This window comes from Lyngbya sp. CCY1209, from assembly GCF_055795065.1.
Window position 1 is genome coordinate 1 of sequence record NZ_JAYFER010000414.1, and the last position, 57,671, is coordinate 57,671.

Consider the following 57,671-nt stretch of genomic DNA (forward strand, 5'->3'; position numbering starts at 1 on the left):
TCTACTCTGAGGAGTTAGTTCGGGATATTGCTAATATTTACCGCGCTGATTTTGAGATATTTGGGTACAAGCCAGAACTAGATTTAGAGTTGACTGCTCAGGCTCCGTCTCAACCTTCACTTGCTCAAATAGAAAAAGATCTGCTCAAGTGGAGAGATGACTTGAATCAAATTAGAGGTTAATAAAGTTTGCAGACAAACGGAGATGGTTAGAATTTGTAGAGCCGCTCCCAAAATTAAAGCAATAGGGCGTATATAATACGCCCCTAAAGTTCTATATACTAACAGCTTCTCTCTGTTAATTGTTAATCAACTGTGATTATGAATCTGCCTCTTCTTTATCCTTAGAGGGTTTGATAACCCGGAAGTTAACCACTGTACGTGCTGGGACTTCAGTGGTTTCACCAGTTTCTGGGTGGGTTCTGGTTCTTGCTGGTTGCTCTTTGGGGGTAAATTTGCCTAAACCCCGGATCACGACAGACTCACCCTTCTCAATTTCCTGGGAGATGGCATCAAAAGCCAAGTCGAGAATCGTTCTCACCCTTTTCTTGGGCAGTTTGGCTTGTTCGGCGACGTGCTGCACGAGTTCACTTTTCTTCATACCCAGAAGCTCCTATGATAGGTGGGGGTAGCAAAATTATTGTTCTAAGTCTACTGTAGCAGGTGTTTGTCTATGCGTCAAGTCTATAGACACAATCTAACGTCAAGATCTTTGATTTGCTACCACTTGGTTTGGAGTTCCCGTCGCAAACGCAAGGTACTCAAGGGGATGGTAGCCATCAGACTCCGGGAGTTAATCCAAGAGGTCTGCGCCAATTTAGAGGTCGAAATTCTGACTCTCGAGATCCAGCCCAACTACGTCCACGCTTTTTTGGACTGCCCGCCGACCCTAGCCCCGCATCAGATTATCCATCGAATCAAAGCCTATACAGCCCGTCACCTCCGTAAAGAGTTTGAACATTTGCTGGTGCTACCATCAATATGGACTCGTTCCTACCTAGTTTCGACATCGGAGACCATCTCTCAGGAGATTATTGAGAATTATGTGAAACACCAAGGGAAAAAAGGATGAAACAAGACCCAACAGACCAGTCGATAACTATCAATGTCTCTGCTGTTGAAGTTGATAGACTATTTTGGTTAAGGCAGGTATACTGTGGTATGCTACCCTAAGACAAATATCAATAGATGGGTTAGATACTGCATTACAGTAAATCAAATATAGTAAATTAGCTGGGAAAAACTTAGAGATTGAAATTATGACCGAATTCTCTGAAAAATTACCAAATAATACATTTTTATTGATTCATATCCCTAAAACGGCTGGCACTTCTTTTAGGTCTCAAATAGAAAAAAAACTCAAGTGTATTTTTGAGTATGGGGCTGACCCAAAAACTTCCCCATTGGTACATGAGACGATAGATAAAGGTGACTTAACATCTTTTGTGAAATCATTTAAATCGGAGGGCTTTGAAGCTGTATATGGTCATTTTGAGATTGCTAAGTATCAGCCAATTGTAGACGACACGACAAAATTTGCTACTTTCTTGCGACACCCAATTCAGCGCTCTATATCTAACTACGAGCATTTTCGTAGACATTATGGGTATGATAAATCTATGGAGGAATTTTTCAGCAATCCCCATTTTTCTAATCAACAATCTAAAGCCCTTGAGGGGATAGAACTTGACCAGCTATTTTTTATAGGAATTACTGAGCGCTATAGTGATTCTATTAAACTATTTAATAAACTGACAAACCTTGAGATTAAGGATGTCAAAATAAATGATAATCCTCAAAAAAAAGTTGATGAGCAGTATTCATTAGATTATCAATCTTTGAAACTGATAGAAAGCAAGAACCAAAAAGACTTAGACCTATACTGTAAAGCCCAGTCAATTTTCGAGAAAAGATTTGCAGAAATCATGTAATTGTTGTGGCTGCGTGAATTTACAAAGGTGTGCCTAAAAAAGCTGGGTTCCTTCTTCCATAGCTATTGTTAGATCTAAGTCTAATCATCTGAGTTGCCATGTCGTAGACATAATGTTGCTAAGGGAACCTGGTTGCCGTCTTGCATCAGAGCTAGAATCAAAATTTCGACTTCACTGGGTGTTTCACTGACATCAATGGTTTTCACGAACCCGCTATCAAGAGCATGGGGTACATCTGGAAATACCTTAGCCACATCACCACGTTCCTGGTTCATTTTTGATTCCCCAATGATACGATCGCCGCACATAACCTGAATACCAACAGCGGGAGAATACTTGCCAAGCGCCCACCCCTGAACCAGCATATTTTCTTCATCAAAAGGCTGGTGTAGCTTTGGTGAGTCGATCGCACATCCTAAAAACGCCTCCTGATCTTCAGAAAGGAATATCGCCATCACCTGGTTCTCGTCATTATTGAGGCGAATGCTGTAATCCTGTCGGATGCGACTCAGGTTAGGATTATAATAAGGATCGTTTTTCAATAAATCTCCCCACCGCTGTTTCATTAACTTCGATTCTCGCTTAAACCGTTCTTCTTTTTCTGGGGTATCCTCATACCCGCGACTCTTAGACTCATAGTGATATAAAACCACATGAGGAAGATAGATATTTCGATATCCCTGGCGAACCAACTTCAAGCAGAAATCCACATCATTAAACGCCACAGCAAATTCTTCATCTAATCCGCCGACTTCCTCAAAAACCTCTCGCCGGCACATCAAACAAGCTCCCGTAACCGCCGAGTAGTTGTTGACAGTAATCAGGTGGTTGTAGTAACCCAAATGGTGGGCCTGATAACCCTTGTGGCTGTGGCCTGCAACCCCGCCAATTCCCAATACAACCCCGGCGTGTTGGACCGTATCATCGGGGTAGAGTAGCAAAGGCCCCACGGCGCCGATTGAAGCACGTTGAGCCTGTTCTAGCATCGCTTCTATCCAGTCGGGAGTTAATACCTCGGTGTCATTATTTAGAAACAGCAGATAATCTCCCCGGGCTTTACTCACGCCGTAGTTATTAATCTGGGGATAGTTGAAAGGTACGTCGAACTCGTAACAGCTAAACCGTTCGGGTTCTTTTTGTTTCCAAGCCTTGAGAATATCCAGGGTTTCTGGTTCGTCACTGCCATTGTCAATGACCACCACTTCATAGTTGGGATAAGTGCTTTTCTCAAAAATTGACCGCAGGCAATGATTGAGTGTCGTTCCGAGATTTCGAGTTGGGATAATAATGCTAACCCGTTTGTATTCTTGGATGTGATAACGAATGGTGTACTGACCGGGCAAATTTTGATGGTCGGAAACAATTCGGGCTTTTTCCCCACGACGAATAAAGGATTCATTCAGGGCTTTTTCGGCTGCTATATAAGCATAGAGCTTACTATTGGGGTCGTAGGCGGTGGAACCGCCATGCTGTCGCCAACTGTAGAGAACTTTGGGAATATGGAAAATTTTGTCGGTTTTTTCTGTAACCCGCAAGACCAAATCATAGTCTTGGCTGCCTTCATAGCCGACTCGGAAGTTACCGACTGCATTGACAAGCTCCCGACGATATACCCCTAAATGACAGGTGTACATCCGTGCCAAGAATGAGTCAGGACACCAATCGGGTTTAAAGTATGGGAAGACTCGTTGACCGTATTGATCTAACTTATCTTCATCGGAATAAATCATATCCGCATCGGGATGTTGATTGAGTACCAGTGCCACCTCATAAAGGGCTTCTGGTGTGATCACATCATCATGATCTAACAGTGCGATATACTCTCCTGTCGCCAATTCTAAAGCAGAATTAGAGGCGGCACAAATATGACCGTTTTCTGTCCGAAAAGCGACTTTAATTCGGTTGTCTTTTCTGGCATATTCTTCGAGAATCGGTTGAACCCAAGGTTCGGTTGAATTGTCGTCTGCGATACAGAGTTCCCAGTTCGGATAAACTTGGTTAGTTACAGATTCGATCGCCTGTCTTAAAAACCGTTCAGGGGTATTATACACGGGCATAATCACACTGATAATCGGTTTGTATCCCAGATAATTAACCGCCTGAGACATTTGGCGCAAGTCAGCGGGTCTGGGCAAATTTTCCCTCAACCACTGTTCATAACTTTCTTGATCGATGGGAAACTTTTGCTCAGATGGACGAGATTTTTTTTGAGTAGGAAGGGGAAGAGGGACGATTTCCTCCGAGGGTTTTTCAACTATAGGTCGTTCTAGGCCCTCATTTTTTTTTTGAATCACCTGCTCCAACCGAGCGGCAATTTCCCCATCATCCGGTTCGAGTTGCTGCGCCATCTGGTAAAAGACGATCGCCCCGTCCATCTCGGTGTGCCGCGCCAGCGTATCCGCCAACTTAACATAAAGCCCCGCGTCATCCGGCCTGATTTCGATCGCCTTATGATAGGTTGCCACATTGTCCGGCTCCTGCTCCATCACCTGCCGGTAATATCCCAGGGCCTCTTCTAAATCTTGTTTGGCCCGCTCCCGCAGGGCATCCGCCAGCTTTTCCTGAATGGCGGGCAAATCGGACTGGGCCGCGATCGCACCCCGGTAGCCATCCACCGCCGCTTCCCAATTCCCCAATTTCGCGGCCACCTCGCCCAAATTGTAGTGGGACCAGGGGAACTCCGGATTCAACCGCGCCGCCTGCCGGTAGGCCTCCGCCGCCTCTTTCCAGCGCTCCAACTGTGCCAGGGCATCCCCCAAACTGTTGTAGGACCAAGAATAATCCGACTTGAGGCCGATCGCTTTCTGATAAGCCTCCACCGCCTCTTCCCAGCGCTCCAACTTCAGCAGCACGTCCGCCAAACCGTTGTGGGACCAGAACAGATCCGGGTCCAACTGGTTCGCCTTTTCATAGGCCGCGATCGCATCCTCCCAGGCCCCCTTATCCCGGCGCAGATCCCCCAATTTCTGCCAGATCTCCGCATTTTCCCCGTCGAGTTCCGAGGCTTTTTCGTAATGCGCGATCGCCTCATCCTTCCGGTCAGTATTAGAGAACCCGTCTGCCAAACTCTTGTAAGCCGCGCCGTCCGCCGCATTCGCGTCCAACTCCAGGGCCCGACTCAGCACCGGAACCAGGTCAGCCCAGCGCTTCTGCCGCGCCAGCACCGTCCCCAAACCGTAGTGCGCCGGCGCCAAATTGGGGTCGAGCCCCACCGCCTGACGGTAGGCCGTTTCCGCCTCTTTCAACTTCCACTGTCGGTTGCGAATTTCCCCGATTTGGTGGTGAGCCCAGGCCCAATTCGGATTCGCCTGCAACAACTGGCGGTAAATCGCCACCGCCCCGTCCATATTTTCCTGTCCGACGAAAGCCTCGGCCAAGGATTGATAAAATACCCCCGGCTTCGGGTCGAGGGCGATCGCCTGACGGTAAGCCCCCTCAGCCTCGTTCCAAGCCCCCTGAGAGGCCTTCGCCTTGCCGATGCCGAAATAAGCCGCCGCCAGTCGGGGGTCGCCTTCGAGCGCCCGCTGGTAGCTCGCCAGAGCCTCTTCCGGCTTACCCTCACCCAAGCGGGTATTGCCCAGGCGGACGTGATCTTCCGGGGACGCCTTGTCCGGCTCCAAGGCCCAGGCCCGCTCCAGACAGCGGGAAGCCTCCGGGTTCCGTCCCATCCGCTCCAATACCTTCGCCAAATTGCGATAGAAGCCCGCCACATTTTGATTTTGGGCGATCGCCTGTTGGTAGCAACCCAAGGCCTTTTCCAAGCGTTCTTCCTGGGCGTAGAGACTGCCCAAATTGGCGTAAACCTCCGGGAACTGGGGCTGAATTTCCAGCGCCTTATTGTAAGAGCGCACCGCCGCCTCCATTTCCCCCAACACTTGCAGGGCATTTCCCTGAATTTTGTAAGCTTCCGCCAATTGGGGATTGAGTCGCAGCGCCTTCTGACAGGCCGAAACCGCCGGTTCCCACTGCTTGATCGCGCAGTAGGCTTTCGCCTCTTGCAGCAGGGTTTCCGGGTTAGCCGGACGCTTCACCGGGATGCCGTTGGTTGCATTTTGAGGGGGTGTCGCCTGAGGTCCGGCCGTCGCCGCCGCCAGGGTATCTTGGGAGGGGGCGACATTTCCGGAAGTCGCCGTCGCCGCCGCCAGGGTGTCGGCGGGAGTCTGGGCGGTTCCCCCCCAGGCTTTCAATTCGATCGCCTTGCGGAAATAGGGGGCAGCTTCGGGCATTTTCCCCTGTCGTTTCAGGGCTTCTCCCAAATTGTGATAGGCTGCGGCGAGGGTGGCATCGAGGCGGATGGCGTTTTGATAGCAAATGGCGGCTTCGGCTGTTTGGTCCTGTTGCAGAAACGTATTGCCCAGATTGAGGTGATCCTGTGCCGTCACCGCCTGGGGTTCGAGGGTGTAGGCTTTATATTGGGCCCGCAGGGCTTCGGCCGTGCGGTTGAGTTGAGTCCAGACCTTTGCTAAATTCCGGTAAGCTCCGGCAAATTCCGGCTTGATGGCGATCGCCTTTTGGAATGCCGCGATCGCCTGTTCCCACTGTTGCGATCGGGCGTAGAGACTGCCCAAATTGGCGTAAGCCTCCGCCCAGTTGGGTTGCAGTTCCAGAGCCTTCGCGTAACGTTGTTTGGCTCCTTCGAGATCTCCCTGGCGCAGGGATACATCCCCCAGGATCTTAAATCCCGCCGCCGCATTCGGTTGAATCTTCAATAGCTGTTCGCAAGCCTTGCGGGCATCGTCGATCTGCCCCTGCCGCAGGTAAACTTCCGCTTGTTGCTGGAGGAATTGGACGCTTTTTTGCAGGATCTCTTTGGCTTGCATGGTTTGGCTCTGATCGGACACACTCATTTCGATTCCCAAGGGTTAATTGTAATGGGTTTTGGCGCTTTGTTGACAAAAGATTTTTTTCACGAGATTCCCAACTGCCCTATCATGTGGTCGAGGGAAGCCCGACTCACCCAGATATCCTCAGTGAGGGAATTTTGGTACATCAGCGATCGCAGGGGATAGCAGGAAAAGCCGTCTCCGGTGATGGCATAGTGTTCCAACCCCAACGCCTGAGAAATCACCCAGTAGTAATGGCGGTCGTAGTGCGGGGAAATGAACTCGACCGCCTTCGTCCCGGGCCGGCAGAAGGCTAAATTGGTCAACCCGCTACCGTGGGGGCCGACGATAATTTTCGCCCGGGAGAACAGTGCCACCTGTTGGGAAAAGGACAGTTGTTCGAGTAGAATTCGCACGAACCCCAAGGGTTCCAAAACCGCCATCACTTCCTCCTCATTCAAAACCCGCCGATGTCGGGCGGTGGCGCGGCTGACGTAGATGCGATCGGGATAGTTCCCCGCATCTCCCTGAGCCCGGGGCAAAAACGTCCGCCGCAGGAACTCCAACCCCCACGGTTGCAGCCATCCCGTCGGGGAGGCGAAGGAGGGAACGAGTAATTGCCGCGCCCGGAGATAGGGGATGCGATCGCTTTCGATAATTTTAGATTCCGGAATGCCCAGGCGATTCAGGGTTTCCCGCTGAAATGGCAGTTGGCGGCTGTTGACGACGAACCCATCGACGCGATCGAAGTCCACCCCCGCCTGTCGCAACAGTTCGATGCGGGGCAGCACGTCCACCATCCAGTGAAAGTAGATGTGTCCGGAAATTCCCGAGAGTACCGCCACCGTCCCATCAATTTCCCGGGGGGGAGATCGAGGGGGGGCTCGCAAAATCCAGGGTTGCTCCGGTTCGGGTTTCGGACACCCCGGCAGGGGGGCGGGATATTCCCGGGACAAGTCCGTTAACAGTCGATTATCCGGCGTCAGGGTGGCGATCGCGCGGCAGACTTTCCAATAATTTTCCTGGGGGACGATCCAGGCCCGCCCGCCGGGAATAGCCGCGACGAAGGTTTCAAACGGGACTCTCACCTCCCCCGGGGAAGCCGTCCGCCGCTGCAAGCCGTATCCCAAATGGGTGACTCGAAACCCGCCGAAAATCCGCCGCAAACAGGGGGGACAATCCAACCCACCGCAGCGCGGCGGAATGTCTCGGGGGGTGGGGAAATTCTCTGAACCTTCCCCCGTCTCCTTCCCCAGTCGAATCGGGATATAGTGGCGATCGCTCAAATTGTTGGCTTCCAACCAATCCCGAGTGTTTTGGCGGGTAGGGGGAGAATCGACAATTCCCCATTCCCCATTCCCCATTCCCCATTCCCCATTCCCCATCTCCTCCGCTTGCAGCACTTTGCTGTAATAGTCGATCGCCAATTCCGAGTTGCCCTGCCGTTCGAGTAGATTCCCCAGCAGCCAGTACACCCGGGGCGAGAATGCGATCGGCGACAGCGCACCTATCGTCCGGGCCATGTGGCACACCGCCAGGGCCGCCCGTTCTCGCCCCTGTTTGACGAGGCAAGTTGCCAACTCCAAATACGTCTCCATCCGCAGGGGTCGGACTCGGAGAGCCCGTTGATAGTACCGGGTCGCCGCGTCGAACTCGCCGTACTGGTGGAGGGCGTTGCCCAAGTGATGGTAGGTCGCCTCCAAATACTCGTAAACAGCATCGGGGACATCCCGGCTTGTGTCTTCAGACCCGCCGCCGTTCTCAGAGTTCCCGATCGCTAAATCCAATTGTTGCAGGGTTTCCAAAAAGTGAGCGCAGGCGATTTGTGCCAGCAGCAGTTCGTCGGACCCGGCGTCGGCGGGGGTAAGGGAACCGAAGCGTTGGCAAAAAGCCCGCACGAATTTGGGTTTGATCGCGATCACCTTTCGGAAGCAAGCCATCGCCTCGTCCAGCCAACCGACGGCGAGGCAGGAGCTGCCGCAATCGCTGTAAAACATGATATTGTCCGGTTCGATCGCGATCGCCTCTCGGAAACGGGCGATCGCTTTTCGGTGGCGATTTTGCCGCTGCCATAACTTCCCCAAATTGCTGTGGACGACCGCCAAATCGGGTTCGAGGGCGACGGCGCGGCGGTAGGCGGCGATCGCTTCGGCCGTTTTTCCCAGAGTGGTTAGAGCCCAGCCGAGATTGTTATAAACCAACCCATCTTCGGGGTCGAGGGCGATCGCTTGTTCAAATACCGCGATCGCCTCTTCCACCCGATCTTGCTGGAGTCGCAAATATCCTAGGGTATTGAGAATTTCTTTGGCGTCCGGACAGCGAATTCGGCCCCGTTCCAGGACTTGAATGGCTTTTTCGATCTGTCCCCGCTCGTTCAACCGCAGAGCCCAGTCGAGATAGGCCCCGGACAACTTGGGATTGAGGGCCAGCGCCCGCCGGTAACGGTCGATCGCCGCGTCGATTTGTCCCTGCCAGTGCCGCACCATCCCCAAATAATAGTGCAGTTCCCCCCAGTTCGGAGCGCGGGCGATCGCCTGTTCGTAGAAGGAAACCGCCTCGTCCCACCACCCCAGATCCCGGTACAGTTGGGCGAGGTAGACGTACCCTTCCGCCCGGTCGGGGGCCAGTTCCAGGGCCCTCGTGTAGGATGCCATCGCCGCGATCGGTTGTCCGAGGGCCTCTTGAACCGTCCCCAGCAGTTGATAGGTGAGGACGGAATTGGGATCTCGGTTGAGAATTTGCCGACAAATGGCAAAGGCGCGATCAAAATTTCCTCGGGTCAACTCATTGTGAGCCGACGACTGCATTTGTTCAATGCTCATTCGGGTTTCGAGGTTTGGGTGAAGTTGGGATGTCTGATTCCCGTTGAGAGTTCGAGAGGGGGACACTCTATCTGCTTGGCAAGGCTTCCCACCGGATCGATTTTGACACATTCCCTTCCCCCTTCACCAACGGATTGGTTTCCCGAGCCGCGATCGCAAGTGTCGCCGGCCGGGAGTTCCCGGATTTGTGCTAAAGTGTGTCAGAATTTTGGGGCTTGAGGAATCGGACCAATGAAGCCAATTTACGTTGTTTTGATCGCGATCGCCACCGCCCTCGTCGGCGGCGGCATCGGATTTGTCGGGGGGGCGGCGATCGGAGGATTCGGTGGCATCGCCGGCGGCACGTTGCTGGGGGTCTGCATCACCACGGAAACGGCGAAGCAGGAAGGGCTTTTGACCGAAGAACAGGCCACCCAACTCGTCGATCGCATCCGCCAAAATGCCGAAACGGACTTGCAACTGCAATCCGGCGACTTGCAGGATTTAAATTGCGAAGAAGTCACCCGAGAGCTGCAATCTCAATAAGTATTTAGAACGCGATCGCCCCACCCTCAACCCACCCATCAACCTGTTCAATTACGAACAGGGGGCTGACGACGCTGTTGAGTTACCTGTCCACCCGCAGTTTGGAGGAGGTGGCCGCAGCCGTGGGGGACACAGCCGACATTCTCATCGACGGCGGCATCCGCCGGGGGACGGACATCCTCAAAATCCCGGCCTTGGGGGCGAAGGCGGTTTGGGTCGGGCGTCCTGTGTGGGGACTCGCCGCCAATGAAGAGGCCGGAGTCGGCCCGGTTTGGGATGGGCTGCGGGATGAATTGGATGTCGCAATGGCCTTGAGTTGCTGTCGGGCGATCGCCCATATTGACGGGAGTTGGGCCATCCGAATCCGGCACCATTGTTTCTCTGGTACTCCCTCATCAAGTCGCCGGAAAATTCATCCCCACCGGCTCGGGGACACGGGAAAGAAACGGAAAGTTTGATATCTTTTTTTGAGATCATCTTCGGCTGGTCCAAAAAATTGCCACGATCTCTTGACATTGCCCAAAAACCGGGTTACTTTATCTTTTGGAGGGTCATCGTGATCAATTAGGTCTAGCATCATCAGCCTTTTTCAAGCTCGCTCTTTGCTCCCCACTAGGCTGGCTCAACAAGAATTAAATTGGAAAAATAATTGTCGCAATTTTTTGCGACAAACCTATGGTAGTGCATCCCTTTGAATAGACCTAGTTAATCTGGCGTTTCTCAAGCCAGGATACATTCAGCTATCTGGCCAATTTGTAACATCAATGATTCTGCCGTCATTTCGGCAGGAGAGAAATCGCCGTTGACTCCATAAATTGATCGAGAAACCTAAAGAAAATATGAGTCAAGGTCAAAAAATTGTACGAGTCGATTGCCAGACCGCCTCTCAAACCTTCTATGATGTGGTCATCGTGGGAGCCGGAGTAGCTGGTGCGATCGCGGCGAAACAATTGAGCGAACAGGGAAAAACCGTCTTAATTATCGAGGCGGGAACCGGCGAGGGGTTGACCCTTGAGGGCTTTCAAAGTTACCTGGAAACCTTCTACGGGTCGGTGGCAAAGCATCCCAACTCGCCCTATCCCTACAACGCCAATGCCCCCAGCCCAACGGATGGTGCTTTCGGGTACTTCGAGGAAAAAGGATCCGTGCCCCTGAGCGGTTCCTATACCCGAATTTTGGGGGGAACCACCATGCACTGGGAAGGGAAAACCCTGCGGATGCTACCGGACGATTTCAAATTGCAGACCAACTACAAACACGGTCTGGATTGGCCGATCGCGGATCGGGATCTTTGGCCTTACTATCGCCAAGCCGAGTCCGAAATTGGAGTTTCTGGGGACGCCGCCGGACAAAGAAAACTGGGCATCACCTTTGAACACGATGACTATGTTTTCCCCATGAAAGAATTGCCCCCCTCTTATTTGGATCAGATCGTGGGCAAGAAAATAGAGGGGACGACTGTCGAGATCGACGGAGAGACGCGGGAATTAACACTCAGCACCTTTCCCCAAGGCCGCAACGGTATTCCCAACCCCGACTACAAACCTTACCTTTTCGCTCCCGAAGGACTCGCCAGCGTTCACCCGGTGGAGTACGGGGAACGGTGCCAAGGGAACGCCAACTGCGTCCCCATCTGTCCGGTTCAGGCCAAGTACGACGCCCGAAAAACCCTGAACAGCATCGCCTTTCCCGACCGCGTTCACCTGCTGCCCCAGGCCGTCGCCTCCAAGGTGGAAATCGACCCCGAAACCGGTCGCGTCACCGCCATTGGATACAAACACTACAAAGAGAAAAGCTCTCCCCAGCATACGGTGGGAACCGTCAGAGGGCGTTTATTCGTGCTGGCGGCCAATGCCGTGGAAAATGCCAAGCTGATGCTGGCTTCCGGCTTGCCGAGCACGAGCGGACTGATGGGCTGCCATCTGATGGACCATCCCTTTCTGCTGGCTTGGGCGTTGATGCCGGAAGTCACCGGTACGATGCGCGGGCCCCTCGTCACCTCGGGGATTGCCAGCTTCCGCACCGGACAATTCCGCAAGGAACACTGCGCTTTCGCGATTGATATCCACAACGACGGTTGGGGATGGTCAGGAACGGGGGCGACCGATATCGTCAGGGAGGCGGTCGACAAAAACCGCAAATATGGCTCCGAACTCCGCCAAGAACTGGTCAGCCGGATCTCGCGCCAACTGTTGCTGGCTTTCATGTGCGAATTGCCCGCCGACCCGAGCAACCGAGTCACCATCGATCCCAACTACAAAGATCAACTGGGCAATTATCGCCCCGTGATTCACTTTGATATCCCGGATTACTGCAAAAAAACAATGGCATACTGCCGCCAGCTTTCTCGGACGATCTTTGAGCGTTTGGGAGCCGAAGATCATACCCACTACGACCGGTCCGACCCCGCCTATTTTGAGTACGAAGGCGAGGGCTACTGGTTCCGGGGCGGCAACCACTTTTCCGGCACTCACGTGATGGGAACGACGAAATACAACTCGGTTGTCAATACTCAGCAGCGGTCTTGGGATCACGAAAATCTTTACCTGCTCGGCTCGGGAAGTATGCCCTCCATCGGCAGTTCCAACACCAGCTTGACCATCGCCGCCCTCGCTTTTCTCGCTTGCGAGCAGATGATCAAGGATTTGAACGCTTAGGCTCTAAAAACGACAAACCCAGAAACTCTCGCCCACAGAGGTATTACCTATGACCGATCGTTTAAGGTTGATTAAAACGGTTGAGGATTTGCATTACTATCTGATTCAGGGGATGATGATAGAACACGCAACCTTTCCCCCCTACATCACCGCCCTGTATTCCCTCAAACCCGGATCGAACCTGGAAGCTTTCCACATTATTCGCGCCGTTGTGGTCGAAGAAATGCTCCATCTCACCCTGGTCGCCAACGTGTTTAATGCAGTCGGGGGAAATATCAAAGGCGTGCTGACCGCAGATAGTTTTATCCCGGACTATCCCACCTATCTGCCCACCGGAGCGACCGACTTTAAAGTTCACTTGAGGAAGTTTTCCCCCGACACCGTAGAGATGTTTATGAACATTGAACGGTCCAAGGAGGTGCCGGACGATGCGCCCCTGGTACTTCCCCGCAACGAAAACCAATGGCTGCGGATTCAGGGTCTCGATCCCACCCAAACTTACTACAGCATCGGGCTGTTCTACGCGGAGCTGATCCGGGGTATGCAGGAACTCGATCGCGAGTACAAGAGCCAAGGTAAAAATCTTTTCTGCGGCGATCCGAAGAAGCAAGTTACCCCCGAATATTACTACGACGGGGGGGGAGAAATTCTCCCCGTCACCGATATTCGATCCGCCGTCCGCGCCTTGAGGATCATTCAAGAGCAAGGCGAGGGATCGAGACACGAAAGTATTTATGATGCGGAACGGGAACTGAGCCATTACTACCGTTTCCAACAGTTGCAGTTGGGTCAATACTACGTGATCGATAAAGAGAATCCCCTCAACTCCGATCACCCCAATCAGCCGACGGGTCAAACTTTTGACGTGGATTGGGACGCCGTTTATCCGGTGTTGGAAGATGCCAAACTCGGCGATTATCCGGCCGGCTCCGAGGTCTACACTCACGCCGAGGACTTCCAAAAAGCTTACCGTCAGTTCCTCGCACAGATTGAATTTGCCTTTAATGGTCATCCCGACAAGTTGCTGCCGGCGATCGCGGGAATGTTCAAACTCAAGGAGTTGGCGACCCAGCTTATTCGCAACCCCATTCCCGGCCAGGAAGGGGTGAATGCGGCTCCGATTTATTAATCATCATTTTTTGGAGGTCAATCACGAGTGGATATTAATTCGCCCGAATTGATGGAGTATTTCTTGGATTTCTCCGTAGAAGTTACCGGATTTTCTCGGTTTCATTTGCTCGGAACCGGTCAATCGACCCTGTACTTGGACACGGTTCGGGGCGTTGTCGGCAGCGAAATGTTGGCGGAACTGCTGCAAACCTTTCACGATCACGGCGCGGATGCGGTTCTGACATCTGGAAAACTCGGCCCGATCGCCCGCAACATCATGAAACTCTGGTACATGGCGACCTGGGAGGAACTTCCCCCGGAATGGCGGGAAAAATTTGGAACCCCGGTTAATGACGGTACCTTCATTGCCAGTCCCCACGCTTATCCGGAAGGGCTGGTGTGGTCGGCGGTCGGCGTCAACCCCCCCGGCGCCAAAGCGCCGGGATATGAAAGTTGGAGTTATCCGCCTTCGGTTCGCCTCCGTTAATTGAAGGTTAATTGCCCAAAAAATACCCTCATCAAGGTCAAACATGAACATTAAATCTTGGTTTCGCGGACTGTTTGCCGTTGTCTTCCCCGTTCTCCTGAGTGTCACCCTCTGGGGTGCGCCCGCTGACGCTTTCGTTGGATCGGATTACGATCAATTACTTCTCACCAACGAATGTAATGAATGCGATCTGTCGGGAGTTGATTTATCCGATAAGGATTTGTACGGTGCCGCACTGATTGATGCCAATCTATCGAATGCAAATCTATCAGGAGCTTTGTTGATTGAAGCCAAACTCGCAGGCGCGGATCTGAGCGGAGCGAATTTATCGAACGCGGAATTATCTGCTGTCACTTTATCAAAAGCCAAGCTAATCGGCGCTGATTTTTCCGATGCCATTCTATACAACGCCCTGATGGATGGGGCAGATTTGTCCGGTGCAACTCTCACCCAAACCGATGTAGAATCTGCGATTTTATCCGGTGCGAAGTTATTGAATGCGATCGCGAAAGGTGCCAATTTCAACCGTGCGATTTTATCAGGCGCTGATTTGTCCGGCGGAGATTTTTCCGGTGCCTCGATGAGGGACATCCGGTTATCCCAAGCCACTCTGACCAATAGCAAGTTCTCGGATGCCGATTTGTTTCGGGCCCGGATGCCCAATGATACGATTTACAACGGAGATGTCTCCCAGTTTGGAGCCGTCGATTAAGTCGGGCGATCGCTGCGACGCTTGGTTTTGGTGAACCCGCCAATTCTTAACAGCCTGCGGCTACAGGTCGGGATTTCAAATAAAATTGAACGTGATTTTCAGTTGTGAATCTTGACTCGTAGCCGCCCGGCTGATCCGGTCAAACATTTCCACCGTCCGCGCGGTCTCTTCATCGCCGCATTTGATCATCCATCACTCGTATTTCAAAATACAATTGGCATCCAAAATAATCCAACTCGGACTTTGAAAAACCGTACAGCGCCTCACCTCCTTCGCCAATGAAATATCGGGATTTTGTCGCAAGAGTTGGTGGGCATTTTCGCCTTCCGGAAAAATGAACATCCAATCGTTATTTTCGATGAATTCCGGGGTGAAGGAATAAGGGTCGATCAAAAAGAAATCGATATCGTATTTTTCAATAAAATCTCGCAGTTCTCGGGGATTTTGGCTGTAGTGGGCGCGGATCAAATCGAGGGTTCGCCGTTGAATTTGGTCGGCATAGCCGATTTGATAGGGGATGGCATATTCCCGCGCCATCAAAACCGATCGCTGCGCGAAGGTGGGGAGTTGGTTGGCTTCGCCGGATAGGGATGCGATGACGATATCTTTGGGTTGGTTTTGGAAAAATTCGTAAATTTCGGTCATCCGCCCCTGGCGATATTTGATCAGGGGAAAGTAGGGGACGAATGCCGGATAAAATAATAGTGAAATAACGATCGAGAAAATAGCACTGCCGGACACCCATTTTTTCCATTGCAAGCGATCGCGTCTCAGTATCCCCGACAGTTTCTCAAGAATGGCGGTTAAGGCGATGGCGGTGGCGACGGCGATAATGATGCGAAAACTCAGCCCCGTGTACCGACTCGGAAGGTGCAGTTTGAACAGAAAGGCGTGGGCGACAAAAAACATGAAAACCGAGGAGATCAGCAGTTGCAATAGCACCCAAATTCCGCTTTTGAGTTTGGCGATCGCCGGAAATTGTGCGGGGAACAGCAGCAAAATGGGCAGCAACAAACCGGCACATTGGGTGGCGGGAGTAAACAGGGATTTGGGAAACATCCCGCTGCGTCGCCCGGTGAACCAAATGTCGATAAAATTATCGTGAAAAAACAGACTTCGCCCGTTCAGAAAAAACTCCGGGGAGTTCATCGCTTCTGCTTTGCCAATCGTCGGGCCGAATTCTGAGGTGGCGATCGCGTAGGGAAGCAACACCATCACGGCGACAATTAATCCGATTCCGAATAAATGGTAATTTCGGTTATTTTTATAACGGGTCAATTTCCCCTGTTCAAAATTGACCAGTCTCAAAGTTAGGATGACCAGGGCGACGAACACATATTGGGGATAAAATAACCCGATCGCGGCGACGGTTATTCCCACCCCCAGGATCGAACGCCGGACGAGATAATACAAAAACGCCCAAAAAATCGGATAAATAAACGCCCGCGGTGTCCCGGAGGCGAGGTCGTCTTTCATCCAGATCGCCTGATTTGCCACCAGGGAACCGATCAAACCGGCGGCGGGAATCGGCAAAATTTCGACGCACAATCCGAAGCTGTAATAAGTGCAAAATAACCCCAAAATGGGGGGGATGATTTTGGCGAAGGTGAAGGGATCGATGCCCGCGATCGCCCCCAATTGATAAACGAATGTATATCCCCGAGGGGCGACGGATTGGAAGTAATCGGCGATCAGATCGTCGGGAAACAGGTCGCGATCGACGAACCGCAGCATCCAAAAAATGTGCTGTCTCGCGTCGTCGTGGACTAAATTCGGGGCGGCAAACGCCTGTCTGAGGGACAAAATGCCGTAAAGGGTTGCAAATGTCAGGCTCAGAACCCGCCAAAAGCTTGTCTGAGATGGAAAAATTCGATTCGGGTGGGTGATGAAATTCGATTCGGACATCGGCGATCGCAACATTTCCCAACAAAAAGACCCCCACCACCGAGGTGAGGGTTCCATTATCGGATCGATTGAACACCCAATGTCAATGGTTCTTGATGGCGATCGCCCGTTATCAAAAGGTATTTTTAACCGGAAAAAACCCTTGCTCTTGTCTCCCTTCAGCGGTTTTCCTCATCACCCTCGACAATTTTTAACCGAGAATGAAACAGCCCCCCCCTTACAAAGGGGGGCTGGGGGGGATGGGGGCGGGGGGGGCGGTTTCAATTCCCTACAACCCACAGGCCCACACCGGGCGTGCAGCCCTATACATTGCGATCGGGATCAGACGGATTCCGAAATTTGCGAGTTTCCAGATGAAGACCGACCCTCAAAATCTTCAATGGGATATCTCGGGCGATCGGCTTCTCAATTTAGTAGCTGCGAGAGAAGTTACCCCGACGACCACCACCGTTTCTGTTTTCCCGGGGTTTCGCCTTGTTAACTTTCAGGTTGCGACCCAGCCATTCCGCACCATCGAGGGCATCGATGGCTGACGCTTCTTCGGCTTCCGTAGACAATTCGACGAACCCGAAGCCGCGCATCTTACCTGTCTCCCGATCTGTGGGCAACTTGACCCGCTTGACCGATCCGTACTCGGTAAACACCTCAGTTAGATCTTCTTCTGTAACCTCATAAGCGAGATTACCGACGTAAATCGACATAAACTATCTCCTAAACCAGAAGAGTTGCGTAGAGAGTGAGGTTCTCGGAGAGAAACTTGCCAGCACACAACGCGAAAAACTCGTTAAGACTTGAAACAAATGCTACAACCGATACTTAATCCTCCACGATTCAGTATAGCACCATAACGGAACCGTTGGGAATAGTAACTGCCGATTTTTCTCGTATATTTTAAGGTCAGCTTTAGAATTCGTCTCCCACCCGGACGGCCGAGAAACGAAAACACCCTTCCGCTGCGCTATCCGGCCTTTTCGGAACCGTATGGCCCGCGATCGCGCCGGCCCTGGGGGAGAAAAGCGAAACCTGCATGAGTGTTCCAGGAAGCGGTCGGTTCTCATGCAGGGGGGACTAGATGCACCAAGATTACATTTGAGAGGGCATGATCACCTTGTCGATGACGTGGATCACGCCGTTGCTGCCCATGATGTCGGCTTCGACAACCGTGGCTTCGTTGACCATCACCATACCGTCAGCCACGGAAAGCGTCACCGGTTCCCCGGCGACGGTTTCAACGGAACCGTCGGTAATTTCGGCGGCCGTCACCTTGGCGGGGACGACGTGGTAGGTAAGAAGTTGGATCAACTGATCCTTATTTTCGGGCTTGAGCAGTTCTTCGACGGTGCCTTCGGGCAGGGCCGCAAATGCTTCGTCGGTGGGGGCAAAGACGGTGTAGGGACCTTCGCCGGACAGGACTTCGGCCAATTCTGCCGCGTCGAGGGCCGCCACCAGGGTGCTGAATTGATCTTGGCTGCTGGCGATCGCCACAATGTTGTCTGCCGCATCAGACTCCATCGTTGTCGCGACCTCTTCGCCCGTCGCATCGGCTTCCGCGTCGGCCGTTTCCGTTTCGACGGGAGCCATCGTTTCATCCGCGACGGGTTCGGCAGTGACAGATTCCGTGGTTTCTACGATTTCTTCCCCGGATTCTCCCGTGGTGTCGGTGGCGGAGGGCTGGCCGCAGGCCGCCAGAACCGTCGCGCCGCCGAGGGCGACCAACAGGAGGAAAAACCGTTTGCCGAGCAGAGTCATTGTATTCATGTGCACAGAACTCCCAGAAGACACTCGAATAGAGTTTGATTTAATTTAACGCATCTTAACACAAGTTAACAGAGCGTCAAGTCAGCCGGCAAGTCGGGGCCGGGGGGGGATCGGGGCGACCGGAGGCTCGCTCTGATCGCCTGCCAGATGAGCTGTTGCCTGTTGCCGACTCCCGACTCCCTAATACCGACTCCCGACTCCCTACGCCCCATTCCCCATCCTGGCGGGATTCAATCTCACCCCTGGCGATCTTTGAGCCAGAACGTGACCATCTGTCCCCGCCCTTTCACGTGGATGACGCCGCGCTCCTCGAAAAGGTACTTGTCGTTCAAGGCCGCTTTCGTGGCCGCCGTGACCTGGATGCGTCCGGCCTCCCCCTGGGACTCCATACGGGAGGCGACGTTCACCGCATCCCCCCACAGGTCGTAAATAAATTTTCGCGTCCCGATCACCCCCGCCACCACCGGCCCGGTGTTGATCCCGATCCGCAAACGGAAGGGTTCGCCATCTTCCCGGCGGAAGTTGGCAATTTCCCGCCGCATATCCAGGGCCATTTCCGCGATCGCCTCGGCGTGGTCGTCCCTCGGAGTCGGCACGCCCCCGACCACCATGTAAGAATCCCCGATGGTCTTAATTTTCTCCAAATGGTGCTTCTGGGCGAGTTCGTCGAAACAGGAAAAAATATCGTTGAGCAGGTCCACCAACTCCGTGGGGGCGATGCGGGAGGAGAACCCGGTAAAATCCACCAGGTCGGCGAACATCACCGTCGCCCGTTCAAACCGCTCGGCGATGGAGTGGGGGTTCTGCTTCAGGCGTTCGGCGATCGAGCGCGGCAAAATATTCAACAGCAACCGTTCGGACTTCTGCTGTTCCACCCGCAGGGCATCGAGGACCCGGCGTCGTTCCGTGGTGTTCCGGGCCACCCAAATCACACTGTTGTCCGGCATCGGCGAAACGGTGGCGGCGAACCAGACCAAGTCCCCCGTCTCGGATTGCACGGCGTTCACGGCCCCCGTCTCCCCCGGCCGGGGGGGAGCCAGTTGCAGACTGTATTCCAAATTGAGGGTCTGCCCGGTTTGGATCACCTTCTGGATGTGGTCGTAAAACAGTTGGGCCTGGGGGGGAGGAAACACCTCGAACACAGTTTTTCCCAGGCGGTCGGCCGTCGGCGTGTAGATCACCTCGGCGTTGGTAGTGACAATTTTTTTATAGCGCCCCTCCCCGTCGAAGACCGCGATCACGTCGGTCATAGCCGCAAACAGCGCCCGCAATTCCGCCTCGGACTCCCGCAGGGCGGCTTCGATGCGCCGCCGTTGGGCCACTTCCCGGACCAGGTGGTGGTTGGCCTCCTGGAGGGCGGCGGTGCGCTCGGCGACCCGAAGTTCCAACTCATCCTTGGCCCGCTGCAGGGCGGCTTCGGCCTCTTTGCGGTCGGTGATATCTTCGACGGTTCCCTCGTAGTACAGCAATTCGCCCTTGTCGTCGCGGATGGCGGAGGCATTTTCGGAAATCCAGCGAACCCGGCCGTCGGCCCGCCGGATTTGGGATTCAAAATCCACCACCGACCCCCGCTCCGAGAGCAGTTGGACGAATTCTTCCCGCCGCCGCGGATCGACGTACAGTTGAGCTTTGATGTCGATCAAATTGGTCATCAGCAGGGCGGGGGACTCGTAGCCGTAAATCCTTGCCAGGGCGGGGTTGGCGCTGATATAGCGCCCGTCCGGGGTAGTTTGGAAGATGCCTTCGACGGCATTTTCAAAGATGCTGCGATAGTTGGCTTCGGCCCGTTTGAGGGCTTCCTCAGCGCGGCGGCGATCGCTGATGTCGATGCCCACGAAAAAGGCCGCGTCGCCCCCGTCGTATTTTCGGGCGGCGATCAGGTATTCCCGGGGTTCGCCTTTGACGTAGGTGGTGACTTCCCGATAGGCTTCCGAATTGGAGCTCTGGAAAAAAGCCTGAACGAAGCCGTTGAATTCCGGGCTGGCCTGCAGGAAACCGATGTGCTGGCCGACGAAGGCTTCCGCCGGCAGGTCGAAGGTTTGGGCGAGGAATCGGTTGACGCCGAGGTAGCGCAGATCGGAGTCGATCCAGGACACGGTGCCCGGGACGACGTTGAGCACGGCTTCCAACTGATTTTGGGTCATTTGCAGGGCGGCTTCGGCCCGCTTGCGGTCGGTGATGTCGATGCCGATGACGAAGGCGGCGCGGTTATCGTCATATTTTTGAGCGGCGATCAGGTAGTAGTGCCGTTGGGCGTCGAGGAGGACCGAGATCTCCCGGTAGGCTTCCACTTGGGGGGTTTCAAACAGATTTTGCACGAATTTCTGGAATTCCGAACCCCGGCCGAGGAAGCCGATGTGTTGGTTGGCGAAGGTTTGCCGGGGCAGGCCGTACAGGTCGGCCAGTTGTTGGTTGACTTCCAGGTAGCGCAGGTCCGACGTCACCCAGGATACCGTGCCGGGGACGGCTTCCAGGACGGCTTGCAGGCGGAGATTGGCCTGTCGCAGGCCTTCTTCGGCCCGTCGCCGCTCGGTGATGTCGATGCCGACGACGAAGGCGGCGCGATCGCGGTCGTATTTTTGCGCCACGATCAAATAGTGCCGGTCTTCACCGTCAATTTGGGTGCGGACTTCCCGGTGGGCCTCGCGATCACCGGAGGCGAACAGGTCGGTCACGAAGTCATTGAATTCGGAGCTGGTGCCAAGGAAGCCAATGTGGCGGTCGGCGAAGGCGTCCCGGGGCAGCTTGAACAGGTCGGCCAAGGCTTGGTTCACTTCGATGTACCGTAAATCCCGGCTGATCCAGGACACCGTGCCAGGGACGGCCTCCAATACCGCCTGCAGGCGGGCGTTGGCGGTGCGGAGGGCTTCGGCGGCGCGGGTGTGTTCGACGATCTCCTGGACCAGGTGGTCGTTGGATTCCCGCAGAGCGGCAGTCCGTTCTTCGACGATCTGTTCGAGCTGCTCGTTGACCTGTTTGAGTCGGGCTTCGGCCCGTTTGCGGCTTTCGATCTCCTGCTGGAGTTGCAGGCGGGCCCGTTCGAGTTCGTGGGACTTCTGTTGGAGTTGTTCGGCCCGCTCGGTACTCTGGCTGACTTCCGCGAGCAGGGAGATCACCATTTCGGAGGTGTTGAAGGTTTCGGCCTCGAATCCCAGCCAGGGCAGGGGGTGGATGCGGTGGGGGCTGGTGTGGAGGATCTCGAATTGGCCGTCCGCCCGGGCCCGGCCGATGCGGCAGACTTTCCCGACGTGGTGGTTGGGTTCCATGTGCACGATCCCCCCGGGGGCGAGGAAGTTTTGGCCGTAGGCGGCGACGCGCACCCGCTCCGGCTCGAAGGACTCAGCCAGCTCGACGGCCTGCTTCCACAGGTAAACTTGGGTGTAGGCGGCTTCGATGGGGTCGCTCGTGACGCGATCGCGCCCGTATCGGTTTTTGAAATGTTCGACAAATCGGCGATTTTCGGGGGTGTCCAAACTCTGGAAATAACTCCAGCAGCTCAGGTGCCCGGCCGCCGCGTCTCCGATGCTTTGCAGTTCGGTTTCGGAGACGGAGGTAGCCACGATCGGGATCTGCTCGGCGGTGAGCCGGGCCTCCCGAAACTGCCGGTAAAAGGCGACGTTGCCGTCCCCGCTGAGGGTGTTGAAAACGACGTCGGGCTTGGCCTGACGGATGCGGGAAATCACCGAGCGGAAGTCCTGGACACCGAAGGGGACGTAGGCTTCCCCCACCACCCGCCCCCGCTTTTGGTGGAGCTGAATTTTGACCAGTTGGCTGACGGCGTGGGGAAACGTGTAGTCGGAACCGAGCAGGTAGACGCGACTGCCGATATTTTCCAACAGCCAGGATACAGCGGGTTCGACCTGTTGGTTGGCACAGGCGCCGGTGTGGAAAATGTGGGGCGAGTTTTCGAGTCCTTCGTACTGGACTGGATACCACAGTTGGGCGTTCAACTCTTCCAAGACGGGTTTGACGGCCAGACGACTGGCGGAGGTCCAACACCCAAATAGGGTGGTAATTTGTTTCTCTTGAATCAGTGTCCGGGCTTTGCGGGCAAAACAGGCGGCATCCGATTCCCCATCTTCGATCGCCGGCTCGATCAACTGGCCCAGAATTCCGCCGCTCTGGTTGATTTCATGAATTGCCATCAGTTCGGCATCTCTGAGAGGGGCTTCGCTGATCGCCATCGTCCCACTCAAAGAATGCAGTATCCCGACTCGTACACCTGGCATAGCTGCTTAACGCTTATAGAACTTGAGCACAAACACCGATTCCAACTGCACCCTCATGTTTTGGCCGATGTTGAATGCCCCTCGGGTCTATTCTACGGAACACACCTTCGATCTTAACCAACTTTGCTAAGATACACCCTTGCCAAAAACCTGTCCATTCGGGGGAACAACTCACCCGTCATCAACTCACGCATTCCCAAATCAAAAGTCTTTTTGACTTGAAACTTTTGACCCTTTCGGGTTCCGGGAAAATTCGGCGCTTTCGAGTCCGGACGGGTCGGGTTCAAGATGACCGTCGCCCGCTCGCTTTCCTCTCGGGGAGACCCTCGGCGATCGCGGTGCCTTTCGGGTCGAATCGGAAAAACGGCTGGAATTTTCGGTATTTCCCTTCCGATACCTGATCTCTTCTAGTTTGGCACACTTTCGAGATCGTATGATTGTATCACATCATACAGGAGAGATTAAAAGAGTTTAAAGTTTCGGGGGCGATCGCGGCAGCGGTGCGTCCGGGAGGCGGCCACTGTCTGGCGCGAGTTGACGCTCTCGATGCCCCCGCCCGTCCCTTCCCCTGTCGGCAATCAAGGCGAGATATCCCCTTCAATTTAAACGTAAAAAAATGACTCAAATCGACAGCCGAATTTGCGACCCGGATGCCAATTTACTGACTTCAATTTTGGCTTGGAATGCCTCTTTCAAATGGGGGATGTGGGTGACGGCTAAAATGCAGGCGAAGTCCGGCGCGATCGCGTTGATGGCAGCGATCAGGCGATCGCACCCCTCCGCATCTTGGGTTCCGAACCCCTCGTCGATGATCAACATTTGCAACGCCATCCCCGCCCGCTGCGCCAGCAATTTCGCCAGGGCTAACCGGATCGCGAAATTAATCCGAAATGCCTCGCCCCCGGAATAGGTTTCGTAGGGTCTAGTTCCCCTCGCGTCGGCGATCAAAATATCCAAAGTATCGATCAATTTGGAATTCTTTTTCTTGGAACTTCCGCTCCGCCCCGCCCGCTGGGTCACGAATTGGACGTGCAGTTGATTGGCGGAAAGTCGGGACAAAATCTGGTTGGTTTCCGCCTCCAATTGCGGCAGCACGTTTTCGATCATCAATGCTTGGATGCCATTCCTTCCGAACGCCTGGGACAACTCCTGATAAATCTTTTGTTGGTGGCGGGCTTGTTTTAACTGTTGTTTCTGCTCGTTTTTCTGAGCGTCGAGGCGCTCCCAATAAGTCTGCTGTTGTTTCAACTGTCCCAGTCGGCCTAAATCCCCGTCGAGCTCCTGTCGCTGCCGTCGGATCTTCTGCTCCAAAGCCTCGATTTCATCGGTCAAGTCCGGGGCATCCCGAAGCTGTTGTTGCAGGGCGCCGATCTGGGATTCTACCCCTTCCAAATCCCGCGATCGCGCCGCTTTCAACTGCTCCAATTCCGACAGCCGTTGTTGCAGTTGCGGATGCTGAGATTTAGCCCGGTCGAGTTGTTCGGCCCGCCGCAGCCACCCCGCGGCCTGGCGCAACTCCGCCCGGACGCGATCGTGTTCCTCCAAGCTGTACCCAATCCGCTCCAACTCCCCCTCCAAAGCCCGGATTTTCTGCTTCAATTCCGAGTCTGTTTCTTGGTGGTGCAGCCGTTCCCCGACCGCCCGAATTTGGGCTTCGAGCTCCGGTTTCTGCGCCTGAATGCGCCCCAATTTTTCCTGGGCATCCCGGATTTTACTCTGTTTGATCTCCGCCCAGCGCAGGTTCTTTTCCTCCGTGCGGGCGAGGGCGTGACTCTGTTCGTTGTAGTCGAGTTCTTGCAGTTGGCGATCGAGTTGTCGCAGTTCCGAATACAGTTCGGCGGCGTGTTCCCCCGCCTGTAGCGATCGCTCGATTTGCGCGGCTTGGGCCCCCAACTGTTGCAGTCGCAGTTCGTCCCCCCCCAACCCGTCCAAACGAGCCTGAATTTGCCCCCGCCGTTCCCGCAATTCTTCGTAGGGGGAGAGATCCTGACTCAACTGGCGGTATTCCTCCCGCAACTTTTCGATGTCCCGTTGCGCCCGCACCGACTCTTCCCGGACCACCCAAATGCGATCGCGGATTTCCTGCTGTTGGGTGCGGTGTTTTCCCACCACCAAATTCCAGTGATGTTCATCCAGGGGGCGATCGCACAGGGGACACAACGGCGCCGGGGAACCCCCCCGATTTTCCCCCCCCGGCGGCTCTCCGAGCATCGCCATTTTGCGGTCGATTTCCGCCAGTTTTTCTTCGTACTCCCGCTCCTGGTTCGTCAGTTGCGTGATGTGGTTGTGCCGTTCCTGCCCTTTCGTTTGAACGCGGGTGAGGTAGTTGCGCTTTTTCTCCAGTTCCGCAATTTCTTCCTCGATCGCTCTGAACTGGTTTTCCAAATCGGGGCGGTACTGCTGGAGGTTTTGCCGCAGTTGGCTGATGGACCCGTAGAGATCATCCAAACGGGCCGCTAGGCGAGCCTGGGCGCGATCGACCTCCCCCTGGAGGCGCTGATACCGCTGCACCAGGGGGGTGACTTCCACCTGCAGGCGGTCCAACTCGTTGAGCCGCAGGCGGGCGGCATGAAGTTTGGCCAGTCCCGCCTCCACTTCGGGTTGTTGGGTGAGGACGCTCTGATACTCCCGCTCCTGTTGGGTGAGGGAGTCCAGGCGGGTTTGCAGGGTTTCGCGATCGCGTTGCAGTTGGTAGATCTGCTGTTGCTGCCGGTCTTGCAGTCCCCGCAATTGCTGTTGGGCGGTTTGGTGGGTGAGTAAGCGGGCACAAAGGTTTTCTTCCGCCGCTTGCAGGGTTTGATAGCGGGCGGTTCCGGCCCGGATTTCCGCTTCCTGGCCGAGGGTGGCGTCGAGTTCGTGCAGTTGGGTGCGGGCGGCGTCGATTTCCCGTTGCAGGCGATCGCACTCCTGGGCGAGGGTGCCGCGCTGTTGCTGCTGTCCCCCGATCAGTTGTTCCCAGGTTTGCCGGTGCTGTTGCCGTTCCCGCAGGTTTTGCAGTTGTTCGCGATCGCGGTTTTGCCGCTCCTGCCGTCCGGCGAGTTCGGTTTCGAGTCGGGGGATTTCTGAGGCGATCGCATCCCGGTTTTGCAGTTCCCCTTCCGTACTTTCCAGGTTTTGTTCGATCTGGTCAATTTGTCCTTTATATTGGCGCGAAAGATCCCGCGCCCGTTCCGCCAGGGTGTCGTATTCGTCCAACTTCAGGAGGCTGGCGAGAATTTCTTTGCGATCGCCGGGGCGTTTGAGCATGAATTCGTCCGCCCGCCCCTGCCGCAAATAGGCGGAATTGATAAAGGTGTCGTAGTCGAGCCGCAGGTGCTCCAAAATCTTCTGCTGGGTCGCCCGCACCCCCTTTTCCGTGAGGGGACGGAAGTTGATTTTTTCCCCGGGTTTGGCATTTTTGGCGGGCAAGGGGGCGATCTGAAATTCCAGGCTGGCGGACCCGGAACGGCGACGGCTCCGGATCACCCGGTACAGGCTGCCGTGGCTGATAAAGGTGAAGTCCACCCGGGTTTCTTTTTCCCCGATCTGGATCAGATCGTCTTCCGTTCCGGCGCGGCTGCTGCCCCAAATTGACCAGGCGATCGCTTCGAGGAGAGACGATTTTCCCGCCCCGTTGGGTCCGCAAATGCAGGCGGTGTGCAGGCCGCTAAAATCCAGGCGGGCGTCGCGGTAACTGAGAAAATTTTTGAGGATGAGTTTCTGGGGGATCATATCGTAGCCCTGGGCTCGAATTCCGGCTTTTGGTCAGTCTTGACGATTTCATCATCGAGTGAAAAGGGTTGCCGGTTGCCGGATATCAAGATTGTGGAGTTCGTCCGATCGATAGTATAGAACAGTTTCCCCGGCCGTGGGGATCGAATTGCAAGTTTCCGCGATCGCGCCACCTTTCGGCGAATTCTCCGGAACGGCCGTCACGGACACCGTTCGGGCGGGTGTCGGTCGTTTTTCATCCCGGGCGATCGTCGGTCGGAGCGAATCGAATCCCGCCCATCGACCCGAAAACACAAACCCAATCCGATCTAACATAAAAGTCGATCCCTTGAATTGGACGGTGAAAATCTGGATATCCCCCGACGATCGCCCGCGGCAATCCGAACTCAAATTTGGGCTTTTTTTTTCCCTTTTCGGATGCAAACTTCGACTCAAAAAAGGCGCGATCGCCTCAATCCTTCATCATTCTTAATATGGGAGTCGCCCGAACTCTCAAGCTATCCGAAAATCAATGATGGACTCTCAACCGCCCTCGGATGGCTGAAAGCTGGGAGCCGATTGCCATAGCAGTCGTCCGGGTAGTCAAGACATCGAACCACTCCGAAACTCAGACAGTGGGCGATTTTTTTCCCGATTGCCTGTTGCCTATTGCCTGTTGCCTGCTAGATCAAAAAAATGCTGCCGATGTCGGATAACTCGCTAAGATTGTAGTGTGGTCAGTGCAGGCTGGGATTATGGGAAAAAGCGAGCGATCGCCCGACCGTGTGGCGGATCGATTTCAAACGTTGCAATATCAACTGCGCCGGTGTTTTCGGCAGCGCGGGCCTGTCAAATTTGACGATTTCGATGTTCTCGTCATCCCCTCCCTCACCCTCGACCAGCAGCAACTTGAGAAGATCCCCGGCGTACACCAGTACGAGGAGCGATTTCTGTTCTCCCTGACCCGCCTGCGAAACCCCAAAATGCGGCTGATCTACGTGACGTCCCAACCGCTTCACCCCAGCGTCATCGACTATTATTTGCACCTGATGCCGGGAATCCCATTTTCCCACGCCCGCGATCGCCTGCTCCTGTTTTCGACTTACGATTCCTCCAAAAAATCCCTCACCGAGAAGATCCTGGAACGTCCCCGCCTGGTGGAACGCATCCGCCAAGTCCTGCGGCCGAGTCAAACCTACATGGTCTGTTTCAATTCGACGCCGTTGGAACGGGAACTCTCAGTCCGGTTGCAAATTCCCCTGCTGGCTTCAGACCCGAATTTGGCCGACTGGGGGACGAAAAGCGGCAGCCGCCAGATTTTTGGGGAGTCGGATATCCCCCACCCGGACGGCAGTCCTTTGGTGCGGACCGAAACTGACCTCGCCGGGGAAGTGGCCGCGTTGTGGAACCGCCAACCGCAGTTGAGGCGGGTGGTGGTGAAGTTGAACGAGGGGTTTTCCGGGGAGGGAAACGCCATTTTGGACCTCGAACCGCTCCGGGACGTCCCCTGCGGCCAAAGGGTGGCCGCGATCCGCGATCGCTTTTCCCGGTTGAGTTTTCAAGCCGGAGGCGAAACCTGGGAGTCCTTCGGCAGTCGGATTCCGGATTTGGGGGCGATCGTCGAAGCGTTCGTGGAGGGGGAGATCAAGCGATCGCCGAGCGTCCAGTGCCAGATCCACCCCTCCGGCGAGGTGGAAGTCCTCTCCACCCACGACCAGATTCTCGGCGGACCCGACGGCCAAATCTTTGAGGGGTGCCGGTTTCCAGCGGACGAAGCCTACCGCTTGCCACTCCAGACTTTGGGGGAGCGCGTCGGCCAGAATTTGGCGGCTAAGGGGGCCCTGGAGCGGTTCGGCCTGGATTTTGTGGCGGTGCGCCGGGGGGACGGCGAGTGGGACCTGCAGGCGATCGAGATCAACCTGCGCCGGGGGGGGACGACTCACCCCTTCATGACGTTGCAGTTGTTGACCAACGGCCAATACGATCGCGCCACGGGGTTATTTTACAGCCAGCAACAACAGCCGAAATATTACATCGCCTCGGACAATCTTCAAAAGGATTGTTATCGGGGGTTGTTGCCGAACGATTTGATGGATATCGTCGCCGATCACCACCTCCATTTCGACAGTTGCCGCGAGACGGGGACGGTGTTTCATTTGATGGGATGCCTGTCCCAATACGGAAAACTCGGCCTGACTTGTATCGGCAATTCTCCCCGAGAGGCCCAGGATATTTACGATCGCGTCGTGGCGGTTTTGGACGAGGAAACTCGAGCGATCGAACCGGATGAGGAGCAGGGGGAGGAGATGCGATCGGGGGACAATGTGGCGGCGTTCCCGGCATCTAAAATGTCGGTGTGACGGTCGGGAAACCGAGGGTTTGAATCCTCGTTTCGGGAAAATTAACTGGGTTCAAATCACCTCGGCTTCCGAACCCCCATTTTTTATTTTTTAAAAGTTTAATCAGTCCGCTTCGGGTTCGTAATGGTGGCACTCCGAACAGGGGCCGCTGGGGTTGACGGCACAGCGGAGAAAAGCCGAGTGGGCGTTAAATCGGCAGGTTCCCTGCTTGTCAACCGTCTTCGACAGCAGGCGGTAACGCTGTTCGTGATATTCCAGAAAGCGTTTAATTTGTTTGTGGGATTGCAGCCGCATCCTCTCCATGCCCAGATTTTTCATCGTCCCATTCCTGATCGACATTTATCAAAATCGGTGGCCTCGTCCGAGCCTCCGATATCAGATGTTAATGGGTCGATCTTAACACTGTTTTAAGGATTCTCTAAATTTGAGCCAGCCGTCGGAATGGGATGGTTGGCAATTCTTTCACCAGATGAAAATCGACTCGACGTCCAGCTCGAATCCAAGCCGGCGATCGCATTCAATCCCCCCCGGTTTCCCTTGAAAAAGAGGGGAGAATCGAACTCAAAGTCCCCCTTATTAAGCAAGATTTAGGGGGATTGAATCGACTGCAAAACCGGCGCGATCGCGAAATTGCTGTAGGCAAACTCGCTGACGGCGTGCCACTGGCGGATGCTGTCTCGGAACTGTTTCCAAGGTTCGTAAATCTCTTTAAATGAAGGTTCCTGACTCGCCATTTCTTCCATCAGTGCGATCGCCTCCCGCTGAGACGCCTGCAAAATTTCCGGACTGTAAGCCCGCAACTGCGTCCCCCCCTCGAGCAACCGCTGCAACGCCTGGGGATTCTGCACGTCGTACTTCGCCAGGGTTTGAACGTTCGCTTCCGCCGCCGCCGTTTTGACAATTTCCTGATACTCCGTCGGCAACTGATTCCAAGCGTTTAAATTGATCTGCAAATCGAAGCTAGAACCTGGCTCCCACCAACCCGGATAGTAGTAGAAATCCGCCGCGTCATTCAACCCCAATTTTTCGTCGTCGTAGGGGCCGACGAACTCCGCCGCGTCGATCGCGCCCCGTTCCAACGCCAGGAAAATCTCGCCCCCCGGCAACACCTGGACGTTGACCCCCAACCGAGATAAAACCTCGCCCCCCAAACCGGGAATTCGCATTTTCAAACCGTTCAAATCGGCGACGGTATTCACCTCTTTTTTGAACCAGCCCCCCATCTGCACGCCGGAATTTCCCGCCGGAAATGCGATGGTGTTGAAATCGGCGTAAAGTTTGTTCATCGCGTCGATGCCGCCCCCCTGGTACAGCCAAGCCATCTGCTGCTGGGTGTTGAGTCCGAAGGGAACGCAGGTTCCGAAGGCAAAAGCCGGGTTTTTTCCGATGTAGTAATAACTCGCCGAATGGCCGCATTCGACGGTTCCCTGTTGGATGGCGTCCAACACCTGCAACCCGGGCACGATTTCCCCCGCCGCGAAGGTTTGGATGGTAAATCGCCCGTCGGTGAGTTCCCTCACCCGGCGAGCGATGAATTCGGCGGCGCCATAGAGGGTATCCAGGGAAGTCGGCCAACTGGTGGCCATTTTCCAGCGGACCGTGGGCAGGGAATCCCCCTGAACGGCCGGACCCGTGTTGTTGCTGCAAGCGGCGAGGGCGGCGGTGGTGGCGGCACCGGTGGCCGCGTAACCGAGGAGTTTTCGACGTTTCATGTTTTCAAGTGATCGCGTTCGGTGATTTCATTGCGGTGGGGTGGCGGACGAAGATCTCGGCGTTTCATCCGGTCTGCATTTTCGCAATTTTATCCGAATTTGGGGAAGTTTGTGATAGAATTTCAGCCGATCAGAGTGTCCGAATCAAATTTGTTAAGTTTTTTGAATGGATGGATGGGTTCGCTCGGCGGGCGGACGTGACATCGATTTCGTTCACCTTCCGATCGCGGATCGGGAACTTTCGGGGGCTGCATTGAGGTTCGGCCGGCTTTCCGAGGGTTGAAAGCGATTGGGGGTGCGACTTTAAAAACTTCAGAATAGCAGATTTTTTTTCTGAATGTAGAGGAGGCGGTTTGATGTCTGGAACGAAAACAGTTGTCGGGGGAATGGTGGCGATCGCGATCGCGGGGACGGGCTTATTTTGGGGGGTAAAAACCTGGCAGGATCGCGCCTTGAATGCTGCGAAAGCGGAAGTGGAAACGGTGGGATCTCTGAAACCGGGGATGGACGTGGAGGCATTGCGGGGGATGGCCGAAGATCTGCGGGAGGCGATCGCGATATTAGAAAAAACCCCCAGATTGCCGGGGCAACCGGTGGCGGTGGAGTTGGCGAAATTGCGCTATCGCCTCGACGACGTGGAAGAACAATTGCGGCCGGAAGTGAAGGCAAAAACGGATTTGGAGGCGGCGAAAAAATTGGCGATGCAGGCGTCGGTGTTGGTGCAAAATCCGCCCCACCCGTCTCAAGTTTGGAAGCGGGCGCAGCAAAAATGGGAAGAGGCGATCGCGCTTTTGGAAGGCATCGAACCGGGTACGCCCTCCGACGATATTGCCCGGGAAAAACTCCGCACCTACCGCCAAAATCGCAATACAATCGTGATCCGGGCGGAGATGTCCGAACAGGCGCTCCGCCTCAATAATATCGGCATCGGGCAAGTGCGGAAAAAACAATATCGGGATGCGATCGTGGCGTTCGACAAAGCCATCCGCCTGGAACCGAAATTGGTGGCGGCGTACATCAACCGGGGGGTTGCCTATTCGGAATTGGGGGAAAACGCTGCGGCGATCGCCAGTTTTAATCGCGCCCTGGAAATCGACCCCAGAAGCGCCCAAGCCCGCTATTTTCGGGGTTCGGAATATCTGGAAATGAGCGACTATCAAAAATCCCTCGACGACTACACCGAGGCGCTCCGCCTGAATCCCGACTACATCGACGCCTATTTGGATCGGGGGTTCGTCCACAAACAACTCGGGGAGGAACAAAAGGCGATTATCAACTATCAAAAAGCCGCCGAAATTCTCAAGTCTCAGGGCAAGCTGGAAACGGCGGATATGGCGATGAGTATCGTCCGGGAACTGCAAAGTTCGACGGCTGAAAATTCCACACCTTAGAAGGCGCTGAAGCGCAACAACGAACGGAAATTAGCAACTTTTTTACATCATTTATTTGAAAGATTTTAAAATCTGAAAAACGGTTTTTAATTCCCGAGAAAGTTGAGTTGATAATTGGCTGGATATCGCGTAACGAGAGATGTCACCCCTTACCGCTTTCAAAAACATCCACGTTCCGCCATTGGTAATCAAATCGCCATCTGTCTGGCAAATAATCGGATCTGGTATGACCGATCATCAATCCCTCATGCGATTTCCCGGATCGTCTCGAAATAGGGTATTTCCGGTGCGGACGATGCGGGTGCGGGTTTCGATCATGTAAGGTCCCCGCAGGCGGTTTGAGCCCGCAAAAATTAACAGGAAACCCAGAAAAATATCGGCGGTGGCAACAATCGAAATCGCCCCCAACCAACTCAATCCCAAATTGTGGAGCACGAAAATGGCGGCGACTTGCAGGAGGGCGAGTCCGGTGATAAAAAATGCCATTCCCACCGCCAAAACCGAGAAACCGGCGGTGAGGCGTCTTTGTTCGCGCTGGGCTTCCCGGAGGGCGATATCGCGGTGCAGGTCCACCAAAACCGCCACCAGACGGAGCATCCGGCGCAAATAAGCGTTGATGGCTTCCAGGAGGTCACTAACGCCCACGGCCCGATCCTCCGAACAGCAAACCCAGGATAAAGCCGATTCCCAAGGCCGTCAACAAACTGGTTCCGACATGATCTTTGGCTTTGCGGTTGACTTCCGGCAGCATTTCCGTCTCGAAGCGGGTGATGAGTTTTTCCGTGCGTCCCTCCAAAGTTTTCAGGGTGCGATCGAGGGTCGGCAGGATGTAATCTTCGAGTTTGGAGGGGTCAGAGGTGTGAGCATTTGGGCGGGTTTCCCGCCACCGCTGGAGTTGGGAGAGTTCGGTGAGGTAATGGCGGATGAGGGTGCGGGTGTGTTCCGTGCGAGCCGCGATGTAATCGATCGCCAATTCCAAATTGCCTTCGGTGGCGGCCAGATCTTCGGCGGCGAGTTGGGGCCACTCTTCCAAAATGAGAGGTGCGATCGCACCGAAGCGCTCCGCAAATTCGGTTTGAGAGATCGTCGGCCGGTTGGGGGTATCGGTGGGGTCGGGTTCCATAATGTTAGGCGATCGCTGCAACTGTACCAATTTCCATCAGATTTGAATCGTCAATTGTCGGGGCGAATGGCATTCGCCTTTGTCAAGAAATCGGGTTCGGGAAAAGTTTACCAATTTATTGAATCGGCGATCGCAGTTGGGGTCAAATCTAACCCGAATGCGCCAAAGCGCAACAACGGAGGGATTGGCAGTTTCTCCGGCCTCGGGACGCCGTCCGCAACTGGAATTGAATGCCCTATTGTACAATACTCCCAATTTCGTTTCGAGAACCCGGTGGCCATGTCCGAACAACTCAATTTGGAATCGAACCCCAAATCTTTCCCCCAGATCGCGAACGCCTTCCGGCGGGGGGGATGGATCGGCTTTTGGCTGCAGGTTGGGTTTGGAGTCGTACCCGTTTTTCTGATCCTGTTTGCTTTATTTCTCAGTCCCGCCAAAAATCGGCTGGGACAGTCGTTCGTCGGGGTGATTTTAGCCTACGCCTGTTTGATCGCGTTGGGATTTACCATCTACTGGTGTTTCCGCTACACCCAAATCGGCAATCAACTCGACGATCCCCAGCGCCGTCCGACGAAAGCCAGCGTCACCCGCACCCTTTGGATCGGGTTGTCGGCCAATATCGTCGGGATGAGTTGTGCCGTCGTGGTGGCGCTGTGGAAAGTGGGAGTTCTCTTATTTAAGATGCTGTCCGTGCCTCCCGGGGCGGCGATGATCGACAATTCGGGTGGGGGGCCGACGATTGTCAGTCGCAGCGGGCCGATCATCGTTCCGATGGACCTGATCGCATTGCAGGCGGCGGTGAACGCGATCGCGGCCGAGTTGGTCGGCATTATCGTGGCCGCATTTCTACTCTATATGGTGACGCAAAATTCCGGGAAGCGATCGTGACGGTCTCGGTTGCCGGCGATGGCAAAATTTTCGCCTTCGATATCAGCAATGTTTCGATTTCAACAATTCTGGTGTTTCGACGGTTTCAATCGGGGAAAAGAGCCCGCAAAAGTTGACGACCTCCTCAGAGACGGTATCGCCGCAAAAATCAGGCAACATTCGAGGGAAATTCGGATTGATTCTCGCGAACTCGGTCGGTCGGGGGCGGGCTAGTCGGGAAAATTGGCCAGCAGGTCGCGGCCCCGTTCTCCCATCTCCAACAGTTGCCCCCTCAAGGCATTGATCGCCAACTGGGAGGGCTGCGATCGCCCCCTCTCCCAACGGTTCACAGTTTGAAAGGAAACCCCCAACTTCGCCGCAAATTTTTCCTGAGATAAACCCATACGCCGCCGCAGGGTGAGGACGAGGGTGGAAAAATGAGAATTGGTGGTGACGGACATGATGACCTCCCGGATGAAACCCAAAATTGGCTTGATGCTGATATACCAGTTGATATAATACTCAATCAATTTAATCGTCGAGCATTTCGAGGCGGCCGGCTTCCTCTGTCAGAATGATGGCGTCAGGCGGAATCCGCATTCATCCGATCGGGTCACAGAGATGACAGGGGCGAAGTTAACCTCCACAATAGATTAATGAACTCTCATCATTCACACCACCCATGACCGAGACTCAGCTTCCACCCCTGATTCCCCGGGAAATTTTATTCGGAAACCCGGAACGCTCCCGCCCGGAATTATCCCCGGACGGCAAATTTCTCGCCTACATCGCCCCCGACGAGAACAACGTCCTGCAAGTGTGGCTGCGGACGATGGGGGAAGCGGGCGATCGCAAACTGACAAACGACAAAAAACGGGGCATCCGCGCCTTTTTCTGGACCTATGAGCCCGACTGCCTCATTTACGCCCAGGACTCCGACGGGGACGAAAACTGGCACCTCTACCTCGTCAACATCCAAACCAACATCGTCCGAGATCTGACGCCGTTTCAGGGGGTCCTCGCCCGGGTGGTCCAAATCGAACACACCTTTCCCGACCGGATTTTGGTGGGAATGAACCTCAACAACCCCCAGGTTTTCGACGTCTACGAGATCGACATCAACAGCGGAGCGGTGGAACTTCACACCCAAAATCCCGGCAATATCGTCAGTTGGACGGCCGACAGCCAATATCAAATTCGAGCCGCGAGTGCCTCGGCGCCGGACGGCGGCTTCGATTTATTGTACCGGGACACTCCGGAGTGCCCCTGGGAAACCCTCCGCCACTGGGGACCCGACGAACAGGGGGGGGCGGCTTTCTTTTCCCGGGACGGCAACACTCTCTACATGGTGGGCAACCACGACGCCAACGCCGGACGACTCATCGGTTGGGACGTCTCCACCCGGGAAGAGACGGTGATGGCCGCCGATCCCCAGTACGACGTGGGCGGGTTGCTGGTCCACCCCACCACCTACAAAATCGAGGCCGTCTCCTTCTACAAAGACAAGGAAGAATGGCACATTCTCGACGAGGGCATCCGCGAGGATATCGACACCATCAAAACTATCCGCCCGGGGGAATTCGGCATCAAGCGGACTCTGGATGACAAGCTGTGGCTGGTCAGTTTTGTCGCCGACGACGGCCCTGTTTATTATTACATTTACGATCGCACCTCGAAGGCGGTGACGTTCCTGTTCACCAACCAGCCCCAACTCGAAGGCTTGCCCCTCGCCCCGATGGAAGCGATCGCCTACGAGGCCCGGGACGGACTCACCCTCCACGGCTACCTCACCCAACCCGTGGGCGTCGAAACCCCCGTCCCGGCGGTGATGCTGGTCCACGGCGGCCCCTGGGCGCGAGATCTGTGGGGGTACGACCCAGAAGCCCAATGGCTGGCTAACCGGGGTTACGCGGTCCTGCAGGTCAACTTCCGGGGTTCGACGGGTTACGGCAAGGGCTTTTTGAGAGCCGGAAACCGGGAGTGGGGGGCGAAGATGCACGACGACCTGATCGACGGGGTGAATTGGCTGGTGGAAAATCACGTCGCCCCGAAGGACAAAATCGCCATCATGGGGGGATCTTACGGCGGCTATGCGACCTTGGTGGGGCTGACGTTCACCCCCGAGGTGTTCGCCTGCGGCGTGGATATTGTCGGGCCGAGCAATTTGATGACGCTGATGGAGAGCATCCCCCCCTACTGGGAACCGCTGCGGGCGAATTTTTACCACCGGGTGGGGAATTTGGAGACGGAACCGGAATTTCTCAAATCGCGATCGCCCCTATTTTTCGTCGATCGCATCGTCAAACCCCTGCTGATCGGCCAGGGGGCCAACGATCCCCGGGTCAAACAGGCCGAGAGCGAACAGATTGTCGGGGCCATGAAAACGGCGAAAAAGCCGGTGGAATATGTGTTATATTCCGACGAAGGCCACGGCTTCGCCCGCCCGGAGAACCGCCTGCACTTCTACGCGATCGCGGAAGACTTTCTCGCCAAATATCTGGGGGGACGCTGCGAACCCGTCGGAGACATCCCCGGCCATTCGGGCACGGTGCGATCTCTGGCTTAGGGGGTGCTCGGTGGGGTGTAGGGTGTAGGGTGTAGGGACAACCTGATACGGTTGCCGTTCCCATGCCCCATTCCCCAGGCTCCATTCAGAAGGGCGCGGCGCTATAAATTGTCAATTATCAACTATCAATTCTCATAATTCGGTGAGGTTCTATGGTACAGTATATCCTCGCGCTTTTGATCGTTATGTCGATCGGATTCGGCACGAATTCCTCGATCAAAATCGTCAGCGAGGGAGATGAGGCATTGGTCGCCCGGTTGGGAAGATACCGGCGGACGTTGAGACCGGGGTTGCACTTTATCACCCCCGTCATCGAAAAGATCGTCTACTACGACACCCTGCGAGAGCGGCTGTTGGACATTCCCAAACAGGAAGCGATCACCAATGATAATGTCCCCCTCACCATCGATGCGGTGGTGTTTTGGAAAATCACCGATCTGCGAAAGTCCTATTACGATATTGAAAACGTGGAAGGGGCGATCGGCAACCTGGTGACGACCACCCTGCGGGCGGAAGTGGGGTTGCGGAATATGGAGGATATGTTTTCCCAGATCAAAGACATGAACAAAGTCCTCCTGACCAGTCTGGCCGAGAAGACGGGCGATTGGGGCGTGCAGGTGATGCAGGTGGACTTGCAGAGTATCGAACCGCCCGAAAAAGTGAAACAGGCGATGGAAGCCCAGCGGGCGGCGGAAAATCAAAAGAAAGCGCGCATCAGCGAGGCGGAGGGCAACGCGGCGTCGATTCAGGTGTTGGCAAAAGTGCTGAAAATGGACCCCAACAGCCGGGAATTTTTGCAGTTTTTGATCGCCAGACAATATGTGGAAGCCAATCTCGATATCAGCAAGAGTAACAATGCCAAGGTCATCTTCATGGATCCCTCCAACCTGACGGAAGCGTTGGTGGATTTGATGGACAACCCGGCCGCGATGCAAGAGCAACTGAAGATGAAAGGTGAGCCGAATTTGTCCAAATCCCGCCCAGCCAACGGGGACAGTTAAAGCCGGTATGGAGGAAGCGGAAGAAGTTCCCTGGATCTCTAGGGAGAAATCATGCTTCCGGGAGCTGGGGAGTGTTAAGACAACTGCTGGCGAACCTTCTCAAATCTAGGGGTTCAACAGAAGTCGAAAAATCTCCTCAAATCCGCTCAATTTTGGGTATAATTACCTTCGGCCGGTTGAAAAGTCAAACATAACCGGGTGCCGTCAGAGGATACAACATGGCGTTTTCACGTCAATGTTCAAGCTCCATAGACAGCGGGAAGTTAGAAGCTCCGCGCAGCGAAAAGATTTTTCTTTTCACCCCATCAAGCGGGCGGCTCGTCCGTGTTAGCCCGCGGACTGGACGGTGCCGACACTTCCAGAAACAAGCGGGAAGAAAACATCGAACCCATTCAACGCCAATATTTGGGCAGTTGTATATCAGTTGAAGTCGGTTTTCAGAGCGGTTTAACTCCTACGATTCTTGCAGCATGGTCAATCTCACACCGAATCCGAGTTTTAGCGTCACCCTCCGCCTGGAACTGCCGAACCGGGCCGGCCAACTGGCGGCCGTGGTGCAGGCGATCGCCACGGCGGGGGGCAACATGGGGGCGATCAACCTGATCGAGCAGACCCGCCACACCACCATCCGGGAGTTCACCGTCGATGCTTCGAGTACGGAACACGCCGAGCAAATTATCGCGTCGGTGAAGACCCTGCCCGGTTTAAAATTGCTCACGGTTTACGATCGCACCTTCAACCTGCACCGGTGCGGCAAAATCAGCATCCAGAGTAAGATCCCCCTCAAGTCCCAGAGCGATTTGGCGATGGCCTACACGCCGGGGGTCGGCCGCATCTGTCGGGCGATCGCGGACGACCCCGAACAGGCCTACAACCTGACGATCAAACAAAACACGGTGGCGATCGTCACCGACGGCAGCGCGGTTCTGGGCCTGGGGAATTTGGGCCCGGGCGGTGCCCTGCCGGTCATGGAGGGCAAAGCCATGCTCTTCAAGGAGTTCGCCGATATCGATGCGTTTCCGGTCTGTCTGGACACCCAAGATCCCGATGAAATTGTGGCGACGGTCAAACACATCGCCCCGGTGTTCGGCGGGGTGAATTTGGAGGATATCGCCGCGCCGCGGTGTTTTGAGATCGAAGCCCGGTTGCGGGAAGAACTCGACATCCCGGTATTTCACGACGACCAGCACGGGACGGCGATCGTCAGTCTGGCGGCTCTGATCAACGCCCTGAAACTGGTGGACAAGTCGATGGAGGAGGTGAAAATTATCCTGAACGGGGCGGGGGCGGCCGGGATCGCCATCGCCCGCCTGCTCAGAAAGGCCGGGGCGACGGAAATCGTCCTGTGCGACTCCCGGGGGATTATCTCGGCGGACCGGGAGCTGACCCCCCAGAAGCGGGAATTTGCGGTGGAGTCGGGGGGAAATCTGGCCGACGCCATGAAGGGGGCGGACGTGTTCATGGGGGTGAGCGTCCCCGGGGTGGTGACGCCGGAGATGGTGCGATCGATGGCGAAAGATCCGATCGTGTTCGCGATGGCCAACCCCATCCCCGAAATTCAGCCCGAATTGGTCGTGGACGACGTGGCGGTAATGGCGACGGGACGCAGCGATTACGCCAACCAAATCAACAACGTGCTGGCGTTTCCGGGGATTTTCCGGGGCGCCCTGGACTCTCGGGCCGCCACCCTGACGATGAGTATGTACCTGGAAGCGGCCAACGCCATCGCCTCCCTGGTGACGCCGAACGAACTGACGCCCGAACACATCATCCCCTCCGTGTTCGATAAGAGGGTCGCCACGGCCGTGGCCGCGGCGGTGGCCCAAACGGCCCGCCAGGAGGGCATCGCCCGCCGTTAGCGATCGCGCCCCACCGTCGGATCGGGCGGATGCTGCCGAAAGTGGGGCGAATTATTCTATGATTGGGATCGGGACGTTTGACATTTTTCGATCGTCGCGAACTCGATCCTCAAAACCGATTGTCGGGTGGTATCCGTCTACAGATTTTGACCGATTTCGGGGGGCGAAATTCGATCCGAACCCCATTCAATTTCAACTCGTCGGTCTGAGATTGTTGTCATTTATCAGGAGAAATCAAATCAATGGAGCAACGAGGCGTCACCGTATGGTTTACGGGTTTGAGCGGCGCGGGCAAAACCACCATCAGCCAAGCCGTCGCCGAAGAACTGAAATCCAGAGGATATCGGCTGGAAATTTTGGATGGGGACATCGTGCGGACGAACCTGACGAAGGGGTTGGGATTTAGCAAGGAAGATCGGGATGAAAATATCCGCCGGATCGGTTTCGTTTCCCACCTGTTGACGCGCAACGGCGTCATCGTCTTTGTGTCCGCCATTTCTCCCTACCGCGAGATTCGGGATGAGGTGCGGCAACGGATCGGCGATTTTGTGGAAGTGTTCGTCAATGCGCCCCTCGACGTCTGTGAGACGCGGGACGTGAAAGGACTCTACAAGCGGGCGCGGGCCGGAGAAATCAAAGCCTTCACCGGCATCAGCGACCCCTACGAACCCCCCCTCAATCCGGAAATCGAATGTCGGACCGACTTGGAAGAACTTTCCGAAAGCGTCGATAAAGTGATCGGGGCGTTGGAAAAGATGGGCTATTTACAGAGTCCGACTGCAGTGGCATCTCAGTAGCGATCGCCATCGCTTTTGGAGCCGGGGCAATTCTTCGGGAATTGCCCCGAAGCGAGGATGATACATTCAGGAACGAGGGGCGAAAATTCGGACGATTGATCCGGTTAAACACGACAAAATTGACCTTTATTGATTCATGAGCGACCTCTACATTTCCTGGACCGAATATTATCGCAAAACTGAAATCTTGGCCGCTAAAATTTATCAATCCCAGTGGGCCTTCGATCAAATCGTCTGCATCGCCCGGGGGGGGATGCGAATCGGGGACGTGCTCTCCCGCATTTATAATTTGCCCCTGGCGATCCTCGCCACCTCTTCCTACGGCGGCCCCCGAGGGCAAACCCGGGGCGAAATTCGCCTCGCCCACCACCTGACCATGACGACGGAAAATCTGGGGAGCAACGTCTTGCTGGTGGACGACCTGGTGGATTCCGGGACGAGCCTCGATCGCTCCGTTGCCTGGTTGACGGAGCACTATCCCGACGAAATCCGAGAAATTCGGACGGCGGTCCTTTGGTACAAAAGTTGTTCTTCCGTCGTCCCCGATTACTACGTCGATTATCTGAGTGACGACCCCTGGATTCACCAGCCCTTCGAGTGTTACGAAAAAATGGATCCGGCCGATTTGCCACACAAAGAGGCGATCGCGACTGAGATTCGCACCGATTCCCATCCGGACAAATAGCGATCGCGGCCTGTTTATCTACCCCGAGAAATAGGAGGTTCGCCAGAGGTGGGGCGGATGGCAATGACTAAAATGGAAATCGGGAGTTGGGAATGAGAAATGAATGGGTAATTCTCACTTCTCCCCCACTCCAATGCTGATCGCTTTTTTAAATCTCATGTCCGAGTCGGAATCGAGTCTCCCAAAATTGATGCAAACTCTGAGACGGCGACTCAAGTTATCCCAGGAAGGGTTGGCCGATCGCCTCGGCGTCTCCCGGGCCAGCGTCAATCGCTGGGAAAACGGACGCAGCCACCCCTCCGAGGAACTCTTGGGGGCCATCAAACACCTGTGGGCGGCCATGCCGCCGGAACCGAAGCCGGAAGCGTCGTCCGAGCGTCCGGACAGACTGCGGCAGTCCGACGTGATGCGAATTTTGGGGGTTTCTCATCAGCGGGTGCGATCGCTGCGAATTCGCCGCACCCTGCCATTTGAATGGGACGAAGATCTCGAGACTTGGGTCACGTCCGAGAAGGAGGTCGATCGCTACCTGCGTCGAAAAGGCAAGCGACTGAAACGGATGGACCTTCGAGAATCGTCGCTCACTCCCAAAGGCGACCAGAACTTCAAAAATGCGGATCGCCGGGGTGAGAATTGAATCGGCTCTGTCCACTTACGGACACCCGGGGCGCGGCGCTATAATTGAAAGTGACTCTGTCAAGAGACTTTTTAACATTTCGTTTTTCTTCCCCTCTCTTTCTGCATCCAAAAAGACCTGGATTGAATGCTTTTTATGAGAAAAATATTCGGTCTAATTATACCTTTTTTTATGTCTATTTTTACGCTCCTTGTTCTGGCTTCACCTGCTCATTCAGACCGGTCTGAGTCTGCCGTAATTTTGACGGAACGGAACGGATATTATCCCCTGGGTTTAAATGATCTGAGTTTGAAGACGAGGGGCGCGATGGTCGTTCCGCTGAGTCTGTGGTCGGTTGATGCTTTGATACCCCACCTCCAAACCGAGAGTTTTATTTTGGGTTTTTACTACGGTTTCATGCTGATCATGATCGGCTATCACTTTTTTATTGGGTTGACGTTGCGCGACAAAAGTTATAAATATTACGTATTTTTTTTGCTAATGAACTTGATTTTAAGTAGCTCCCAAAACGGCATTTTTGAAGAATACTTTTTGCTCAAAAATCCGGACATAAATCCTGGGATTTTTTCCCTAACGATGGGTCTATCCCTGCTGGCTTTTATTCGATTCTCCGAAACCTTCCTCAATCGCCAATCTCTGACCCCCAATTTCCATCAATATTTCAGATTTTTATCGATCGCGATCGCCGGTTTTACAATCCTCATTTTGTGGCCAGTTTCCCGCCTATTTATCTGGATATTTATCGCCTTATTATTGCTCACCTACTGGCTAATTTTTATCGCCATTATATTGAGTTGGCGGCAAGGGCAAAAACAAGCCCGTTACTTCTTCTTCGCCCAACTGCTGCTATTGATTCAGGCGAACCTGACGCTCTTTTCCATTGGGGATTTACTTCCCGCCCAGTTCCAGATTTTGGTTCGATATCCCGGCTTGGGGATTTTGCCGGTCGCCCTCTTCATCGCCTTTGCTCTGGGCGATCGGATCAATATCCTCCGACAAAACCAAGAAAAAGAGCAAGCCGAAACCCTGCGGGTAAAAGAAGAGTTAAATCAGGCTTTGCACTTGGCAAAAGCCGACCTCGAAAAACGGGTCAAGGAACGGACTGAAGACCTGCAAAAAGCGAAAATAACGGCTGAAGTCGCCAACCGCACCAAAAGTCAACTCATCGCCAATGTCAGCCACGAATTGAGAACTCCTTTGAATGGTATTTTGGGATACGCCCAAATCTTGAGACGAGACGATCGCCTGACGGAGAAGCAAAAAGAAGGTTTGGACGTGATTTACAACTGCAGTTCTCACCTCTCATCAATCATCGACGAAATCCTCGATATCTCCAAATTTGATGTCGAAAATATTGAAATTTATCCCGCCGATTTTTGTCTGCCAGAATTCCTAGCTGAAATCGTCGAGCCGTTTCAGGAAAGAAGTCGTCAGAAGCAGTTAAACTTCCTGGGGATATTTGACGAAGGCTTGCCCCTTTACGTCCGCGCCGACCCCGATCGACTCCGGCAAATTTTGAATCACCTTTTGGATAATGCCGTCGAATTTACTCCCCGGGGTAGTATCACGTTTGAAGTGCAGTTGCTCGAAATTTTGCCCCTCCCTCAATCTCCCGTCGGCACCGCCAAAATTCACTTTTCGATAGAAGATACGGGTCGGGGATTGACATCTCAACAAATCGAAAAATTATTTCAACCCTTTGAACAAGTCGGCGATCGCATCCACAATGCGGAGGGGACGGGGTTGGGATTAGCCATCAGTCAAAGGCTGGTACAGATCATGGGGGGACAGATTCACGTCGAAAGTTATCCCGATCGCGGCAGTCAATTTTGGTTCGACTTGGAGCTGACCATTTCGACGGAAGAAGTCCCGTCAAAACCCACGATTAAAGCTGAAAATATCATCGGGTTTAGCGGCGATCGGCGCAAAATTTTGGTGGTTGACGATCGCCCGGAAAATCGCTCTTTTCTCAAACACTTATTGGAGTCCCTCGGTTTTACCGTTGCCGAAGCGGAGAACGGACAACAAGGGATTGAACAAGTTCACATTTTCCAACCCGATCTGGTCATTACAGATTTGATCATGCCGGTCAAGGATGGATTGAAAATGATCCGACAGTTGCGCCAATCTCCTCAATTCAATAATTTGCCCATTGTCGTCGCTTCCGGAAGTGCTTCGGGCTCAATTAAACAGTTAGCTTTAGAATCCGGATGTAATGACTTGATAACGAAACCCATTCGCGTCAATGAACTCTTGCAAAAATTGCAAGTTTATTTGCCGTTACAATGGATTTATGCGGGACGAGAGATGGATGAAGAGCAAGTGGAACCCGATCCTTCAGAAACTTCCCTTATCGTCCCTCCCATCGAAGAATTATCCGACCTGATCCAAGCCGCCAGAATTGGAGATATCGACACCCTGGAGCGGGAAGCAAAACGGCTCAAGCAGGTGAATCCTAGCTATACCAATTTTGCCAATAAAGTCCTTCAATTTGCCCGAGATTTTGACGATCGCGCCATTCTCAAACTCATCGAAGCTTGAACCCTCAATCTCGGGACGTTGGTGGCAAATGGGACTCAATCAGATTGACAATTTCATGATCTTCAAAATTGAGCGCCAATTCCGAGACGCGATCGCAAAAGGGAACGTACCTTTGATCCGAAATTTTAATTCTTTGCACCTCTCGCTCAATTTGTTCGATATCCCCAATCTTTGCCGCCTCACAAATGACCATCAACGCTTCAGCCGGTGGCAGAACCCATTCATCTGAGGCGACATCCTCCGGGGTGTTATCGTCAGTTCGCGAGGGTCGATATGTTTCGTAAATCCACTCCAAATTGAGGTATTTTTGCAGAATTTCCAACAGCCGGTCGAACTCGATCGGTTTGGGGATAAAATCGTCGCACCCAGCCTCCAAACTCTGCACTTGATCTTGCTGAAGAACGCTGGCGGAAGAAGCGATGATGATGGTATTTTTGAGGCGGGGATCTTGACGCAGGCGGCGGGTCATTTCAAACCCGTCCAACACCGGCATCACCAAATCCGTCAGAATTAAATCCGGCTGTAATTCTCGGGCGACTGCCAGCCCTTCTTCGCCATTTTCAGCCCGGTGGCAGTCGAATCCCAGGGGGTCGAGCACTTCCATAATAATTGTCCGATTCACCGCTTTATCATCCACGACCAATAATTTTCGGCGCGACCCCTCGTAGCCGACAATTTTTCTCCCCTCTACCTGCGTGACCGCCGATACCCAATCGTCTGCCAGGGGCACTTCCAACTCGAAACTGAAACAACTTCCCCCCCCCAACCGACTGCTGACTTCGATGGTAGAGCCCATCATCGCCAGCAGTTTTTGGGAAATCGTCAGTCCCAAACCGCTGCCCTCGGCGCGGCGAGAAATGGCGCCGACTTGCTCGAAAGGCCGAAAGATCGTTTCGATTTGTTCCTCGTTCATTCCCACTCCCGTATCCTCGACACCAAATCGAAGTCGGACGGTTTTGGGGGTGCTGTCGGTGACTTCGACGCGGAACGTCACGCCGCCGGTATCGGTAAATTTGACGGCATTTCCGAGGAGGTTAATTAAAATTTGTCCCAACCGTTTTTCGTCGGCAATAATCGCGGCGGGAAGCTGGGGGTCGCCGATGTAAGTGAACTCGATGCCTTTGTTTTGGGCGCGGATGCGGATCATTTCCGCCACGCTCGTCACGAAAGATAAAAAATGGAATTCTTTGGGATAGAGTTCCATTTTTCGGGCTTCGATTTTGGAGAGGTCGAGAATGTCGTTGATCAGGTTTAACAGATGGGTGCCGCACTGGCGGATGATGTCGATGCCGTGGCGGTGTTGGTTAAGGTCGTCGGCTCGTTCCAGGATTTGGGTGTAGCCGAGAATGCCGTTGAGGGGGGTCCGCAGTTCGTGGCTCATATTGGCGAGAAATTCGCTTTTGGCTTGGTTAGCCATATCTGCGGCGGTTTTTGCCTCTTGCAATTGTCGTTCGTAGGCTTTGCGATCGCTGATATCCCGCACCACCACTTGCCAAATATTCCGCTCTCCCAAAAGGGTCGCTTTCGTGCACACGTCGGCGAGAAACTGCTCGCCATTTAAACGCTGGTGCAGCCACTCGAAGCGGAGGGTGTCTTGTCGGGCATCGAGCCGCATCATAATTTCTCGGGCGCGCTGTTGCGAGTTCGTCCCGTCCGGTTGTTTTTCGGGGGAAAATTCACTCGGATGTCTGCCGATAAATTCGGATTTATCGGTGCATCCAAACATTTTTAAAGTCGCCTCGTTGCAATCGATCAAGATGTTTTCATCGAGCAACATGACCGCGTCCAGGTTGGCTTCAAAAAGGGTGCGATACCGCTCTTCCGAAGTTTTGAATGCTTCCTCCGTTTGTTTTCGTTGGGTCATGTCAAGGACGGTGCCAAATAAACAGGTCACCCGTCCCTCGCTGTCAACTAACGGTTTGGTTTTGGCTTCTGCAAATCGAATTGAACCGTCGGGTCGCACGATCCGATAGTCGAATTGGGCCGGTTGTTTGGTTTCGATGACCCGCGCGATCGCCGTCAAAAAAATCTCCCGATCTTCGGGATGAATTAGTTGTTGAAATTGGTCAAAATCGGGCGTTTCTTGGGTCGGATTCAAGCCAAAAATGTGGAAGACTTCTTCCGACCAAGTGATTTGACCCGTCTCGAGATCGTATTCCCAGTTGCCGACGTGGGCGACGCGCTGGGCTTCCAATAGTAAGGCGGTCCGTCGCTGGATTCTCTCTTCGAGTTCCGAATTAATTTTTTGGAGTTGAAGTTGGGTTTTCTTGTGTTCAGAAACGAGGGCCGATAAAACCAACGCACTAATGGCGATCGCGCCGATGAACGACTGCAGCAGCACCAAAGATTCGCCGGGAGAATCTCGCACAAACGAACCGTAGCCGTTGGCCGTGGCGATCGCCGAAATTGAAATGATGGCGACGACCAGCAATGTGACGATTTGGGGCGGGAAGCGAAACGCCGCCCAAATCAGTGGCAGGACGAGCATATATTCGATCGGATACCCCCGCAAAAAGGCGAGGATATTGATTGCCAATAGCAACCCGACCAATAACAGGAATTCTATTTTTTGTTGTCCGATCATTTGCCGTTGATGTGGGGGTTGATTTTGACGACCCCAAGCGACGATTAAAGGTGTGAAGACCAAAATACCGACCGCATTCGACACCCACCAATTTGTCCAAATTTCCGCGCCGCCATTCCAGGCAACTTGGCGGGTTGCCACCAAGGTGAGGGTGGCGATTGTGGCGCTGACGGCGGGACTGAAGACGACGGAGAGTCCGATGAATTTGAACAGGTCCCGAGAGCGGACGAGCCAATTTCGGGAGCCGACAAAGCGATCGAGCAAAACCACCGCCACGATCGCTTCCAGAGAATTTGCGAGGGCGAAGACGACCGTGGTGAGGGCGGAAAGTGCCGCCAATTCTCGACTGGAAAATCCGAGGATGAGGCTGCCGATGAAAACGCCCCAAATCACGGGATAGCCGAGTAGCAATGCTCCGCCGATCGCCAGTCCGGAGATCGGCCAAATCGCGGCGACACTCCCGTATACCGTCGCCACCAGCAGGGAAATTTTGGCAATACAAATATAAGTGACGGCGACGATGGCGACGATGGCGGCGATCAACAGTTTTTTTGGGTTCAAATTCAATCGGTTTTCCATCAATTCCCCCGACCGCTACTCAGGTTGACAACTGGGCCGGCAACGTCACGTTAAACTCAGTTCCCCGTCCCGGTTGGGAAGCCAAAGCGATCGTCCCCCCGTGTTGATCTTCGACAATTTGACGGACGATCGCCAGTCCCAGTCCGGTTCCCTTTCCGACAGCCTTGGTGGTGTACAAATAATCGAATATTTGATTTTGAATGTCCGGGGTCATGCCGATGCCGTTATCTCGGATGCGAATCGCGACTTGTCGGGATTCGGGAAAATATTCTGTTTCGATTGTAATACAATTGGGGTCCGCTGAAATGTCGTCGAAGCTGCGGCCGACATTTTTCTCTTCCACCGCATCGATCGCGTTCGAGAGCAAGTTCATGAACACTTGGTTCAATTGTCCGGGATAACATTCGATCTCCGGCAATTTTCCATATTTTTTGACGATTTCGATAGGGGGGCGATCGTCATTTCCCTTGAGACGGTGCTTTAAAATCATCAGGGTGCTGTCAATGCCATCGTGAAGATTAAACGCCACCCGAGTCCGTGTATCCGAGCGAGAAAACGTCCGCATCGAACCGCTGATGTCCGCCAGCCGTTTCGTCCCTTCCTTCATGGAATCCAGCAATTTGGTAAAATCTTTGACGAGATATTCCAAATCGACGGCTTCTATCTCCTCTAAAATTTCGGGTTCGGGTTCGGGATAGTATTTGCCGTAAAGTTCGAGGAGATGAATTAAATCTCGGGCGTAATCCTGGGCGTGGGACAAATTTCCGCCGATAAAACTGACGGGATTGTTAATTTCGTGGGCAATTCCGGCGACCAATTGTCCCAAGGAAGACATTTTTTCGCTCAAAATGAGCTGCGACTGGGCTTTTTCAAGTTGCGACGTCCGCTCTTTGACTTTCTGTTCGAGTTGGCTGTTGAGTTCGGCGAGTTGTTGATTTTTATCGGCGAGTTCTCGCGTCAAAGACCGCAACTTCAGTTGCAGGTTGATGCGGGCGAGGACTTCTTCCTGCTGAAAGGGTTTGGTGATGTAGTCCAACGCCCCCAATGACAGGCCCTTCACCTTGTTATCCGTATCTGCGAGGGCCGTCATAAAAATAATCGGTAAATCGCGATGGTTCGGATTGGCTTTGATCTGCCGACAGGTTTCAAAACCGTCAATTCCCGGCATCATCACATCCAGCAAAATCAAATCGGGAACGGCGGATTGAAGTTTGTTGAGGGCATCTCCCCCATCTTTGGCGACCAAAACCCTGAAGCCGACTTTCCGAAGAAATTCAAAGAGAACTTTGATATTTGTCGGATTGTCATCGACGATCAGTAGGGTGGTTTGTCCTTCGTGTTTTGAGTTCATAATTTAATGGGCGAAAAGTGATGGCTCGATCAAAAATTGGGTCGCTTCTCGGCCGGGCAGTGGTTGAGAAAACAGATACCCTTGACCGAATTCACAGTTCAACTCGATCAGTTTGTCAAGTTGTTCTCGGGTTTCGATTCCTTCGGCTACCACGTCCATATTCAGACGGTGGGCGAGAGAAATAATTGTTTTAATGATTTCTTCTCCTCCTCTGTTATCTGTCAAGCGAGTCACAAACGAACGGTCAATTTTGAGCGTATCCAGGGGAAAGTTGTGCAGGCGACTCAAGGACGAATGTCCCGTTCCAAAGTCGTCGATACAAAGCTTGATTCCCAAGTCGTGAAGTTGTCGCAGGATCTCGATCGCCTGATGGGCAGTTTTCAAAAAGTCGCTCTCCGTGACCTCTAGTTTGATAGCCGAAGTTTCAATTTCATACTTTCCCATCACCGCCCGTACCTGGGCGACGATTTCGGGCTGTTGCAATCTCTGAGCTGAACAATTGATATTGACAACGGGAAACTCTTTTAAATCCAATTCTCTTCGCCATTTCTCGATTTGCTGGCAGGCTAATTTAAAAGCCAAACAGTCGAGGGCAGAAATCAAGCCGATCTCTTGTGCGATGTCGATAAATACTCCCGGCGAGACAATTCCCAGCCGCGGATGTTGCCAGCGAATGAGCGCTTCAAATCCCGTCAATTTCCGAGTTGATAGGGAAACGATCGGTTGGTAATACAGACAAAACTGTTCTTCTTCTATTCCCTGACGGAGGTCGGATTCGAGTTGAATCCGTTCCCATGCCGCCGCCCGCATTTCCGGTGTCAAGACGACGGAGCATCCCCGGCCCATCTGTTTGGCTTGGTAGATGGCAATATCCGCATCTCGGAGAATATCAGTCGGTTTTAAATAGCCGTCGATGGCGGGAACGATGCCGATACTCACCCGGACAAATAGTTGATATTTGCCGACATTAAAAGGTTTTTTAAATTGCTCGAAGATGTCCGCAATCAATGAAGATTGTTTGTTTGTATCCCATTTTCCGGGGACAACGATCAGAAATTCATCCCCTCCCAATCGGGCGATTTCAGCTCTCGATTTCAGGCATTTTCTTAATCTAAATGCTACGACTTTTAGCAGCCCATCTCCGGTCAAATGTCCGAAGCGATCATTGATGTTTTTGAATCGATCTAAATCGACAAATAGGATAGAATTTTCTTCTTTTTTTAGCCGGCTATCTGCGATTTTTTCTGACAAAAATTTCATCAACCAAGCCCGGTTAAATAAGCCGGTCAGAGAATCATGGGTCGCTTGATGGCGCAGTTTTTCTTCCCGGATGTGCAATTCTTTTATAGCCTGCGAGAGTTCTTGAGTCCGTTCTTGAACCCGGATATCTAGTTTTTTATTGAGTTGCTTTAATTCCGCTTCTACCGCCAACCGGGCGGCAATCTCTTCGCTCAAGTTGTGATTTTTTTCTTGCAAGCTGCGGTTCAAATCGTGCAATTTTAGGTGCAATCGAACCCGACTCAAAACTTCCTCTTGTTGCAGGGGTTTGGTGACGTAATCGACGGCCCCCAAGGCGAACCCTTCCACCTTATTTTCGATCTCGGCAAGGGCGGTCATGAAGATCACGGGAATTTCTCGAGTTTCGGGATTGTCTTTGAGGCGACGGCAGACTTCAAACCCGTCGATTTTGGGCATCATTATATCCAATAAAATTAAATCGGGAGTTACTTCTTTGGTTTTTCTCAGCGCATCTTCCCCGCCCGTAGAAACCAAAACTCGGAAGTTCGATTTTTTAAGAAAATTAAAAACGACCCTTATATTATTTGGATTGTCATCGACAATTAGAATTAAATAAAGTGGCTCTTTATTCATTTCCGCCTATAAATGCGTCAGAGGATTTCTGTTTGGGTGAGATTTTAACGCTTTTTTGGCGATCGCGACAGAACCGAAGGTTAAGAAATCGCGAACCGATCGCCGTCAAGTTAAAGAAATGTAACGGTCACGCTGCCATCGGATCGTCATTTCCGAACCCCGACATTTCACGCTCGGATTTCCGGGTTCTGATTCGTTTTGGCGATCGCGCTTTGAGTCATCTCTCCCTCGTTCGGGTTGTTTTCACATTCGATCATCCGCAGACACTCCGATAACCCCCCTCTGTTGGCAGCTTCATTCATCCGAGCCGGATCGGCGGAGCGCCTGCCAACGTCCCAATTGTAGAGAGACAACATAGGATTTTGACTCCATTGCGATTTTTTGATATAAGCAGAATGACCCCAATCTAATCGTAGTCGGATGCTACGCCCAGTCTAAAAAATTAATCTTAAAATTAGATTAACATACGGTTATCATAGAGTTGTCACCATTTTTTAGCCGTCAAAACTCGACGCCAATTTGAGGCCCCGCATCATTCATGGCTCAATCCCTGAATCCCGATCGCTTTTTGCAAGCCCCCGGCCCGATTTTGGATGTCCGCAGTCCGGGCGAATACGCCCAGGGCCACATTCCGGAGGCGATCGCATTTCCCCTGTTCACCGACGCGGAACGGGCGAAAGTGGGAATTTGCTACAAACACGAAGGCCGCGATCGCGCTGTGGAGTTGGGTTTCGCCATCGCCGGCCCCAAATTTGCCGGCTTCATCGCCGCGGCCCGAGATCTAGCCCCCGACGGGCAAATTCGGATGTACTGCTGGCGGGGAGGAATGCGGAGTGGCGGGGTGAGTTGGGTGTTGGAAATGGGCGGCTTCCGAGTTTCCCTCCTCGCCGGGGGATACAAAGCCTTCCGAGGCTGGGGGCGCGCGCAATTTCAAACCCCCAAAAAAATCGTCATTCTCGGCGGGATGACGGGGACCGGAAAAACCGACGTCCTCCACGCCCTCGCCGCCCAAGGGGAACAAATTCTCGACCTGGAGGGACTCGCCCGCCACCGGGGCAGTAGCTACGGCAGTTTGGGACAGCCGCCCCAGCCGACGAACGAACAATTTTGGAACCAGATCGCGATCGCCTGGGCGGGTTTCGATCCCGAACGGCGGGTTTGGATCGAAGCGGAAAGCAAGCGGATCGGCCTGTGTCGCGTCCCGGAAGAGCTTTACCAGCAGATGGATCGGGCGCCGGTCATCCAGATCGAACGACCCCGCCACGAGCGTCTGGAGCTGCTTGTGGAGGCCTACGGAGAGGCGGAAATCGAGAAATTGATCGGGGCGACGGAGCGGATTCGCAAGCGGCTGGGGGGGGCGCGAACCCGGGAGGCGATCGCATTTTTGGAGCGGGGAAAATTGGCGGAAGCCTTCGATTTGATCCTGTATTACTACGATAAAACCTATTCCTACGATTTAGAACGGCGGCAGGTTCCCCTCCACGGCGTTGACGTGGCGGGCTGTTCCCCCGACGAGGCGGCAACCCGCCTGCTGCAAAAGGCGCGGGCGATTTGGGAATAAATCTGCATACCCTCGTTCCGGAAATCCTATGTTCTCTTTGAGCGGACAGGGCGTCTATTATTGGATTGAATCATGAACAGCAACATTGAGCCGAGGGGAGAAAATGAGAAGATTTCAGTCGGAAAAGTGGTCGGAGCGGCGACCATTGCCGGCGCCATCTTCGGCCTCAAAATGGTGGGTTGGACAGCCGACCCCCCCGCACAGTTTCAGTTTCGGCAGCAGGTGGGAGACGATCGCCTGACGGTCGAAATTCGGGGCGACGATCGCGACGGAAACGGCGTCCTGGAGTTGTCGGAATTGGAGGATTTTGCAGCCCGCCGGGGCGATCAAACTTGGGAAAAAGAAGATCTGGAGGTTTTCGCCCTGAATCTGAAGCCGGAACCGATCGCCGGGTTGAACGTTTTCGCCCGTCGCCGGGGCGGAGAAACGTCGAGTATCCTGGAAATTTCCGATTCCAATATCTACGGTTTGGAATACGGCAAAAATCAGGGCGACCGGGTGTTATTTTCCGAGCCGAATGCCCCGGAATCCGCCACCGTCGAGTCCCCCGCCTATCCCAAACTTCTCAAAGTCTTCGGTTTGTTCGGCGTGGGTGCGTTGTTGATCGCCCTTGAATGGGTGACGCGCGATCGCGATCCGATCCTCGATCCTTCCCCCAATTCCGCCGGCGAACCGGGATAGACAATTCTCCGGCATTTCAATAGATTGGTGCGGGTTTAGACCGGCATGGAAGGCGCAGAACGCCACCACAAAGGCGGCGGAAATCCCTCGGAATCGAGCCAAAAATGAGGTCTGACGCTTCTTTTTGCGATACAATATGATCCGCCCTCCAAATGCGATCGCCCCATGACCGAGAAACCCCTCAAATTGCTGTTCATGTCAACCCCAGTCGCCCCCCTCGGTTCCGGATTTGGAGGGGGGGTCGAATTGACCTTGCTCAACATCACGAAAGCGCTGCAAGATCGGAGCCATGAGGTCGAGGTCGTGGCTCCCCTGGGGTCGGAATTGGACTCGATTTCGATTGTCGAAATTCCCGGAGAATGGCAGCCGATCGCCCAAAATCAAGGTCGGAATTTACCCATCATTTTACCGGAAAATTCCGTCTTGGCGAACATCTGGGAATACGGGAGAAGCGTACAACATCAATACGATGCGATCGTCAATTTTGCCTACGATTGGCTGCCCTTTTATCTGACCCCATTTTTCCAAACCCCCATCGCCCACTGGGTGAGTATGGGATCGTTAACTTCCGCCTTGGATCGGGTCATTTGTGAGGTGATGAATCGGTATCCGGGGACGGTCGGATTTTACACCCACACCCAGGCGGCGACCTTCAATTGTGAGGGAAGCTACGCCTGTCTGGGAAGCGGGTTGCAAATGTCCCGCTATCAATTTTGCCCGCAACCGGAAGATAAACTGGCGTGGATGGGGCGAATTTCCCCAGAAAAGGGCCTGGAAGATGCGGTGGAAGCGGCGCAAAAAACGGGGATTTCTTTGGAAATTTTTGGCAAAATACAGGATGAGAATTACTGGCAAAACATCCTCGAAAGTTATCCCGATGCGCCCATCAATTATATCGGATTTTTGGATACCGATCGCCTGCAAGAACGGCTGCGACACTGCCGGGGGTTGCTGATGACGCACCGCTGGGTGGAAGCCTTCGGAAACGTGGCGATCGAGGCGTTGGCCTGCGGCGTTCCAGTCATCGCCTACCGGCGGGGAGGACCCGCCGAAATTGTCTGCAACGGGGAAACGGGTTGGCTGGTGGAACCTGATAGTGTGGAAGGTTTAGTTGAGGCGATCGCAAACCTGGATCAAATTGACCGGGAAAACTGCCGCCAACAGGCCGAAATGGAATATTCTTTGGAAGCATTGGGCGATCGGGTGGAGTGGTGGTTGTTGCAGATTCGAGACGGCTGAAATTAATCAAACCGTAGGGGCAAGCCTCCGTGCTGGCCAAAAAATTGCCGGAATGCCAATGAAAATCAGAGGTAGGGGCAAGCCTCCGTGCTTGCCAATGGAGTCAAAATACTCGAACTACTCGATTTTGGGAACTTCTGTATTTTCCGCTTGAAAAAATGGCTGTCGATCAAATCCGAACAACCCGCCCACCACCGAAGTTGGGAAACGTTGTCGGTTTTGATTGTAGCTTTGAACCGCCTGATTGTACCGTCGGCGTTCCGTGGCGATCCGATTTTCCGTCCCGGCAATTTCATATTGAAGGTTGATGAACGCTTGGGACGATCGCAGTTCCGGAGCGGCGATCGCATACTGATTAAATTGCTGAATTGCCGAATTCATTTCAGCCATTGCCGCCAATTTTTCATCCGTCGATTTTGCCTGTAAAAACTGCTGTCTCGACTCCGTTAAAAGTCGCACAATGTCCCGTTCCTGATCGGCTTGTGCTTCCGTAACCGCCAACAATTGGGGGATCAAATCGGCGCGACGCTGGAGTTGGTTTTCCACCTGTGCCCAGGAGGCTTGCACTTGCTGATATTTCCCCGATAAGGAATTATAAGCAAATACTCCCCAAAGCGCGATCGCTCCTCCCAGAGCCACTCCTATCCCAATTATCGCTGATTTTCGCTGCTGTGCCTGCCGTCGGGCGATTTCTTCAAGCCGCCGTTTTTCTCGAACTTGCGCGATCGCCGTTTCGATCAATTCCGGGGGGATGGAAACCGCCTCTCCCGCCTCCTGAAGTTCGGCTAGGGAATAGCGATCGCTGGCTTCCTGATACAGGCGGGAAGCCACTTCCAGCACTTCGGGGGCGAGTTCTTCCGGAATGTTGACATCTGACTCACTCATGGGGAATGACCTTGAAGAAACAATAATAAATGATAAGTTTTTTAAAAAATTAGGGAAAATTTCGACGAATTGAATACAATATAAAACAAATCGCCTGAAACAGCAATTGATGCGACGAGTGGCACGGATCGATCGCCCGTCCAACTGATGGGCATTACTCAGTCGTTTATTTTCCATCTTAATATGAATATCAACAATCGTCTCCGGCGAAAAATACGAGTTGGCTTGCTGTATGGTTTGGGGCTCGCTTGTTTGGCGATGATTCTCCTCTGTCAACCCCACCCCAGTTACAGCCTTACCCCCTCGGAGGTTCCCAACCCCCGACAGGTTTATGGGGGATGGGTGACAGATATGGCGAATATCCTCAGCGACGATACGGAAACTCAGTTAAATCAGATGATTTCCGAACTCGAAGCGACAAATGGGGCGGAAATTGCGATCGTCACGGTTCCCGAAACTCAACCTTCGTCCTCTCCCAAAGCATTTACAACCGAATTGTTTAATACTTGGGGAATTGGCAAAGCGGGTGATGATAATGGTATTTTATTTTTGACATCGGTGGGCGATCGCAGAGTCGAAATTGAAACGGGTTATGGCATGGAAGGCATTCTTCCCGATGCCAGAGTTGGCCGAATTATCGATACTAAAATCAAACCCCATTTTAAAACAGGTGATTTCGATCGCGGCACGTTAGCGGGAACGGAGGCTTTAATCCGAGGCATACAAAATCAGATCAGTAATTCTCCCCCGGACACCGAACCTAAAACCGTCAGCGATCCGGTTACTCATACCGCTCCCAATTCAACTTTACCACAAACCGATACTTTGGCTCAAGCCGTCCCGTCTGAAAGTATCAATTCTGTCTTTCCTGCTTTTACATATCATTCGAGTTTCATCTGGCCTGTGCTTGGTTGTTTTGGGGGGTTATCTTATCTGGGTTATAAATTGGCACGTCATTTTTCCCGTCAACCCATTTTAGTCAACCCCGGTGAATCTTGTCGAATCAAAACATTGGACAGCAGCGATCGCTTGATCAATCTGTCCCTCCGTATCGAGGTGTTTGGTCTTTTATTTATACTGACATTTCCAGCTATATTTTTGACATTGCAAGTCTTCCCACCTGTCGCACTCACATCTGGAATCTTGATGGTCGCCCTCCTATTAATTGGGGTGCTGCATCAATCCCAATCCGGGGCAGAAGCTTGGAAAAAATTTAAACCTGGGACAGGATCTTTTCTGATCATGCCATTTATCTTTGCCGTTTTTTGCGCTAAATTTATTTGGTTATATCCACCTTCGTTTGATTTGATCTCATTTTTGTTATTTGTCGCAATTTTGACAGTCGGTGAACATCCCAGTTTGGCACGGGATAAGATGACATTAACCATGATACTGGGATTAATTTTTCAATTCATCTGGTTTATGGTGTGGGCTAGTATTTTAGGAACTCCTCAAAACCTGCCCGTTATATTGGAGAGTTTAAGTGGTTCAATCGGTAATGTCAACGGGGCGATTTTCGGTGCGTTTATTGTCAGTCTTTTGGGCTGTTCTTCAATGACTCGTTACTGGCGTAAATGGCAATTTAGCAAGCCTCCAAATGTGCGATCGCTCCGTCCCATTCTCAGTGCCACATCTCAAACACCCCTGCAACAAATCGATCGCGACACTTTAACCCCCCTCCTCACCGAACACGAACGAGACGCCCAGGAACTCGAAAGCACGAGTTTTGAGGGGTGGTGGTGTCCTGAATGGGGACAAATTAGCCGAGACACCATCTATTTAAAAGCCTACGTTCAAAACAAGGGAAATGGCTATTATCAATGTCCGGTGGGAAAAGAATTAACCGTCGAATGCACATCAAAAGTTGTCAAATACCCCACGACATCTCGTAAGGGAATACGACAGATTACTTACTCTTGCCACTGTTGCGACTATCACAAAGAAGTAGAAGAGAAAATTCCCCGTTTGCCTCCTCCTTCGAGTAGCAGTGGCGGAAGTTCCAGCAGCAGTTCTAGTGGCAGTTATGGTGGGAGTTACGGTGGCGGATATAGCGGTGGTGGTTCGAGTGGCGGCGGTAGCAGTGGCGGCGGTAGTTTTGGAGGTGGCGGGAGTGGTGGTGGAGGCGCCGGTGGTGGCTTTTAGAATAGATGTAGGGGCAAGCCTCCGTGCTGGCCAAAATATGGCAGGAATTAATTGAATTAATTCATCAACCGGGCAACCCGAGACGGTTGCCCCCACACCCGACTCCCGACTCCCGACTCCCGACTCCCTACATTTCCGCTTCTCCCCCCACCACCACATTCCGAATCCGCAGACTCGGGCCGCCGCAGCCGACGGGTAAGCCATTTTGTCCCCCCTTGCCGCAACCCCCCGACTCGTCCCAGTAGAAATCATCGCCGATCGCTTCAATATCCGCCAAAGTCGTAAACACATTCCCCGATAAAGTCACATCCCGCACGGGTTCGGCGAGTTTCCCATTGCGAATCATCCAGGCTTCCCCGGCACTGAACGTGAACATCTCGCCGTTGGTCATTCCCCCCAGCCAATTTCGCGCGTAAACCCCCTCTTTGATATCGTTGAATAAATCCGGAACCGGCGTATCACCCCGTTCGATCCAAGTGTTCGTCATCCGCACCAAGGGGGGATAGTGGTAGTCCAGACAGCGGGCGTTTCCGGTGGGGGATTCGTCCAGTTTCCCGGCCGTTTCTCGGGAGTGGAGGCGCCCGACGAGC

42 protein-coding genes (1 of these 42 running past the window's edge) are annotated in these 57,671 nt (G+C 53.7%); 23 read left to right on the forward strand and 19 right to left on the reverse strand.

Features of this window, described 5'->3' with window-relative positions; all coding sequences use genetic code 11:
• Positions 1–182: hypothetical protein (locus tag AC0QHF_RS12215; RefSeq protein WP_324704493.1), on the forward strand; the 182-nt coding region annotated here is incomplete at its 5' end.
• A 136-nt stretch (positions 183–318) separates the two neighbouring features.
• Here the strand turns inward: AC0QHF_RS12215 and AC0QHF_RS12220 are convergent.
• Positions 319–600 carry an HU family DNA-binding protein gene (locus tag AC0QHF_RS12220; RefSeq protein ID WP_324704494.1) on the reverse strand — a complete coding sequence of 94 codons (282 nt, stop codon included), beginning with the start codon at positions 598–600 and terminating at the stop codon, positions 319–321.
• 72 nt (positions 601–672) lie between these two features.
• On the opposite strand from AC0QHF_RS12220, the gene tnpA reads away from it, so the two are divergent.
• On the forward strand, positions 673–1,071 hold the full coding sequence (gene tnpA / locus AC0QHF_RS12225; protein WP_324704495.1) for an IS200/IS605 family transposase: 399 nt from the start codon (positions 673–675) through the stop codon (positions 1,069–1,071).
• A 187-nt stretch (positions 1,072–1,258) separates the two neighbouring features.
• Positions 1,259–1,930: a sulfotransferase family 2 domain-containing protein gene (locus tag AC0QHF_RS12230; RefSeq protein ID WP_324704496.1), complete on the forward strand. Its 672-nt coding sequence runs from the start codon at positions 1,259–1,261 to the stop codon at positions 1,928–1,930.
• An 80-nt stretch (positions 1,931–2,010) separates the two neighbouring features.
• On the opposite strand, the gene AC0QHF_RS12235 is transcribed toward AC0QHF_RS12230, so the two are convergent.
• Positions 2,011–6,777 carry a tetratricopeptide repeat protein gene (locus AC0QHF_RS12235; RefSeq protein WP_324704497.1) on the reverse strand — a complete coding sequence of 1,589 codons (4,767 nt, stop codon included), beginning with the start codon at positions 6,775–6,777 and terminating at the stop codon, positions 2,011–2,013.
• Between the two features lie 59 nt (positions 6,778–6,836).
• Complete coding sequence (locus AC0QHF_RS12240) at positions 6,837–9,575, reverse strand: tetratricopeptide repeat protein (protein ID WP_324704498.1); 2,739 nt, start codon at positions 9,573–9,575, stop codon at positions 6,837–6,839.
• Positions 9,576–9,806: 231 nt separating this feature from the next.
• On the opposite strand from AC0QHF_RS12240, the gene AC0QHF_RS12245 reads away from it, so the two are divergent.
• The 6 genes from AC0QHF_RS12245 (at position 9,807) to AC0QHF_RS12270 (ending at position 15,066) form a co-directional block, all read left to right on the forward strand.
• Positions 9,807–10,100 carry a hypothetical protein gene (locus AC0QHF_RS12245; protein WP_324704499.1) on the forward strand — a complete coding sequence of 98 codons (294 nt, stop codon included), beginning with the start codon at positions 9,807–9,809 and terminating at the stop codon, positions 10,098–10,100.
• A gap of 77 nt (positions 10,101–10,177) precedes the next feature.
• A complete protein-coding gene (locus tag AC0QHF_RS12250) occupies positions 10,178–10,558 on the forward strand; it encodes an alpha-hydroxy-acid oxidizing protein (protein WP_324704500.1) in 381 nt (126 codons plus the stop codon).
• 381 nt (positions 10,559–10,939) lie between these two features.
• Positions 10,940–12,757, forward strand: a complete 1,818-nt coding sequence (locus tag AC0QHF_RS12255) for a GMC family oxidoreductase (RefSeq protein ID WP_324704501.1) — start codon at positions 10,940–10,942, stop codon at positions 12,755–12,757.
• Between the two features lie 49 nt (positions 12,758–12,806).
• Positions 12,807–13,886, forward strand: coding sequence for a ferritin-like domain-containing protein (locus AC0QHF_RS12260; RefSeq protein ID WP_324704502.1), 1,080 nt, complete (start codon positions 12,807–12,809; stop codon positions 13,884–13,886).
• A gap of 27 nt (positions 13,887–13,913) precedes the next feature.
• Complete coding sequence (locus AC0QHF_RS12265) at positions 13,914–14,354, forward strand: hypothetical protein (protein WP_324704503.1); 441 nt, start codon at positions 13,914–13,916, stop codon at positions 14,352–14,354.
• A 43-nt stretch (positions 14,355–14,397) separates the two neighbouring features.
• On the forward strand, positions 14,398–15,066 hold the full coding sequence (locus AC0QHF_RS12270) for a pentapeptide repeat-containing protein (protein WP_324704504.1): 669 nt from the start codon (positions 14,398–14,400) through the stop codon (positions 15,064–15,066).
• Between the two features lie 192 nt (positions 15,067–15,258).
• Here AC0QHF_RS12270 and AC0QHF_RS12275 read toward each other — a convergent pair whose 3' ends face one another.
• The 6 genes from AC0QHF_RS12275 to AC0QHF_RS12300 form a co-directional block, all read right to left on the reverse strand.
• On the reverse strand, positions 15,259–17,028 hold the full coding sequence (locus AC0QHF_RS12275; protein ID WP_324704505.1) for a hypothetical protein: 1,770 nt from the start codon (positions 17,026–17,028) through the stop codon (positions 15,259–15,261).
• A gap of 353 nt (positions 17,029–17,381) precedes the next feature.
• On the reverse strand, positions 17,382–17,672 hold the full coding sequence (locus AC0QHF_RS12280) for an RNA recognition motif domain-containing protein (RefSeq protein ID WP_324704506.1): 291 nt from the start codon (positions 17,670–17,672) through the stop codon (positions 17,382–17,384).
• Between the two features lie 382 nt (positions 17,673–18,054).
• Positions 18,055–18,729, reverse strand: a complete 675-nt coding sequence (locus tag AC0QHF_RS12285; RefSeq protein ID WP_375341419.1) for a fasciclin domain-containing protein — start codon at positions 18,727–18,729, stop codon at positions 18,055–18,057.
• Positions 18,730–18,965: 236 nt separating this feature from the next.
• Positions 18,966–22,958, reverse strand: a complete 3,993-nt coding sequence (locus AC0QHF_RS12290) for a transporter substrate-binding protein (RefSeq protein WP_324704507.1) — start codon at positions 22,956–22,958, stop codon at positions 18,966–18,968.
• 621 nt (positions 22,959–23,579) lie between these two features.
• Complete coding sequence (gene sbcC / locus AC0QHF_RS12295; RefSeq protein WP_324704508.1) at positions 23,580–26,669, reverse strand: exonuclease subunit SbcC; 3,090 nt, start codon at positions 26,667–26,669, stop codon at positions 23,580–23,582.
• Between the two features lie 51 nt (positions 26,670–26,720).
• A complete protein-coding gene (locus tag AC0QHF_RS12300) occupies positions 26,721–26,984 on the reverse strand; it encodes a hypothetical protein (protein WP_324704509.1) in 264 nt (87 codons plus the stop codon).
• A 419-nt stretch (positions 26,985–27,403) separates the two neighbouring features.
• Here AC0QHF_RS12300 and AC0QHF_RS12305 point away from each other — a divergent pair, with 419 nt between their 5' ends.
• Positions 27,404–29,008 (forward strand): peptide ligase PGM1-related protein, encoded by a 1,605-nt coding sequence (locus AC0QHF_RS12305; RefSeq protein ID WP_324704510.1) that lies wholly within the window; start codon positions 27,404–27,406, stop codon positions 29,006–29,008.
• A 102-nt stretch (positions 29,009–29,110) separates the two neighbouring features.
• Here the strand turns inward: AC0QHF_RS12305 and AC0QHF_RS12310 are convergent, their stop codons facing one another.
• Both AC0QHF_RS12310 and AC0QHF_RS12315 read right to left on the reverse strand, forming a co-directional pair.
• A complete protein-coding gene (locus AC0QHF_RS12310; RefSeq protein ID WP_324704511.1) occupies positions 29,111–29,326 on the reverse strand; it encodes a DUF6464 family protein in 216 nt (71 codons plus the stop codon).
• Positions 29,327–29,595: 269 nt separating this feature from the next.
• Positions 29,596–30,720: a TRAP transporter substrate-binding protein gene (locus AC0QHF_RS12315; protein ID WP_324704512.1), complete on the reverse strand. Its 1,125-nt coding sequence runs from the start codon at positions 30,718–30,720 to the stop codon at positions 29,596–29,598.
• A 356-nt stretch (positions 30,721–31,076) separates the two neighbouring features.
• On the opposite strand from AC0QHF_RS12315, the gene AC0QHF_RS12320 reads away from it, so the two are divergent.
• Positions 31,077–32,111, forward strand: coding sequence for a tetratricopeptide repeat protein (locus tag AC0QHF_RS12320; protein ID WP_324704513.1), 1,035 nt, complete (start codon positions 31,077–31,079; stop codon positions 32,109–32,111).
• A 237-nt stretch (positions 32,112–32,348) separates the two neighbouring features.
• Here the strand turns inward: AC0QHF_RS12320 and AC0QHF_RS12325 are convergent, their stop codons facing one another.
• Positions 32,349–32,756, reverse strand: coding sequence for a phage holin family protein (locus AC0QHF_RS12325; RefSeq protein ID WP_324704514.1), 408 nt, complete (start codon positions 32,754–32,756; stop codon positions 32,349–32,351).
• Complete coding sequence (locus tag AC0QHF_RS12330; RefSeq protein WP_324704515.1) at positions 32,746–33,264, reverse strand: hypothetical protein; 519 nt, start codon at positions 33,262–33,264, stop codon at positions 32,746–32,748. Before AC0QHF_RS12330 ends, AC0QHF_RS12325 begins: the two co-directional genes overlap by 11 nt.
• 249 nt (positions 33,265–33,513) lie before the next feature.
• On the opposite strand from AC0QHF_RS12330, the gene AC0QHF_RS12335 reads away from it, so the two are divergent.
• Positions 33,514–34,122, forward strand: a complete 609-nt coding sequence (locus tag AC0QHF_RS12335; protein WP_324704516.1) for a DUF3611 family protein — start codon at positions 33,514–33,516, stop codon at positions 34,120–34,122.
• Positions 34,123–34,331: 209 nt separating this feature from the next.
• On the opposite strand, the gene AC0QHF_RS12340 is transcribed toward AC0QHF_RS12335, so the two are convergent.
• Entirely contained in the window at positions 34,332–34,631 is a 300-nt protein-coding gene (locus AC0QHF_RS12340) for a helix-turn-helix domain-containing protein (protein ID WP_324704517.1), read from the reverse strand.
• 152 nt (positions 34,632–34,783) lie between these two features.
• On the opposite strand from AC0QHF_RS12340, the gene AC0QHF_RS12345 reads away from it, so the two are divergent.
• The 7 genes from AC0QHF_RS12345 (at position 34,784) to AC0QHF_RS12375 (ending at position 44,187) form a co-directional block, all read left to right on the forward strand.
• Positions 34,784–36,667 carry a S9 family peptidase gene (locus AC0QHF_RS12345; protein ID WP_324704518.1) on the forward strand — a complete coding sequence of 628 codons (1,884 nt, stop codon included), beginning with the start codon at positions 34,784–34,786 and terminating at the stop codon, positions 36,665–36,667.
• Positions 36,668–36,819: 152 nt separating this feature from the next.
• A complete protein-coding gene (locus tag AC0QHF_RS12350; RefSeq protein WP_324704519.1) occupies positions 36,820–37,668 on the forward strand; it encodes an SPFH domain-containing protein in 849 nt (282 codons plus the stop codon).
• A gap of 470 nt (positions 37,669–38,138) precedes the next feature.
• Positions 38,139–39,527: a malic enzyme-like NAD(P)-binding protein gene (locus tag AC0QHF_RS12355; RefSeq protein ID WP_324704520.1), complete on the forward strand. Its 1,389-nt coding sequence runs from the start codon at positions 38,139–38,141 to the stop codon at positions 39,525–39,527.
• Between the two features lie 242 nt (positions 39,528–39,769).
• The gene (gene cysC, locus AC0QHF_RS12360; protein ID WP_324704521.1) at positions 39,770–40,324 is read left to right on the forward strand and encodes an adenylyl-sulfate kinase; all 555 of its coding nucleotides are present in this window, start codon (positions 39,770–39,772) and stop codon (positions 40,322–40,324) included.
• Positions 40,325–40,460: 136 nt separating this feature from the next.
• On the forward strand, positions 40,461–41,009 hold the full coding sequence (locus AC0QHF_RS12365; RefSeq protein ID WP_324704522.1) for a phosphoribosyltransferase: 549 nt from the start codon (positions 40,461–40,463) through the stop codon (positions 41,007–41,009).
• A 190-nt stretch (positions 41,010–41,199) separates the two neighbouring features.
• Positions 41,200–41,646 (forward strand): helix-turn-helix transcriptional regulator, encoded by a 447-nt coding sequence (locus AC0QHF_RS12370; RefSeq protein ID WP_324704523.1) that lies wholly within the window; start codon positions 41,200–41,202, stop codon positions 41,644–41,646.
• 306 nt (positions 41,647–41,952) lie between these two features.
• On the forward strand, positions 41,953–44,187 hold the full coding sequence (locus AC0QHF_RS12375; RefSeq protein ID WP_324704524.1) for a 7TM diverse intracellular signaling domain-containing protein: 2,235 nt from the start codon (positions 41,953–41,955) through the stop codon (positions 44,185–44,187).
• A gap of 4 nt (positions 44,188–44,191) precedes the next feature.
• Here the strand turns inward: AC0QHF_RS12375 and AC0QHF_RS12380 are convergent, their stop codons facing one another.
• The 3 genes from AC0QHF_RS12380 to AC0QHF_RS12390 are packed head-to-tail and all read right to left on the reverse strand — an operon-like array spanning position 44,192 to position 50,573.
• Entirely contained in the window at positions 44,192–47,350 is a 3,159-nt protein-coding gene (locus AC0QHF_RS12380; protein ID WP_324704525.1) for an MASE1 domain-containing protein, read from the reverse strand.
• Positions 47,351–47,369: 19 nt separating this feature from the next.
• Positions 47,370–48,701 carry a hybrid sensor histidine kinase/response regulator gene (locus AC0QHF_RS12385; RefSeq protein ID WP_324704526.1) on the reverse strand — a complete coding sequence of 444 codons (1,332 nt, stop codon included), beginning with the start codon at positions 48,699–48,701 and terminating at the stop codon, positions 47,370–47,372.
• 3 nt (positions 48,702–48,704) lie between these two features.
• Positions 48,705–50,573 (reverse strand): two-component system response regulator, encoded by a 1,869-nt coding sequence (locus AC0QHF_RS12390; RefSeq protein ID WP_324704527.1) that lies wholly within the window; start codon positions 50,571–50,573, stop codon positions 48,705–48,707.
• A 538-nt stretch (positions 50,574–51,111) separates the two neighbouring features.
• On the opposite strand from AC0QHF_RS12390, the gene mnmH reads away from it, so the two are divergent.
• From mnmH to AC0QHF_RS12405, 3 genes are all read left to right on the forward strand, one after another.
• On the forward strand, positions 51,112–52,134 hold the full coding sequence (gene mnmH, locus AC0QHF_RS12395; protein ID WP_324704528.1) for a tRNA 2-selenouridine(34) synthase MnmH: 1,023 nt from the start codon (positions 51,112–51,114) through the stop codon (positions 52,132–52,134).
• A gap of 72 nt (positions 52,135–52,206) precedes the next feature.
• Complete coding sequence (locus AC0QHF_RS12400) at positions 52,207–52,815, forward strand: hypothetical protein (protein ID WP_324704529.1); 609 nt, start codon at positions 52,207–52,209, stop codon at positions 52,813–52,815.
• 165 nt (positions 52,816–52,980) lie between these two features.
• Positions 52,981–54,054, forward strand: a complete 1,074-nt coding sequence (locus AC0QHF_RS12405; RefSeq protein ID WP_324704530.1) for a glycosyltransferase family 4 protein — start codon at positions 52,981–52,983, stop codon at positions 54,052–54,054.
• A gap of 117 nt (positions 54,055–54,171) precedes the next feature.
• Here AC0QHF_RS12405 and AC0QHF_RS12410 read toward each other — a convergent pair whose 3' ends face one another.
• The gene (locus AC0QHF_RS12410; protein ID WP_324704531.1) at positions 54,172–54,939 is read right to left on the reverse strand and encodes a LemA family protein; all 768 of its coding nucleotides are present in this window, start codon (positions 54,937–54,939) and stop codon (positions 54,172–54,174) included.
• A 351-nt stretch (positions 54,940–55,290) separates the two neighbouring features.
• Here AC0QHF_RS12410 and AC0QHF_RS12415 point away from each other — a divergent pair, with 351 nt between their 5' ends.
• Positions 55,291–57,081 (forward strand): TPM domain-containing protein, encoded by a 1,791-nt coding sequence (locus AC0QHF_RS12415; RefSeq protein WP_324704532.1) that lies wholly within the window; start codon positions 55,291–55,293, stop codon positions 57,079–57,081.
• A 127-nt stretch (positions 57,082–57,208) separates the two neighbouring features.
• On the opposite strand, the gene AC0QHF_RS12420 is transcribed toward AC0QHF_RS12415, so the two are convergent.
• Positions 57,209–57,671, reverse strand: partial view of a TldD/PmbA family protein gene (locus tag AC0QHF_RS12420; protein ID WP_324704534.1) — the end only. It continues 938 nt past the right edge of the window; the window shows 463 of its 1,401 coding nt (coding positions 939–1,401); its start codon lies beyond the right edge, outside the window; its stop codon occupies positions 57,209–57,211.

Coding starts and splice junctions, on each gene's coding strand:
- AC0QHF_RS12275 (WP_324704505.1), bottom strand. CDS start 17,028: ATGGAACCCTCACCTCGGTGGTGGGGGTCTTTTTGTTGGGAAATGTTG.
- AC0QHF_RS12415 (WP_324704532.1), top strand. CDS start 55,291: ATGGCGAATATCCTCAGCGACGATACGGAAACTCAGTTAAATCAGATG.
- mnmH (WP_324704528.1), top strand. CDS start 51,112: ATGGCTCAATCCCTGAATCCCGATCGCTTTTTGCAAGCCCCCGGCCCG.
- sbcC (WP_324704508.1), bottom strand. CDS start 26,669: ATGATCCCCCAGAAACTCATCCTCAAAAATTTTCTCAGTTACCGCGAC.
- AC0QHF_RS12245 (WP_324704499.1), top strand. CDS start 9,807: ATGAAGCCAATTTACGTTGTTTTGATCGCGATCGCCACCGCCCTCGTC.
- tnpA (WP_324704495.1), top strand. CDS start 673: ATGCGTCAAGTCTATAGACACAATCTAACGTCAAGATCTTTGATTTGC.
- AC0QHF_RS12385 (WP_324704526.1), bottom strand. CDS start 48,701: ATGAACTCAAAACACGAAGGACAAACCACCCTACTGATCGTCGATGAC.
- AC0QHF_RS12370 (WP_324704523.1), top strand. CDS start 41,200: ATGCAAACTCTGAGACGGCGACTCAAGTTATCCCAGGAAGGGTTGGCC.
- AC0QHF_RS12350 (WP_324704519.1), top strand. CDS start 36,820: ATGGTACAGTATATCCTCGCGCTTTTGATCGTTATGTCGATCGGATTC.
- AC0QHF_RS12255 (WP_324704501.1), top strand. CDS start 10,940: ATGAGTCAAGGTCAAAAAATTGTACGAGTCGATTGCCAGACCGCCTCT.
- AC0QHF_RS12270 (WP_324704504.1), top strand. CDS start 14,398: ATGAACATTAAATCTTGGTTTCGCGGACTGTTTGCCGTTGTCTTCCCC.
- AC0QHF_RS12315 (WP_324704512.1), bottom strand. CDS start 30,720: ATGAAACGTCGAAAACTCCTCGGTTACGCGGCCACCGGTGCCGCCACC.
- cysC (WP_324704521.1), top strand. CDS start 39,770: ATGGAGCAACGAGGCGTCACCGTATGGTTTACGGGTTTGAGCGGCGCG.
- AC0QHF_RS12285 (WP_375341419.1), bottom strand. CDS start 18,729: ATGAATACAATGACTCTGCTCGGCAAACGGTTTTTCCTCCTGTTGGTC.
- AC0QHF_RS12390 (WP_324704527.1), bottom strand. CDS start 50,573: ATGAATAAAGAGCCACTTTATTTAATTCTAATTGTCGATGACAATCCA.
- AC0QHF_RS12380 (WP_324704525.1), bottom strand. CDS start 47,350: ATGGAAAACCGATTGAATTTGAACCCAAAAAAACTGTTGATCGCCGCC.
- AC0QHF_RS12375 (WP_324704524.1), top strand. CDS start 41,953: ATGGTCGTTCCGCTGAGTCTGTGGTCGGTTGATGCTTTGATACCCCAC.
- AC0QHF_RS12230 (WP_324704496.1), top strand. CDS start 1,259: ATGACCGAATTCTCTGAAAAATTACCAAATAATACATTTTTATTGATT.
- AC0QHF_RS12335 (WP_324704516.1), top strand. CDS start 33,514: ATGTCCGAACAACTCAATTTGGAATCGAACCCCAAATCTTTCCCCCAG.
- AC0QHF_RS12400 (WP_324704529.1), top strand. CDS start 52,207: ATGAACAGCAACATTGAGCCGAGGGGAGAAAATGAGAAGATTTCAGTC.
- AC0QHF_RS12310 (WP_324704511.1), bottom strand. CDS start 29,326: ATGAAAAATCTGGGCATGGAGAGGATGCGGCTGCAATCCCACAAACAA.
- AC0QHF_RS12300 (WP_324704509.1), bottom strand. CDS start 26,984: ATGTTAGATCGGATTGGGTTTGTGTTTTCGGGTCGATGGGCGGGATTC.
- AC0QHF_RS12410 (WP_324704531.1), bottom strand. CDS start 54,939: ATGAGTGAGTCAGATGTCAACATTCCGGAAGAACTCGCCCCCGAAGTG.
- AC0QHF_RS12305 (WP_324704510.1), top strand. CDS start 27,404: ATGGGAAAAAGCGAGCGATCGCCCGACCGTGTGGCGGATCGATTTCAA.
- AC0QHF_RS12290 (WP_324704507.1), bottom strand. CDS start 22,958: ATGCCAGGTGTACGAGTCGGGATACTGCATTCTTTGAGTGGGACGATG.
- AC0QHF_RS12355 (WP_324704520.1), top strand. CDS start 38,139: ATGGTCAATCTCACACCGAATCCGAGTTTTAGCGTCACCCTCCGCCTG.
- AC0QHF_RS12235 (WP_324704497.1), bottom strand. CDS start 6,777: ATGAGTGTGTCCGATCAGAGCCAAACCATGCAAGCCAAAGAGATCCTG.
- AC0QHF_RS12260 (WP_324704502.1), top strand. CDS start 12,807: ATGACCGATCGTTTAAGGTTGATTAAAACGGTTGAGGATTTGCATTAC.
- AC0QHF_RS12280 (WP_324704506.1), bottom strand. CDS start 17,672: ATGTCGATTTACGTCGGTAATCTCGCTTATGAGGTTACAGAAGAAGAT.
- AC0QHF_RS12240 (WP_324704498.1), bottom strand. CDS start 9,575: ATGAGCATTGAACAAATGCAGTCGTCGGCTCACAATGAGTTGACCCGA.
- AC0QHF_RS12365 (WP_324704522.1), top strand. CDS start 40,461: ATGAGCGACCTCTACATTTCCTGGACCGAATATTATCGCAAAACTGAA.
- AC0QHF_RS12320 (WP_324704513.1), top strand. CDS start 31,077: ATGTCTGGAACGAAAACAGTTGTCGGGGGAATGGTGGCGATCGCGATC.
- AC0QHF_RS12345 (WP_324704518.1), top strand. CDS start 34,784: ATGACCGAGACTCAGCTTCCACCCCTGATTCCCCGGGAAATTTTATTC.
- AC0QHF_RS12220 (WP_324704494.1), bottom strand. CDS start 600: ATGAAGAAAAGTGAACTCGTGCAGCACGTCGCCGAACAAGCCAAACTG.
- AC0QHF_RS12405 (WP_324704530.1), top strand. CDS start 52,981: ATGACCGAGAAACCCCTCAAATTGCTGTTCATGTCAACCCCAGTCGCC.